Here is a 57,671-nt window from a genome sequence, read left to right on the forward strand (position 1 = left end):
GGTGGGACAGAGTCCGCCGCGCGGGAAGGAGGGCCGGGTTGGCCGGGGGGCGGCCCCCGGGGGGGCCGGGGGGGGGCGGGGGGGGGGGGGGGCGGGGGCGGGGTGGGGGGGGGGGGAACCGCCCCGCCGTTCGGCGTGTTGCGCGGCCTTCGGCGCTGGGGCGCCGAAGGCCACGCAACACGTGGCCCCGGCTCAGGTCGAGTCCAAGAGGGTTGGAACTGGGCTCCTTCAAGAGCGCCGAGTCTCGTGCCCAGACGGGCACCGTGACGGACGCAGGCGGGTCCGGCACTGTGGTGGTGGAGGCCCGGTGGGCGCTGTGGTGGTGGAGGCTCGTCTGGCAGTGTGACTGGGCAGGCGGGTTCGGGGGAGCGGTGGTGTAGGTCGGCGTCGGGGGAAAGCAGTGGTCCCCGGCCGAAACGGCCGGGGACCCACTGCTTGTTTGGGTTCTTGGTGCTCTAGCAGAACTCTTTCCAGGCCGTCTTGCTCTGGGGGTCCAGGAGGCGGAAGTCTCCGGTGCTCCAGTCGAGGTCGAAGTAGGCGACCCAGAGGGCCTGGTTCTTGGCCAGGTAGGCGTTGGTGGCTCTCAGCCAGGCGGCGCGGCGGTCGCCGTTGTCGCCCTTGACCAGGAAGCTGCCCGTCTCGGCCACGCCGAAGGGGAGTTTCTCGGCCCTGCTGGTGGCGATGACCCGGTCGTACATGAGGGACGGGTCGTCGTAGCGGCCCTTCTTCCAGCCGAGGTTGTACACGTCCCAGCCGAGGACCTGGATGACGTCGCGGCCCGGGTAGTAGTCGCGCCAGTCGCGCTTGGACAGCGGGTCGAGGCTCCAGCCCATGAGGACGAGCGTGGCGTGCAGCTTCGGGTTGCCGGCCTTGTCGGCGAGGGTCCGCAGGCGGCGCCAGGCGGCGCGGTAGTCGGCGGCGGTGAACTCGCCGGAGGCGATGTTGTCCTCGGGCTCGTGGTAGTAGACCCAGTAGACGTCGCGGTCGCTCGGCGCGGTCGCGAACCAGTTGGTGAACGCCTTGTCGTACTTGCCGGACAGGACGTCCTTCGGCGCGAGCTTGAACGAGATGATCGGCGGCCGGTGCCCGGTGTTCGGGTTGCCGGGCCACGCCGGCGGGACGCCGCGGTAGAACAGCCGGACGGTCTCAAGCCCGCCGTACTCGCCGTCCATGCGGGTCAGGGCGCGCTGGAACGTCTCGCCCGACTTGAGGTTGAGGGAGACGCCGCAGAGCGTCCGGCCGCCGCCGGGGGTGCCGCCGGACGGCGGCGTGGTCGGCGAGGGCACCTCCCAGGTGGGCTCGGGGCCGGGCGTCGGCAGCGACGTCGCGGTCTGCTCGGGCGTCCCGCCGGAGGTGGACGGGGTCGGCGACGGCCGGTCGCCGCGCCGGGTCCTCAGCACGAGGCGCGGACCCTCGCCGGTCTCCCGCGAGTGCAGGGACGCCGCCGAGCCGGGGCTGCTGTTGGTGATCGCGAACGCGTAGCGGCCGGGGCCGGTCACGACCGAGCCGACGTCGAACAGGATCCGGTCGCCGCGGGTGACGGCGGTGGCGACGACCGGGCCCGCGACGGGGCGGTTCGTCCAGGACGTGTCGCTCTCCGTCCAGGAACCGGGAAGGCTGCGCAGCTCCACGTCGCGCGGCCGGTTCTCGGGCCGGTCGAAGACGACCTCCACGCGGGCCTTGGTGACGCGGGGGGTTCCCGGGGGGACGTCGAACGCGACGTACGCCTCGGTGTGCCAGGACGGCCACAGCGAGGCGGTGATCTTCTTCGCGGTGCCGAACCCCTTGCCGGGCATCTCGCGGACGACGTAGGTGTCCGCGGCGGCGGGCACGACGGTCCCGGACCCGGCGGACGTGGTGCGGGCGTCGCGGTCCAGCGCGCCGCCGCCGAGCGCGATCGCACCGGCGGAGCAGCCGACGACGATGAGGGTGCCCGCGGTCGTGAAGTAGAACGCGGGCCGCGGCCCGCGCCGCCGGGCGCGCCGCGCCCGGGCGGGCGGGACGGGCTGTGAGCGGCGCGGGTCGGGCCGGTGATGTCCACCGGGGAACGGGTCGTGTTCGGCCACTGCCGCCCCCTTCAGTTCAATGGTCTTTGCCCTCTGTTCACCGCATAGGGCCCGTTTTGTTACCGCCCTTTATCCCACAAGGCCGCAATTTTCACATCCGTTACGTCCGGAGGCGGCCGGGCTCAGCCCAGCGGGAACATCCCCACCCGGCCGTGGTACTCGTGGCCGAGCTGGTCGGTGTCGCTGCCGACGAGGAGGCCCTTGGGGTCGGCGACGAGGGTCTCGACGCCGTGCCCGAGCGTCCGGGTCGGGTTCCACGACAGCGCCTTGCCGGTCGCCGGGTTCAGCGCGCCGATGCCGGGACGCGACACCGCGCCGGGACCGGCGGAGTCGTGGCCCTGCGGGTTGTCGAGCCAGCGCTGGTGCCCGCCGACGTACACGGCCGCGCCGGTGATGGACGTGGACAGCAGCGTGTCGCCGCCCGTCCAGTTCACCCAGGTCGGCTTCCTGCCGGAGCCGGTGGCGGACGACTCCCAGCGCGCGGCCGAGTCGCACAGCGTGCTGGTGCCGTAGGGGCCGCCGGTGGTGACGACGACGAAGTACTTGCCGTCCGGGGAGAAGTCCATCCCGCGCATGTAGGTGTCGAACGCGCCGAGGTTGCAGGCGTCGGCGTACTCGGTCGTCGCCCAGGTCGACAGCGCGGCCGTGCCCTTGCCCGTGTTGATCACCGCGATCTGCGGGCGGCTCTGGCCGTTGACCTTGGTGAACGTCCCGTTGATGACCAGCCGGGTGTCGGCTGGGTCGACCGCCAGCTTGTAGACCTTGAGCGCGCCCGAACGCGGCGTGGTGACGCTGAAGTTGAAGCCGGCGTCGGCGGCGCCGGTGAGGGCGTCCACGCGGGCCACGGCGGTGCGGGCCTTGCCGCCCGCCTGCGTGAACGTCCCGCCGATGTAGATCCGGGCGCCGCGTCGCACCATGGTCGTGACCCGGTAGTTCACGTTCGGCTTGAAGCCGGTGTGCAGCTTGTTGGTGGTGGTGTTGAGCGAGGCGACCGTGCCGGTCTTTGTGCCGTTGACGGTCGTGAACGTCCCGGCGAGGTAGACCCAGCCGCTCGTGCCCGCCTGGAGGGCGTGGACGGTGCCGTTCACCTTCGGGACGAAGGCCGTGCTGACCTTTCCGGTGCTCATGTCGTAGGCGAAGAGGTTGTGGCGCTTGAGCGTGGGCTTGCCGCTGCCCGCCTCGCGCACCTCCTCGAAGTTGCCGCCGACGACGACGAGGCCGCCCACGACGGCGACGGCGCGGACGGTTCCGTCAAGCACGTGCGGGGTGTTGTTCACCGGGTTCGCCGAGACCACGGACCCCTGGGCGAGGTCGGCGGACGCCGTGCCCGCCGCGGCGGTCAGGGCGGACGCGGCGAGAGCGGTGGCCGTGATGCAGGCGATTGAACGGCGCATGAATGTGCTCCGGGGTGCGGCCGGGAATAGTGATGACATCCTGTACTACCACAAAGCGGGAAAGCCGGCGGCCGTTCCGGGAAAGCGCTACGGGACGGAGACCGCGATCACGTGTCCCGGCTCTTGCCGTTCCGGATTCGGTGGACCAGAACCCGGGTCAGATATGCGCCCAGTTCGATGGTGTAACGGCGCCAGAGCCGGCGCGGTTCCCTGGCGAGCCGGTACAGGAAGCCGATCCGCAATTTCAGCACCCAGGCCGGATAGTAGTCGCGCCGTTCCGCGAGGTGCTCGAAGTAGGCGCCGCAGGTGATCACGACGGGCGCGGTCAGCTCGTCCCGGTATTCGGTGACGAACCGCTGCTGCAGCGGCGTGCCGAGCCCGACGTGCAGGATGTCCGGGGCCGACTCGTTGATCTCGGCGACGAGCCGCGCCGCCGTCGCGTCCGGGATGCGGCCGTTCTCGGCGGCCCAGTGGCCGTGCTGCGTGCCGGCGATCTCCAGGCCCGGGTACCAGTTCCGGACGTTCTCCGCCGCCGCCTCCGCGACGCCGGGAGCGTTCCCGAACAGGAAGACGCGCCAGCCCTGTTCGGCGGGCTGGCCGAACAGGTGGTCGGTGAGGTCGTCGTTCGCCATTCGCTCCGGCACCGGGCGGCCGAAGATCCGGGCGGCGAGCACCACGCCCCAGCCGTCCGGGAGGTTCAGGTCGAAGCCGTTCATGAGGTCGCGCAGCGCGTGGTCTTTCTGCGCTTTGAGCACGTAGTCCGGATTGGCGAAGGTGACGGTCAGCTTCGTCCGCTCTTTGACCGCCGTTTCGACGAACGCCCGGAACTGCGCGACATCGGTGCGGCTGACCCGGACGCCGAGGACGTCGACGGTGTCATGCGGCCATCGTTGGTCCACGCTCGCCCTGCTCTCCTGACGTGCCCGCGAGGCCGGGCGGTACGACCGGAGAGTGCAGCGTATCCCGGTTCCGGGCGGCGCGGTTCCGCAGCACGAGCGCCACCGCGACGGTGCCGGAGGTCAGGACGACCATCGTCCACGCGAGCGGGACGGCGCCCACCCCGAACATCTTCAGCGAGGACGCGACGAGCACGAGCGCCAGCACGCGCCGGATGAGCCCGCCGGGCGCCCGCGAGGAGATCTTCGAGCCGAGGTACACGCCGGGAATGGACCCGACGAGCAGCGCGGCGGTGACCTCCATCCGGAAGTCGCCGAACAGGATGTGGCCGATGGCGGCCGCGAACACCAGCGGGACGGCCTGGAGCAGGTCGGTGCCGACGAGCTGGTTCGCCTTGAGGGACGGGTAGAGCGCCAGCAGCGCGACGATGATCAGCGAGCCGGAGCCGACGGAGGTGATCCCGACGATGAGCCCGCCGACCACGCCGACCAGGACGGTCGGCACCGGCCGCACCTTCACCCGGGAGCCGCCCTCGGCCTCGTCGGCGGGCTCCCCGCGGAACCGGCGGCCGAGCAGCCCGCGCGCGACGAGCCCGGCCGCCGCGATCATCAGCGCGACGCCCATCGCCTTGCCGATCAGGTCCTCGACGGACGCGCCGTCGCCGAGCGCCTTCGCCAGCAGCACGCCGGAGAACGCGGCGGGCACCGAGCCCGCGCACAGCCAGCCGACGAGCCGCAGGTCGATCGTGCCCTGCCGGTAGTGGACGGCGCTGCCGACCGGCTTCATCACGGCGGCGGCGACGAGGTCGCTGGACACGGCGGCGAGCGGGCTGACGCCGAAGAACGTCACCAGCATCGGCGTCATCAGCGCGCCGCCGCCCATGCCGGTCAGCCCGACGATGATGGCGACGAGGAACGAGCCGAACGCCATCGTCCAATCGAAGTCCATTGGCATGACCTACCAGGCATATAGGAAAACTCGTCAGTCAGACTAGGACATACAGGGCGCACCTGTTAACCCGGGTTGCGGTCGACCGACAGTGACTGATCAGGCGCCAAGAGTCAGGCGGATCGCACCCAGCCGCCGTCCACGAGCAGATCGAGGACGAGTCCGACCGCCTCGTCCGGCGCCATCTTGGACGTGTCGAGCACGAGGTCGGCGTCGTCCGGCTCCTCGTAGGGGTCGGAGATCCCGGTGAACTCGGGGATGAGGCCCGCCCGCGCCTTCGCGTACAGGCCCTTGCGGTCGCGGCGCTCGCACTCCTCCAGCGGCGTCGCGACGTGCACGAGGATGAAGTCGCCCACGGCGGACACCATCCGGCGCACCTCCGCGCGGGTCGCCGCGTACGGCGCGATCGGCGCGCAGATCGCGGTGCCGCCGTGCCGGGTGATCTCGGCGGCGACGAACCCGATGCGGCGGATGTTCAGGTCGCGGTCGGCGCGCGAGAACGTCAGGCCGGACGACAGCATCGTCCGGACGACGTCGCCGTCGAGCAGCGTGACCGTCCGGCCGCCGCGCTCGACCAGCGCGTCGGCGAGGCCGCGCGCGACCGTCGACTTCCCCGACCCGGACAGGCCGGTGAAGAACACCGTGATGCCGCGCCGCACCTTCGGCGGGCGGGCGATCGCCAGCTCGGCCGCCACCGCGGGCGGGGTGAACCAGTCGGGGACGGGCTCGCCCGCGTCGAGCAGCTCGCCCAGCCGCTCGGCGGTCAGCTCGGCCTGGACGTGGTCCGGCTCGATCCGCGCGACCGGCCGCCACACCTCGACGTCGGCGTCGTAGGCCCACGGCTCCGGCACGACGATCGGGACGGCGGCGCCATCGACCTCCGCGTCCGCGAGCAGGTGCGTCGCGCCGTAGGCGGCGGCGACCCGCGCCCGCAGCAGGAGGTCGCGCTCGGGCTCGACGCCCTCGCGCTCGGGCAGCGGGACGGGGACGATCCGGGCGCCGTCCGGCAGTTCCCGGCGCACGCCGAGCAGCGCCCGGACGAGCGAGTCGTCGTGCTCGCCGCCGAGCAGCGGCAGCACCAGCACCTCCGCGCCGAGCCGCTCCGCGACCTGCCTGAGCTGGCCGAGCTGCTTGCGGTGCAGCGGTTCGCGAGTGGCCACCGCGAGCCTGTTGGCGGGGGGCGCGGGAGGCCGTCCCCCCTCGGGGGCCTCGGCGGGGAGGGGGCCGCCCACCGGGTCCAGTTCGTCGGGGCGGCGGCGCAGGGCGTGGAACGCTCCGTGCGCCGGGGCGCGCAGCGCCTCCAACGGTCCGGCGAGCCGCCAGCCCCGGCCGGTCGGGTCCTGCCACGCCTCGGTGACGTCCAGCAGCGCGACCGGCACGCCCTCCGGGTCCTGGAGGACGATCCGCCCGTGCTCCGTCAGCTCCTTCGGCACCGACAGCGTGACCGGCACCGGCCACGGCGTGCCGTCGGCGAGCCGGCCGCCCGCGATCACCATGGCCGCGTCGAACGAGCCGAGGAACCCGGTCAGCGGGCGGTACGCCCCGGCCAGGATCAGCTCGAGGTCGGCGAGCTCCACCGGACCGGGCGTCCAGGCGGGCAGGTCGCGCAGCGTGTCGGGTACGCCGTCGGTCACCGCGGTCTCCGATCTGGCCCGGCGCGCGGCCGGGCGGGTGCGTGCGAATGGGAGTTTCCGCAGGAAAAATACTGCGTCGGGGCGGACGCACGCACCCCCGGACAGGCTCAGATGACCCGGGCGAAACGGTTCTCGGGCTTGCGGATGACGAACGTGACCTCGCTGTGGTCTGCGGTGAGGCGTCCCCTGCTCAGCAGCGCGACCAGCCGGCACAGCAGGTCGGCGGGGCCGGTTCCGGCCCCGAGCGCCTCGATCGACCGCCGGGACGCGTACTCCTCGCACACCACGAGCCCGCGCATCACGCAGTACCACTGCATCCCGGACCGGGACGCGACCCGCTCGTAGAGCGCGGTCGGCGGGGCCGTCCGGCCCGCGGGCCGCACCGCCCGCTCCAGGGCGCGTTCGGCGGCCCGCTCCGGGGGCCGCCGCAGGCCGCTCTCGGGCACCATGGCATCGCCCGTGAGCTGCGCGCCCGCGGGCTGCGGGACGCGGGCGTGCGCGCCGCGCCCCTGCCGCGCCCGCCGCCGCCCGCGGCGCCCGGACGTGTGCAGCCGGCGCGGCAGCGTCCGGTCGAGGAACGCGTACGCGGTGTTGCGGTCGCGCAGGTGGACGAGCAGCAGCCCGCCCGGCTTCAGCGCCGCGACGAACCGGTCGAGCACCAGCTCGGCGTGCGGCACCCGCTCGATCAGGTACGTCGCGTGGACGATGTCGAACGCGCGCGGCGGCAGCGGCACGGTGCGCAGGTCGCCGAGGTGCCAGGTGTCGAGGTCGGTCCGCTCGATGGTGTGGGCGCGCAGCGCGGGGGAGTCCTGGTCGACTCCGGTGGCGTGGTGGTCGCGGTCGCCGAGGTCGAGGCCCGTCCCCCAGCCGCAGCCCGCTTCCAGGACGTGGATCCGCTGCAGGGGCTTCTCTAGGGCGTACTGGCGGGCGCGTTCTGAGAAGAGATCGCCGTCGCTGGTCGGCGGCGTACGCAGATCGGTCACAATCTCGCAGCGTAATCGCACGACTGCGCTCCGTCCGCTATTTGCCCTTTCTTGGTAACGGTCGTGTCGCGCTCCGTTCCGGCCGCTCCGTTCCGGGCGCTCCGGGTCCGCGAGTGCCGCGACCTGGGCTCCCGTGCGGGCGGACGGGCGGTCGGCGCGGGCGCGTACCCTGGTAGCCGACACCGGGATCCGCTGGGATTCCGGGTTTTCGGGCTGCCCTGGCACGGGGTGCATCGCTGAAATCGCGGGCGAACGGGCGAAGATGACGCTTTCCGGACTTGTTGACCTTGCACGCACCGACCCCGGCTTGGAACGCGCCCTCCGCGCGGCGCGGGCCGACCAGGAGGTGGTCGCGCCCGCCGCGCTGTGGCCGATCCTCGCCGCCGCGCTGAGCCGCGCGCTGGGCGACCGGGACGGCGGAGCGGGCGTGGTCCTCGCGGTGACCGCGACCGGCCGCGAGGCCGAGGACCTCACCGCCGCGCTGACCAGCCTCCTCGCCCCCGGCCGGGTGGCGCACTTCCCGGCGTGGGAGACGCTGCCGCACGAGAAGCTGTCGCCGCGCTCGGACACGGTCGGGCAGCGGCTCGCGGTGCTGCGCCGGCTCGTCCACCCGGACGCGGGCGGCCCGCCGACCGCCGACGACGCGGCGGAAACGGGCACGGAAGTAGGCAAGGGCGGCGCGCTGGACGTGGTCGTCACGCCGATCCGCGCGGTGCTCCAGCCGATCGTGTCCGGCCTCGCCGACCTGGAGCCGGTGCGCCTCGGCACCGGCGACGACACCGACATGGACGACGTCGTCCGCCGCCTGGTCGAGGCCGGGTACCACCGCGTCGACCTGGTGGAGAAGCGCGGCGAGATCGCGGTGCGCGGCGGCATCCTGGACGTGTTCCCGCCCACCGAGGAGCACCCGCTCCGGGTGGAGTTCTGGGGCGACACCGTCGAGGAGATCCGCTACTTCAAGGCCGCCGACCAGCGGTCCCTTGAGGTGGCGGGGGGCGGGCTGTGGGCGCCGCCGTGCCGCGAGCTGCCGCTGACGGAGACGGTCCGCGAGCGCGCGAGGTCGCTCGCCGCGGAGCACCCGGCGCTGGAGGAGATCCTCGGCCGGATCGCGGACGGCGACACCGTCGAGGGCATGGAGGCGTTCTCGCCCGTCCTCGCCGACGGGATGGAGCTGCTCACCGACCTGCTCCCGGACGGCTCCGCGCTGCTCGTGTGCGAGCCGGAGCGGATCCGCACCCGGTCCGCCGAGCTGGTCCGGACGAGCCAGGAGTTCCTGGAGGCGAGCTGGGTCAACGCCGCCGCCGGGGGAGAGGCGCCGATCGACCTCGGCGCCGCCGCGTTCCGCTCGCTCGACGACGTCCGCGCGCACAGCACCGAGCTGGGGCTGCCGCGCTGGAGCGTTACAGCGCTGAACCCCGAGGGCGATGCGCTCAACCTGGGCGTCCAGCCCGCGGAGGCTTATCGGGGCGACACCTCGCGCGTCGTCGCCGACCTCAAGGGCTGGACGGACGCGGGCTGGCGCGTGGTGATGGTCACCGCCGGGCACGGGCCCGCGGAGCGGTTCGTCCAGCTCGTCGGGGAGGAGGGCCTCGGCGCGCGGCTCGCCGACCTCGCCGGGCCGCCCGACCCGGCGCTCGTCACCGTCACGACCGGGCTGCTCGACAACGGGTTCACCTGGGAGTCGGTCAAGCTCGCCGTGCTGACCGAGACCGACCTGTCGGGGCAGAAGTCGTCCACCCGGGACGCGCGGCGCATGCCGTCCAGGCGGCGCGGCGGCATCGACCCGCTGCAGCTCAAGCCGGGCGACTACGTCGTCCACGAGCAGCACGGCGTCGGCCGGTACGTGGAGATGGTCAGCCGGACGGTCCAGGGCGCCACCCGCGAGTACCTGATCCTGGAGTACGCGAAGAGCGACCGGCTGTTCGTCCCGACCGACCAGCTCGAAGAGCTGACCCGGTACGTCGGCGGGGAGGCGCCGAGCCTGCACCGGCTCGGCGGCGCCGACTGGCAGAAGGCGAAGTCCCGCGCCCGCAAGGCGGTCAAGCAGATCGCCGGGGAGCTGATCCGGCTGTACTCGGCGCGGATGGCGAGCCCCGGCCACCCGTTCGCCCCGGACACCCCGTGGCAGCGCGAGCTGGAGGACGCGTTCCCCTACGTCGAGACGCCCGACCAGCTCGCCGCGATCGACGAGGTGAAGGGCGACATGGAGAAGCCCGTCCCGATGGACCGGCTGATCTGCGGCGACGTCGGCTACGGCAAGACCGAGATCGCGGTGCGGGCGGCGTTCAAGGCCGTCCAGGACGGCCGCCAGGTCGCGGTGCTCGTCCCGACGACGCTGCTGGTGCAGCAGCACCTGTCGACGTTCTCCGAGCGGTTCGCGGCGTTCCCGGTCGTGGTGAAGCCGATCTCCCGGTTCCAGTCCGACAAGGAGATCGAGGCGACGCTGGACGGCCTCGCGAACGGCACCGTGGACGTGGTCGTCGGCACGCACCGGATCCTGTCGTCGCAGACGCGGTTCAAGAACCTCGGCCTGGTCGTCATCGACGAGGAGCAGCGGTTCGGCGTCGAGCACAAGGAGGAGCTGAAGCGGCTCCGCACGCAGGTGGACGTGCTCGCCATGTCCGCGACGCCGATCCCGCGGACGCTGGAGATGGGCCTCACCGGCATCCGCGAGATGTCGACGATCCTGACGCCGCCGGAGGAGCGGCACCCCGTCCTGACGTTCGTCGGGCCGTACGAGGAGAAGCAGATCGCCGCCGCGATCCGCCGCGAGCTGCTGCGCGAGGGCCAGGTGTTCTTCGTGCACAACCGGGTCCGGTCGATCAACAAGGTGGCGGCGAACCTGGCGAACCTCGTCCCGGAGGCGCGGGTCGGGATCGCGCACGGCCAGATGAACGAGAACGAGCTCGAAAAGGTCATGGTCGACTTCTGGGAGAAGAACTACGACGTCCTCGTCGCGACCACGATCGTGGAGTCCGGCCTCGACGTGCCGAACGCCAACACCCTGATCGTCGACCGCGCCGACATGTACGGGCTGTCGCAGCTCCACCAGTTGCGCGGCCGCGTCGGGCGCGGACGCGAGCGCGCCTACGCCTACTTCCTGTACCAGCCGGAGCAGCCGCTGACCGAGACCGCGCACGAGCGGCTCGCGACGCTCGCGCAGCACACCGAGGTCGGCGCGGGCATGTACGTCGCCATGAAGGACCTGGAGATCCGCGGCGCGGGCAACATCCTCGGCGCGGAGCAGTCCGGGCACGTGGCGGGCGTCGGGTTCGACCTGTACGTGCGGATGGTCGGGGAGGCGGTCCGCGACCTGAAGGAGGGCGGCCGCGAACCGGAGGCCGTCGAGACGAAGGTCGAGCTGCCGGTCGACGCGCACCTGCCGCACGAGTACGTGCCGGGCGAGCGGCTCCGGCTGGACGCCTACCGGCGCATCGCCGCGATCACGTCCGAGGACGAGATCGGCGCCGTCCACGAGGAGCTCAAGGACCGGTTCGGGCCGCTGCCCGTCCCGGTGCTGAACCTCCTGGAGGTCGCCCGGTTCCGGACGAAGGCGCGCCGCGCGGGGCTCGGCGACGTCACCCTCCAGGGCAACTTCGTCAAGTTCACGCCCGCGCGGCTGCCCGACTCCAAGCAGGTCAGGCTCCAGCGGCTGTACCCGAAGAGCATCCTGAAGCCGTCGACCGACACGCTGCTCGTGCCCGCGCCGAAGACGGCGCAGATAGGCGGCCGTCCGCTGCGCGACCAGGAGCTGCTCACCTGGGCGACGGACCTGGTGGAGGCGCTGTTCCTGGACGGTCCGCCCGCGTCCGGCAGCCGGTAGTCTGGCGCGGATCCCGGCGATCAACGCTCCCTGAACACGATGAGACGAGGAAACCGTGCCTGGTAGGTCCGTGTCCGCGAGGGCCGTGACGGCGGCCGCGGCCGCCGTGCTGGCGGCCGGCGCGCTGGCCGGCTGCGGCAGCACCCAGAAGGCGGGCACCGCGGCGCTCGTCGGCGGCGACCGCATCACCGTCACGAAGCTCGACCAGACCGTCCGCGACTGGCGGCGGCAGTTCCGCGCCGACCCGGCGGCCAACGACCTGCGGTCCAACTCGGCGAACCCGGGCGCGCAGCTCGGCGGCGAGTCCGACTCCGACCTGCGCGGCGCGCTCACCCTGCTGATCAACTTCCGGGTCGCCCGGAAGGTGGCCGACAAGGCGGGCGTGACCGTCACCGGCGGCGAGGTCGACGCGGCCGTCGAGGGGCTGAACGGCAAGGGCGGGGCCGAGTCGATCACGCTGGCGAGCGGGCTGCCCCGCGCCTACACCCGCGACCTCGCGCGGCTGGTCGCCACGCAGTTCGCGGTGATGCAGCGGCTCGGCGCCAGCCCCGGCAACATGCCGACCCCGCAGACGCAGCAGGCGGGGCAGCGCTGGAACCAGCTGTTCCGCAGCACCGCCGACGGGATGGACATCGAGGTCAGCCCGCGCTACGGCGGCTACGACCCGGGCGAGTTCGCGATCGGCCCGGTCCAGTACAAGCTGTCCACTCCCGACTCGGGTATCTGAGGCGCATGGGCCTGACACTCCTCGCGACCACGCACCGCGTGGCGCCCGGCCTGCTGACCTGGCGCGCGTGGGACGCGCTGCGCTCCGCGTCCGCGGTCCGGACGCGGCCGGGGCATCCGCTGCTGCCGTCCCTGCGCGACGCCGGGATCGCCGCCGACGAGGTGCCCGACCCCGACGCCGCCCGCCTGGTCGCCGACGCGCGCTCCGGCGACGTGCTGTGGGTGGCCGCGCCCGAGGGCGACGAGGCGCTGATGCGCGAGATAGGGGCGCTCGTCGTCGACGACCCCCTGGACGTCGAGGTCCTGCACGGCTCCTACGACCTGCCGGGGGCGCGGCTGCTCGACCTCGTCTCGGTGATGGACACGCTGCGCCGCGAATGCCCGTGGGACCGCAAGCAGACGCACGCGACGCTCGTCCCGTACCTGCTTGAGGAGTCCTACGAGGTCCTCGACACGATCGAGTCGGGCGACTACGGCGCGCTGCGCGAGGAACTGGGCGACGTGCTGATGCAGGTCGCGTTCCACTCGGTGGTGGCCGCCGAGCGCGAGGACGAGACCGCGTTCACCATCGACGACGTGGCCGGCGCGATCGTCGACAAGCTCGTCCGCCGCCACCCGCACGTGTTCGGGGACGTGACCGTCTCCGGCGCCGACGAGGTCAACGCGAACTGGGAGCAGATCAAGGCGGCGGAGCGGGCGGAGAAGAGCGGCGCGGAGGCGTCGGCGCTGGACGGCGTCCCGATGGGCCAGCCCGCGCTGTCGCTCGCCGCGCAGCTCCAGCGGCGCGCCGCCCGCCTCGGAGCGCCCGACGACCTCGCCGACGCTCTTCCGGACGGCCAGCCGGGCGATCTTCCGGACGTCCGAAACGACCTGGGCGCGCGGCTGTTCGCGCTCGTCCGGGACGCGGCCGCGCGCGGGCTGGACGCCGAGTCGGAGTTGCGCACGGTATCGCGGGTATTCCGCGATCGTGTCCGACAGTGGGAGCGAAGCCGGGGCCCAGAGTGAATCGTCGGGTTTCGCCCCGAACATGGCCGATGGGGTAGTCCGGCCGGGGACACCCGTCTACTCTGATCGCGTGCCGGCTGAGGCTGAGGGTGATACCGGAGATCCTGACGTAGTCAGAGATCTCGTGCCGGCGCGCCGTGACGGGCGCCGTGACGGGCGCAATGGCAAGCGGCGGAACCGGCGGTGGCTGACCCCGTCGACGTCTCGCGCCGAGAAGGCCCGCGCGCTCCGCGGCCTCGGCGTGTTAGGCGGTCTCTCCGGGCTGCTCGTCGCGCTGCTGGTGCTGCCCACCGCGTGCGCGGCCGGGGTCGGCGCCCGCGACGCCTCCGACTGGTTCCGGGCCGAGCCGGACGGGCTGACGACCTCCGGCGTCCCGCAGCGCTCCCGGATCCTCGCCGCCGACGGCCGGACGATCGCCACGTTCTTCTACCAGAACCGCGTGGACGTCCCGATGTCGAAGATCGCGCCGGTCCTCCGGATCGCCGTGCTCGCCATCGAGGACAGCCGCTTCTACAACCACGGCGCCATCGACGCGCAGGGCACGCTGCGGGCGCTCGCGAGCAACCTCGGCAGCGGCCAGGTGACGCAGGGCGGGTCCGGCATCACCCAGCAGTACGTGAAGAACCTGCTGCTCACCCAGGCCGACACGGCGGCCGAGCGGGCGGCGGCCAAGGAGATCTCCGCGGCGCGCAAGATCCGCGAGCTGCGGTACGCGGTCGCGATCGAGAAGCGCTACACCAAGGACGAGATCCTGCGCCGCTACCTCAACATCGCCTACTACGGCGACGGCGCGTACGGCATCGAGGCGGCGTCCCGGCACTACTTCTCCAAGCACGCCGCCGAGCTGAGCCTGTCCGAGGCGGCGCTGCTCGCGGGCATCATCCGCTACCCCTACGCCTACGACCCGACGCGGCATCCGGGCGCGGCCCGCGAGCGGCGCAACGTCGTCCTGCACCGGATGGCGGAGCTCGGCTGGATCGACCACGCGGCGGCGGACGCGACCGCGCGGCTCCCGATCAGGCTGAACGTGGACGACGTCAAGAGCGGCTGCGTGACCAGCGCGGCGCCGTTCTTCTGCGACTACGTCCAGCGGGAGATCCAGACCAACCCGGTGTTCGGGCCGACGCCCGCCGCGCGCGAGAAGCTCCTCAAGCGGGGCGGCCTCACGATCCGCACCACCATGGACCCGGTGGCGCAGCGGGCCGCGCAGCGCGCCGTGGACGGGCACGTCCCGCCGAGGAACTCGGCGCACAAGGCCGCGGCCGAGGCGATGGTCCAGCCGGGCACCGGCGAGATCAAGGCCATGGTCGTCGACCGCGCGCTCGGCCCGGACAAGGAGCGCGGCAAGACCTGGATCAACTTCGCCGCCGACGCGAGCCACGGCTCCAGCATCGGCATGCAGGCCGGGTCCACGTTCAAGGTGTTCACCCTGGCCGCCGCGCTCGACCAGGGCATGCCGTTCGGGACGCGGCTGATGGCCCCCCGCGAGTTCACCGCCGTCGGGTACCGCAACTGCAAGGGCCAGCGGGTCGGCGACGCGTCCAAGCCGCTGCGCAACTCGGCGGACGGCGAGGGCGGCAAGCGGTTCAGCCTCGTCACCGGCACCCACCACTCCGTGAACACCTTCTTCCTCGCGCTGGAGAAGGAGGTCGGCCTCTGCGAGACGGTGAAGATGGCCGAGAAGCTCGGGATGCGGCAGGCGAGCGGCAAGCCGCTGGAGCAGTACCCGTCGTTCACGCTCGGCTTCAACCCGGTCTCGCCACTGCGGCTCGCGGCGGCGTACGCGGCGTTCGGCGCGCGCGGCCGCTACTGCGAGCCGGTCGCGATCCGGGAGATCCGGGACGCCTCCGGCCGCAAGCTCAAGGTCCCGCCGCGCAAGTGCCGCCAGGCCGTCGACCGGGGCGTCGCGGACGCCGTGAACTACGTGCTGAGCGGCGTCCTCACCAAGGGCACGGCGCAGGGCATGGGCCTCGGCCGCGACGCCGCGGGCAAGACCGGCACCGTCGACGACTTCTCCGCCGCCTGGTTCGCGGGCTACACCCCGGACCTCGCCGCCGCGGTGTGGGTCGGCGACCCGCGCGGCGGCTACCGGTACCCGATGGACGGCCTGTGCATGGACGGCCGCTGCTACGGCTCGGTGTTCGGGGCGACGATCCCCGCGCCGATCTGGCAGCAGAGCATGCTCGGCGCCCTTTCCGGGACGGGCCCTGGCTCCTTCCACCGGCCCCCGTCGGAGTACTTCAGCAAGGGGACCGGCGAGGACAAGGTGAAGCTGCCCGACGTGCGCGGCCTGAAGCTCCGCGAGGCGGTAGCGAAGCTGCGCGAGGCCGGGCTCAAGGTGCAGGTGCGGCAGCCGGTGGAGTCCCGCGAGTACCCGAAGGGGACGGTCGCCGAGATGTCGCCCGACCCCGGCTCGGTCGAGCCCGGCGACACCGTCGAGCTGCGCGTCAGCAAGGGGCCCGGTCCCGGTGGGGACGGGCAGCCGCCGGTCCCGCCCACGTTCCCGCCGACCTTCCCGCCGCCGGCCGACCCCGGCCGGCAGGCGCCCGCCTGACCGTCCGGTCCCGCCCGGTGATCGTGCTGTGTGATCGTCCCATCGGCGGGTAGATCACCAACGCAGTGATTCCGTTCGGGGGGACGATCGTCATGCGAGCCATCGCCGTGTCCGAGTACGGCGCCACACCGGCGCCCATGCAGTTGCCGCGCCCGCGGCCGGGGCCGGGGGAGATCCTGGTCCGGATGATCGCGGCCGGGCTGAACCCGGTCGACTGGAAGATCGCCGACGGGATGCTCAAGGACTCCGTCGACGCGACGTTCCCGCTGATCCTCGGCCAGGACGGCGCGGGCGTCGTGGAGGAGGCCGGGGAGGGCGTGACCCGGCTGCGTCCCGGCGAGCAGGTCTACGGCTCGTTCGGCTCGGTGGCCCGCGGCCTCGGCAGCTACTGCGAGTACGCCCTCGCCCGCGACGACGGCCCGGTCGCCCGGATGCCGGAGGGCATGATCTACACGCAGGCCGCGGCGGTGCCGACCGCGAGCATGACCGCGCTGAGCATGGTCGAGGAGGCCCGCGTGGACGAGGGGCAGACCGTCCTCGTCATCGGCGCGACCGGCGGCGTCGGGCAGGGCCTCGTGCAGCTCGCCGCCCGCGCCGGCGCGAAGGTCGTCGCCACCGCCCGCGCCGACATGGCGGGGACGATGCGGCGGCTCGGCGCGGCCGAGACCGTCGACCACTCCAAGGGCGACCTCAACCGGCAGGTGCTCGCCGTCCACAGCGACGGGATCGACGTCATCATGGACACGGCCGCCGACACCGCAGGCGCCGAGCACCTGGCCCAGCTCCTGCGCCCCGGCGGGACGTTCGTCAGCACGACCTGGTCGGTCAGCCCGGACGCGATGGCCGCCCGCGAGGTGCGCGGCGTCAACTTCCAGGGGCACCCTTCGGCGGCGCTCCTGGACCGGCTGTCCGACCTCATCGACGCGAGCGAGCTGCGCGTGCGGGTCGAGCGCGAGGTGCCCCTTGAGGACGCCGCGGAGGCGCTCGCCGACAACCGCGCGGGCGGCGCCCGCGGCAAGACCGTGATCCGCATCTGACCCCGGCGATGCAGGGAGAACGCATGACCGCAGCGAAGCGAGGATCACTGCGTCTCCCCCTCGGGGGTCTGGGGGTCGCCCCCCGGAAAGGCAGGAACCCATGACCGAGAAGGGCGCGGGCCGTCCGGACGACGATGACGACCGGCGCGGACGCCTCCGCGAGATCGAGCAGTCCCTCGACCGGCTCCGGGCGGACCTCGTCCCGCCGCGCGAGGACGCCGGGGACAACATCGACTCCGCGCAGAACCTCACCGCCCGCGAGGAGATCGCGGGCCAGATCGAGCTGCTGGAGTACGAGCGCGAGCGGCTCCGCACCGCGCTCGGCCTGACCTGACCCGGCCTGACCTGACCCGGCTGGACCGGGCGCGGGTCAGCGCGGCAGCCGCAGGACGAACCGGGCCCCCGGCTTGTCGTCCGCGCGGTCGGTGATGATCAGCGTCCCCTGGTGCGCGACGGCGATGTCGCGGGCGATGGCGAGCCCGAGACCGGTGCCGCCCGCGTCGCGGTGCCGTCCCTCGGCGAGCCGCGCGAACCGCTCGAACACCCGCTCCCGGTCCTCGGGCGCGACGCCGACGCCGTCGTCGACGATCTCGACCACGGCGGTGCCCGGCGGCTCGGTGCGCAGGATCACCGTCACCTCCGCCGCCGCGTGCCGGTCGGCGTTGTCGATCAGGTTGGTGAGCAGCCGCGCCAGCTCGGCGCGCCCGCCGTTCACCGTCACCGGGCCCTCCGACAGGACCGTCACCTGGGTGCGGCGCGGGCGGCGGAGCACCTCCTCGTCCGTCAGCGCGGTGAGGTCCACCGGCTCGCGGCGGAAGTTGCGGTCGGCCTCCAGCCGGGACAGGGCGAGCAGGTCGTCCACCACCGCGGCCAGCCGGTCGGTGTTGGTCAGGACGGCCCGGAGCGTCTCGGCGACCTCGGGGTCCTGCGGGCCGGACAGCGCGAGCTCCAGCTCCATCCGGACCGCGGTGAGCGGGCTGCGCAGCTCGTGCGAGACGTCCACGACGAACGCGCGCTGCCGGGCCACCGCCTGCTCCAGCCGTTCGAGGGTCGCGTTGACGCTGGTGGCGAGCTTCCCGACCTCGTCCCGGCGGGGCGGCTCCGGCACCCGGCGTTCGAGGTCGGTGGCGGTGATCTCGTCCAGCTCGCGGCGGATCTCGTCCACCGGGCGCAGGGTGCGGCCGACCGACCGCCACGTCCCGTAGCCGACGATGACGGTGCCGGTCAGGACGCCGATCAGCAGCAGCAGGAAGAGCTTCGGCTGCGGCACCAGTCCGGGCGCGGGCGCCAGCGAGAAGACGTACTCGGTGGACGATCCGGTCCCCACGCGGAACTCGACGATGATGAAGCAGCCCCCGCCGGGGGCGTCGACGTCGCAGCTCCGGCCGTCCCGGCGGCCGCTCGGCGGGACGGGCGGCGGGAACCGCACCGGCGCACGGCCGCGCATCCGCGCGGACGCCGCGACGACCCGGCCCTGCGCGTCCACCACCTGGATCAGCTCGTGGCCGGTGCCGCGGATCTCGGGGCGCAGTGTGCCCGCGTTGATCTCGGAGACCACGCGGCCCCCGTTCCGCGCGGCCTCCAGGGTGACGTCGACGTTCGTCTGTGCCCTGCTGCCCGCCAGCACCAGTACGGCCATCGCCGTGGACAGGAAGAACGCGACCAGCGTCGAGGTCAGCGTCACCCGCGCCCGGATCTCCGGGCCGAGCGGCCTGACTCGTATGGCGACCTCCCGGGTACGTTCCTGCCAGTACCCGGGGTTTCTTGCCTGAGCAGGGCAAACTCGACCGCGTTCGCCGGATAAGAGATCGTCAGTTCTCGGCCACGCCCCAGCGGCGCCGGATGGAGGCGTCCGCCAGGCCGAACAGCCGGTCGATCACGATGCCGATGATGAGGATCACCAGCATGTAGGAGATCATGTCGGCGGTGTTGTTCAGCTCCCTGGCCTGCGACAGCAGCACGCCGAGCGAGGTCGTGTCGCCGATGACGACGAGCAGCTCGCCCGCCATCAGGCTGCGCCACGCGAACGCCCAGCCCTGCTTGAGGCCCGCGACGAACGACGGCAGCGACGCGGGCATGATCAGGTGCCGGTACAGCCCGATGCCGCGCAGCCCCATGACCTTGCCCGCGCGGAGCAGGATCGGCGGCGTGTAGTCGACGCCCGCGATCAGCCCGTTCGCGATCGACGGCGCCGCGCCGAGGATCACCACGAACAGGATCGCGCTCTCGCTCAGCTTGAACAGCAGGATCGCGAGCGGGAACCAGGCGATCGACGGCATCGTCTGCAGCCCGGTGATCAGCGACCCGAACGCGCGGCGCAGCACCCGGAACTGCGACACCAGGGCGCCGATCACCAAGCCGACGACGACGGCGAACACGAACCCGATGACGGCGCGCTGCATGGTGAGCGCGACCGAGTTCCAGAACCGGGACGAGGTGATCTGGTCCCAGAACACCGGGAAGGTGTCGCGCGGGCCGGGCAGGACCCACGGCTCCTTCCACCCGCTCCACACCACCGCCTGCCAGGCGGCGATCGCGATCAGGACGGCCGTGAGTATCGGCCACAGCGCCGACCACGTCCGCTGGAGCAGCCGGACGCGCGTCCCGCCGCCGAGTTCCAGGGCGTCGAGGCCCGCGATCTCCCGGTCGAGCCGTCCCGCCGCGGTCTCGGCGGCGGCCCCGCCGGTCCGGTCGGGGGCGTCGTCGCGCCGCTTGTCGCGGGTCGTCGTGTCATGCGCCATGGCGGCCTACCTCCTCGCGCAGCCTGTCGGTGATGGTCCCCGCGAGCGCGGCGACCTCGGGGGCGTCGATGCGGCGCGGCCGCTCCAGCGGGACGGGGAACTCCTCCACGACCCGGCCGGGACGGCTGCTGAGCAGCACGACCCGGTCGCCGAGCCGCACCGCCTCACGCACGTTGTGCGTGACGAACAGCACGGTCAGGCGGCGCTCCCGCCAGATCCGCTCGATCTCGTCGTGCAGCAGGTCGCGGGTCATGGCGTCGAGCGCGCCGAACGGCTCGTCCATCAGCAGGACGGTGCTGCGCGCCGCCGCCTCCTCCTGCGCGTCGACCGTGCCCGAGGCGTGCTCCTGCTCGGTCAGCGCGAGGGCGCGGGCGAGCGCGATGCGCTGCCGCATCCCGCCGGACAACTGGTGCGGGCGTTTCTTCGCGAACGCGCGCAGGTGCACCGTGTCGAGCAGCGCGCCCGCCCGCTCCCGCCGCTCGGCGCGGGGGACGCCGCGCATCTTGAGGGCGAGTTCGAGGTTCCCCGTCACGGTCAGCCACGGGAACAGGGCGGGCTCCTGGAACATCAGCGCGACCCTGGAGCCCTGCCCGTCCTTGCCGTCCTTCCCGGCGGCGTGCTGCTGGATCGTTCCGCCGCTCGGCCGGTCCAGTCCGGCCACGAGGTTGAGCAGCGTGCTCTTCCCGCAGCCGGACGCTCCGACCAGGCAGACGAACTCTCCGGGCGCGACGTCCAGGGAGACCCGGTCCAGCGCGAGGAGCGCGGACCGGCCGGTCCCGAACGCCTTCGATACCTCGCTGAGCCGTACGGCCGGCTCGGCGCTCACCTGAACGTCCGCGGTCATTTGTCGCTGACCTGTGCCTTCCCGCTCGCCTTGAGCACGTCGTTGAGGGCCTTCAGGTTGTAGATGCCAGCGAGGTCGGTCTTTTCGAGCAGGCCGATCTCCTCGGCGTGCTGGGCCCCGGTGACCAGCGAGGACGCGACCGGGTCCGTGGTGAAGTCGATCTCCTTGAACGCGGCGTCGAGGACGTTCTGCTTCAGCGGCTTGCCGCTCAGCTTCGCCAGCGCGTCGTTCGAGATCTTCTCGGCGTCGGCCTTGTTCTGGTTGATGTAGTCGGTCGCCTCGACCACGCCCTGGATGAGCTTCTTCACCTGCTCCGGGTGCTTCTTCTCATACGACTGGCTGACGATCAGGTTGGTGATCACGAACTTGCCGTTGGGCCAGAGGGTCTTCTCGTCGACCAGCTTCACGGCCTTGTTCTCCAGGATCAGCCGGGACGCGTACGGCTCCGGCACCCAGGCGCCGTCGATCTCGCCCTGCGCGTACGTCTGGAGCGTCTGCGCGTTCTCCTGCGGGACGATCTTGACGTCGCCGCTGCCGTCCTTGTTCGCGGTCAGCCCGTTCTGCTTGAGCCAGTAGCGGATGGCGACGTCCTGCGTGTTGCCGAGCTGCGGCGTCGCGATCTTCTTGCCGCGCAGGTCCTTGGGGCTCTTGATCCCGGACTTGACGACGAGCGAGACGCCGCCCGAGGCCGCGCCGGAGATGATGTGGATCGCCTTGCCGTGCGACTTCGACCAGGCGTTGATGGACGGGTTCGGACCGACGAACGTCGCGTCGATCGCGCCGGAGAAGAGGGCCTCGACGGCGGCCGGGCCCGCGTTGAACGTCGCCGTCTTGGGCGCGGTTCCGAGGTGTTTGGCGAAGATTCCCTTTTCCACTCCGACGAGCGCGGTCGCGTGCGTGATATTCGGGAAGTAGCCGAGGCGGAGGGGAGCGTCCGCGGCGGACTTTCCGTCGTCGTCGCCTCCACAGGCGCCGAGCGTCCCCGCCGCGACCAGGACGGTCAGTGACACGGCGGCGAACCGCCCGCGAAGTCCACGAAGCATGGTCATTTTCCCTACTAAGCAGGTCGGATTGGCTTGAACAGTAGATAAGGTAGGTAATGCCCACGTCAAGTGACCTGCTACACACGGTTTCGTAGGCGCTCGCCCCCCTTTGTGAGTCATCCGGGTGTGAACGGCGAGCCAGTTGGGCGGCGGCAGGGCGGCGCGGCTAGGCTCGTGGCCGCACCCGAGACCGCTGCGCCGGACGCCGCCGCAGCGTGATCAGCCGCTCTACCAGCAGGGGGTTCCCCGTGTCGTCGATCGAGGCCGTACTCGCCCGGGAGATCCTGGACTCCCGCGGCAACCCCACCGTCGAGGTCGAGGTGCTGCTCGCCGATGGGACCGAGGCGCGCGCGGCCGTGCCGAGCGGGGCCTCAACCGGCCAGTTCGAGGCTGTGGAACTAAGGGACGGCGGGGAACGGTATGGGGGCAAGGGCGTCCGTAACGCCGTCAAGGCCGTCAACGAGACCATCGACGAGAAGCTCGTCGGGTACCCGGCGTCCGATCAGCGCCTGATCGACCAGTTGCTCACCGACCTCGACGGGACCCCGGCGAAGTCCGCGCTCGGCGCGAACGCGATCCTCGGCGTCAGCCTCGCGGTCGCGAAGGCCGCCGCCGACTCGGCCGACCTTCCCCTCTTCCGCTACGTCGGCGGGTCGAACGCGCACCTGCTGCCCGTCCCGATGCTGAACATCCTGAACGGCGGCGCGCACGCCGACACCAACGTCGACGTCCAGGAGTTCATGATCGCGCCGATCGGCGCGGCGACCTTCGCCGAGGCGCTGCGCTGGGGCGCCGAGACCTACCACGCGCTGAAGTCGGTGCTGAAGTCCAAGGGCTTCAACACCGGGCTCGGCGACGAGGGCGGCTTCGCGCCCGACCTGCCGAGCAACCGGGACGCGCTCGACCTCATCCTGGAGGCGATCCGCAAGGCGGGCTTCGCGCCCGGCCGCGACATCGCGCTCGCCCTCGACGTCGCCGCCACCGAGTTCCACGCCGACGGCCAGTACACGTTCGAGGGCGTCAAGCGGTCCGCGGACGACATGGCCGCCTACTACGGCGAGCTGATCAGCGAGTACCCGCTCGTCTCCATCGAGGACCCGCTCGACGAGGAGGACTGGACGGGCTGGGAGGGCCTCACCGCCGCCGTGGGGGACCGCGTCCAGATCGTCGGGGACGACCTGTTCGTCACCAACCCCGAGCGCCTCGAGCGCGGCATCAAGGCCCGCGCCGCGAACGCGCTGCTCGTCAAGGTCAACCAGATCGGGACGCTCAGCGAGACCCTCGACGCCGTGGCCCTCGCCCAGTCCAGCGGCTACCGCTGCATGATGAGCCACCGGTCCGGCGAGACCGAGGACACGACGATCGCCGACCTCGCGGTCGCGACGAACTGCGGCCAGATCAAGACCGGCGCCCCGGCGCGCAGCGACCGCGTCGCCAAGTACAACCAGCTCCTGCGCATCGAGGAGCTGCTGGACGACGCCGCCCGCTACGCCGGAGCCGCCGCGTTCCCGCGCTTCGACCCGCAGGGCTGACCGGGACGGGCGAGCACGCGCAGGACGGGCAGGGGCAGGACGGGCAGGGGCGGAGCCACAGGCAGGGGACACGATGGCCGACGACCGGACGGGCCCCGCGCGGGGCCGTGCCGACGAGCACGCCGACGACCGCGAGGAGTTCGGCGACGAGTCCGAGCCCGAGGCCGGTCAGCGCCGGGCCAACCCGGCGCTGACCAGCCGCGCCGCCATCCTGGCGGTGGTCATGTGCGCGATCGCGCTGAGCCTCGCCTACCCCGTCCGGGAGTACATCGCCCAGCGCAAGGAGATCGCCGACCTCCAGCGGCAGGAGGCGGCGTCCCGGCGGCAGGTGGAGATCCTGGCCCAACGCAAGCAACAACTAGGGGATAAGTCGTACATTGAGCGTGAGGCGACGCGAAGGCTCCATTACTGCCGCCCTGACGTAAAGTGCTACATCGTGCTGCGCGGCCGCGGGGACGACGAGCGGCAGGCCCGCAAGGACGGGCCGACGCGCACGCCGCCGTGGTACGAAACGCTGTGGCGATCGGTCGAGGCCGCGGACCGTCCCCGCTGACCCGCGCGCCGGCGGGACGGCGCCGGACACGCCGGGCGGGCGCCGGGGCGGCGGGGCGGTGGTGGAGGCGCGTCGACGGTGGGGCGGAGCTGTCGGAGGGGCGATGTCGAGGACGGATCGCGAGATCCGCGGGTGGGGACGCACATGATCGACGCGCGTGACGCAGCCGGACGTGACACGGCCGGACGTGACACGGCCGAGCGCGACGTGACCGGGCGGAACGGGACCGGGCGGAACGGGGCCGGGCGAGGACTCGCCGAGCGTGATCGGGCCGCGGTGGCGGCGCAGCTCGGCCGGGAGCCGCGCGGCGTCCGCCGGGTGGCGAGCCGCTGCCCGTGCGGCAACCCGGTCGTGATCGAGACGGCCCCGCGCCTTCCCGACGGGACGCCGTTCCCCACGCTCTTCTACCTGACGTGCCCCAAGGCCGCCTCCGCCATCGGCACGCTGGAGGGCGGCGGGGCCATGCGCGAGATGCAGGAGCGGCTCGCCGCCGACCCGGAGCTCAAGGCCGCCTACACCGCCGCCCACGACGACTACCTGCGCCGCCGCGGCGAGGCCGCCCGGGAGGACGGCGTCGAGCCGCTCCCGCCGGGCACGCAGAGCGCGGGCGGCATGCCGGAGCGCGTCAAGTGCCTGCACGCGCTCGTCGCGCACGAGCTGGCCGTCCCCGGCGCGAACCCGTTCGGACGCGAGGCGCTCGACGCCCTGCCCGACTGGTGGCGCTCCGGCCCCTGCGTCGAGACCGACGTCGAGGCCGACGCCGAGGCAGACGCCGAGGCAGACCAGGACCGGGAAGAAGAGGGGGAGCGGTGACGCGGGTCGCGGCCGTCGACTGCGGCACGAACTCCGTCCGCCTCCTCATCGCCGACATCGCGCCGGGCGAGGGCGGCGGGACGCTGACCGACGTCGAGCGGCGGATGGAGATCGTCCGGCTGGGGGAGGGCGTCGACCGGACCGGGCGGCTGTCGCCCGCCGCGCTGGACCGTACCTTCACCGCCATGCGCGGCTACGCCGACCTCATCGAGCGGCACGCCGGCCGGGGACGGCGCGGCGCGATCAAGACGCGGGTGGTCGCGACGAGCGCCACCCGCGACGCCGAGAACCGGGCCGACTTCGTCAAGGGCGTCGTGGACATCTTCGGCGTCGTCCCCGAGGTGATCAGCGGGGACGAGGAGGCCGGGCTCTCGTTCACGGGCGCGACCCGCGAGCTGGCGGAGCTGCGCCCGGCCCGCCCGTACCTGGTCGTCGACATCGGCGGCGGCTCGACCGAGTTCGTCGTCGGCAGCTCGACCGCCGACGTCGCGCGCTCGATCGACATCGGCTGCGTGCGGATGACCGAGCGGCACCTGCGCGACGACCCGCCGACCCCGCTGCAGATCTCCGGCGCGGCGGCCGACATCGACGCCGCGCTCGCCACCGTCCGCGAGACGGTCCCGGTGGACGACGCCCGCACCCTCGTCGGCCTCGCCGGGTCCGTCACCACGGTCGCCGGGATCGCGCTCGACCTGCCGGAGTACGACCCGGCCCGGATCCACCTGTCCCGCATCACCGCGTTGCAGGTGCACGACGTGACGCGGCGGCTGCTGCACGCCACCCGCGCCGAGCGCGCCGAGTTCGGCGTGATGCACCCGGGGCGGGTCGACGTGATCGGCGCGGGCGCGCTGATCCTCGACCGGATCATGCGGGAGTACGGGTTCGGCGCCGTCGTGGTCAGTGAGCACGACATCCTCGACGGCATCGCCTGGTCCCTGGCCTGACCCGCGCGCCCGCCTGACACTGACCCGCGGTTCGGCTCGGGGTTCAGAGCCTGAGCTGGGCGAGCAGGGCCGGGATCAGCACCGCGTTCGGGTTCTGCTGCGGGACGTACAGCACCGGCGCCGCGCTGCTGGTCTGCTGGATCCAGACGCGGCCGCCGTCCACGGTCGCGCCGGAGATCGACGACCAGCTCAGCGACACCCGGTTCCCGCGGACGCCGCCCGGGTGCACGGTCAGCCCCTGCGCCACGTCGATGGACTCGCCCGCGCGGACGCGCCGCGCCATCTCGCCCACGAGCCGCTGCTCGGCGTACTCCTGGCAGAGCTGGATGAGGCGGCCCCACACGTACTCGGGCTCGCCGTCCGCCCCGGAGGTCAGCGCGTCCTGCTCGATGACGACCTCGACGCGGGGCCCGCCGCGGAACGGGTACCGTCCCGCCTGGAAGATCCACTGCGTGCAGCCGGGCCGCCCGTAGGCGGGCGGCCGCTCCGCCGCCCAGTAGGCCACCCATTCGACGTGCGGCCACGCGAGCGACGCGGTCCCGTACGCGACGAACCGGTCGTCGGCGTACAGGGGCAGGCCGCGGACGTTCCGGTCGAGCGGCTGGATGGCGGGACGCGCGTCCCACGTCGGCTGCTGGAAATGCGGCGCCGCGTAGTGCGTCCCGTACGCGGGCTCCTCGTCGTGCTCCTCGTCCTCCGGCGGACGGTCCTGCTCGGCGGGCGGCAGGCGCAGGCGCGGCGGGCGGTCGGGCTCGGGGTTCAGGCGCTCGGTCCAGGTCTGGCCGTCCCACCAGCGCAGGCTTCCCGTGCCGTAGGGGTCTGGATACCAGCCCGGTTGCGACACTGCCTGCCTCCCGCTTCGCCCATGGCGTGCCGGACACCCGCCTCCCCGACCGGCGAACGCATCGTACCGACCGAGCAGCGCTCAGTTGGAAGATGGGCGGAACCCGGCCACCGCCTGTGGCGTGCGACGATCGGTGGTATGCCGTCCGCCAACGCCCCCTTCGCGCCGCCCGGTTCCGGGTGGCCGGAAGACCCCGCGAGTCCCGCAACCCCCGTCGCGCACGGCCCTGCCGACGTGATCGAGCTGGCCGCGGAGGCCCCGGATCTCGGCGAGCTGTGCGCCCGCCAGTCGGTGTGCCGGGCCTGCGACCGGCTCGTCGAATGGCGGGAGAAAGTCGCCGTGCAGCGTCGGCGCGCCTTCGCGGACGAGGAGTACTGGGGACGTCCGATCGCCGGTTGGGGCGACCCGGAACCCCGCATCCTGATCGTCGGGCTCGCGCCCGCCGCGCACGGCGGCAACCGCACCGGGCGCATCTTCACCGGCGACCGGTCCGGCGACTGGCTGTTCGCGTCCCTGCACCGGGTGGGGCTCGCTGCGCTGCCGACGAGCGTCCACGCGGGCGACGGGCAGCGGCTGATCGGCGCGCGGATGGCGGCGACCGTCCGCTGCGCGCCGCCCGACAACAAGCCGACCCCGGTCGAGCGGGCGACCTGCCTGCCGTGGCTCGCGCGCGAGGTGGAGACGGTCGCGCCGAGCGTCCGCTGCGTCGTGTGCCTGGGCGGGTTCGCCTGGCAGGGCGTGTGGCCCGCGCTCCGGCAGGCGGGCTACGGGCTGCCGCGCCCCCGGCCGAAGTTCGGCCACGCCGTCGAGGTGGAGCTGGCGGCGCCGCCGTCGGCGTCCCGTCCCGATCCCGTGCTCCTGCTCGGCTGCTACCACCCGAGCCAGCAGAACACGTTCACCGGGCGCGTCACCGAGGAGATGCTCGACGCCGTCTTCGTCCGCGCCCGCGACCACCAGTAGGGGGACACCCGAAAGGGTGCACGCGCCCGGTATGCGGGTACCGCTCCGGACATGCCTTCCGATCGCACGCCGCCGACCGATCGCACGCCGCCCTCCGACCCCGCGCGAGCGAAGCACGTCCTGATCGTCGGCGGCGGGTACGTCGGCATGTACACGGCCCTCCGCCTGCAACGCAAGCTGCGCCGCGAGCTGCGGCGCGGCGAGATCGTCGTGACCGTCGTCGACCCCCAGTCGTACATGACCTACCAGCCGTTCCTGCCGGAGGCGGCGGCCGGGAACCTGGAGCCCCGGCACGTCGTCGCGCCGCTGCGGCGGGTGCTGCGGCGCTGCCGGATCCTGAACGGCTACGTCACGGGCATCGACCACGCCTCCCGGACGATCAGGGTCCGCCCGGCGGGGGCGCAGAGCGTCGGCGTGCCGGAGCGGGACGTCCCCTACGACCTCCTCGTCGTCGCGCTCGGGTCCATCTCCCGGACGCTGCCGATCCCCGGGCTCGCCACCTGCGGGATCGGGTTCAAGACCGTCGAGGAGGCGATCTTCCTGCGCAACCACGTCCTGCACCAGCTCGACATCGCCGCGTCCAACGCGGGCGACGAGGAGGTCCGCAGGCGGGCGCTGACGTTCGTGTTCGTCGGCGCCGGGTTCGCGGGCATCGAGGCGATGGCGGAGCTGGAGGACATGGCCCGCGACGCCTGCCGCTGGTACCCGACCATCGACGAGCGCGAGATGCGCTGGCTGATGGTCGAGGCGACCGACCGGATCCTGCCCGAGGTCGGGCCGGAGATGGGCCGCTGGACGGCCGAGGCCCTGCGCGCCCGCGGCATCGAGGTCAGGCTGGAGACGCTGCTGAAGTCCGCCGAGGGACGGCACATCGTGCTCAGCGACGGCGAGGAGTTCGACGCGGGCACGCTCGTGTGGACGGCCGGGGTGAAGCCGCACCCCGTCCTCAGGGAGACCGACCTCCCGCTGGACGACAAGGGCCGCATCAGGACGACCGCCGAGCTGACCGTCGAGGGGGCGGACGGCGTCTACGCGGCGGGCGACAACGCGGCCGTCCCCGACCTGTCCGGGACGGGCGAGTTCACCGCTCCCAACGCGCAGCACGCGGTCAGGCAGGCCAGGCGGCTGGGTGACAACATCGTGGCTGACCTGCGCGGACGGGCCCGAAAGCCCTACGTGCACGCCTACGTCGGCTCCGTGGCGAGCCTCGGCCTGCACAAGGGCGTCGCGAACGTGTACGGCGTGAAGCTGCGCGGCCTCCCGGCCTGGCTCATGCACCGCACGTACCACCTGTCCCGGATGCCGACCGTCAACCGCAAGTTCCGGATCACCATGGACTGGACGCTCGCGATCTTCTTCAGACGCGAGATCGTCTCCCTGGGAGAAATGGAATGGCCCCGCCAGGAATTCGAACTCGCGGCGGGCCGCCAGGAAGACCGCTGATCATCAAGACCAACGAGCCCAGCCACGGGCAACGGGGGTTCCAGGGGGTCGCCCCCCTGGGCGGCGTCGCGGGGCGGCTGGCGCCGTTGCTCGCCAAGATCATGCTCGGGGACGCCGGGGCCGGGCCGGGGGCGCTGCCGATCCGCGTCCGCGCCTGGGACGGCAGCGCGGTCGGGCCGGTCGGCGCGCCCGGGTTCGTCGTCCGGCACCGGCGGGCGCTGCGGCGGCTGCTCTGGAAGCCGGGGGAGATGGGCCTCGTCCGCGCCTACGTGGCCGGTGAGCTGGACATCGACGGCGACGTGTTCGCCGCGCTCGGCGCCGTCGCGCGGGTGATGCGGGACGGCGCGGGGCCGATCCGGCTCAGCGGCGACGACAAGCGCGACATCGTCCGCACCGCCGTGACGCTCGGCGCGGTCGGGCCCGAGCCGAAGCCGCCGCCGGAGGAGTTCGCGCCCGGCGACCGCGACGCCGCGCTCGCCGGTCCGATGCGCGAGCCCACCGCGTTCTTCGCCCGGATCCTCGGGGACGGCCTCCCGCACGGCATCGCGCAGTGGGACGGCGCCGCCGACCTGGACGCCGCCGACCTGGACGCCGCCGGTCTGGGCGCGGCCCAGGCCGCCGCGCACGCCGCCGTGGCCGAACGGCTCGGCCTGGTCCCCGGCGCCCGGCTGCTCGACCTCGACTGCGGCTGGGGCGCGTTCGCGCGGTACGCGGCCGCCGAGCACGGCGCCCGCGTCGTGGGGCTGGCGCGCACGTCCGAGCAGGCCGCGCACGTCGCCGCCCTCGCGCTGCCGAACGTCGAGGCCCGCGGCTTCGACCTCGACGACGCGGGCGACGGTCCCTACGACGCGATCGTCGGGCTCGCGGGCATCGCGCCCGCGCACCGTCCGGCGGCGCGGCTGCGGGAGCTGCTCGCGCCGGGCGGGCGGCTCGTGCTGCGGCAGCCGGTGCGCCGCCCCGGCCCGCACCCGGTCCGGCGGACGTTCACCACCGGCTACCTCGTCCCGGACGGCGGCGAGCCCCCGACGCTCGGCGCGCTCGTCGACGACCTGGACGAAGCGGGCCTCGACGTGCGGTCCGTCGTGTCGCTCCGCGACCACTGCGCGCGGACCTCGCGCGCCTGGGCGGCGGGCTTACAGGAGCATTGGGACGAGTGCGAGACCCTGGCCGGAGCCGGACGGTCCCGCGTCTGGCTGCTGTACCTCGCCGCGTCCGCCCTGGCCTGCGAAAGCGGTCGGCTCGGCGGTCACGAGATCAGTGCGATTCGCCTGGATCGCGAGGGTCGTCCCCGCCCGTAAGCGGTAAAAGGACGCATCGAGATGTCGCGTCGGCTCGATATGATTGCGCCGCCCCTGTAGCCCAATGGCAGAGGCGGGCTCCCTAAAAGAGCCATTGTGTCGGTTCGAGTCCGACCAGGGGCACAATAACCGGATCGGCGCCTCCCCAGGTGTCGATCCGGTGGTGATCGGCTGATCGTCGATGACATTACGGCGCTTACACTGGAAGTCCGGGTCAGCCGAATGGAGGCACTGATGCAGAGTAGAAACCCGGCCTTCCGGGGGAATGCCTTCGGGCGGTCGACCAGCGGCGCCGCGTACGGCGCGCCGGCCCGCGGGGCCCCGGGGCACGGGGCTCCGGGCTACGGCGCCGGGGGTTACGGCATGCACGGGGCGCCCGGGTACGGCGTCCAATATCAGGGTCAGAGCGCGCCTCCCGGATATGCGCCGCCCGGCGCCGCGCGTCCGATGACCATGGACGACGTCGTCGTCCGCGGATTCCTCACGCTGGCCACTCTGGTGATCACCGCGGCGCTGGCTTGGGCGGTCGTGCCGACCCGCCTCGCCGTTCCGGTGCTGGTGGTCGCGCTGATCCTGGAGATCGGCATCTGGGCATTCATCACGTTCGGCCGTAAGGCCAACGCGCCATTGGTGCTGGCGTTCGCCGCGGTATACGGCGTGCTCGTGGGGATCGTGAGCCATTCCTACAACGACGTGTTCCACGGCGTGGTGTTCCAGGCGGTGATCGGCACCGCGCTGGCCTTCGCGGCGACGCTCGCCGCGTACTCGCTGCGGATCGTCCGGGTGACGCCGAAGTTCGCCAAGTTCGTCCTCGCGGCGGGCGCGGCGCTGATCGGGCTGATGCTCGTCAACCTGCTGGCGCACCTGTTCGGCGCGGACCAGGGGATCGGCATCCGCGACCCCGGCAGCCCGCTCGCCTACGTGTTCAGCGTCGCGGCGATCCTCGTCGGCTGCTTCTTCCTGCTGCTCGACTTCGACTCGATCGAGCAGGGCGTGCGCGGCGGGGCGCCGGAGAACTTCGCCTGGTACTGCGCGTTCGGCCTGGTGCTGAGCCTCGTGTGGATCTACCTGGAGATGCTGCGCCTGCTCAGCTACTTCTACGGCGGACGCGACTAGCGCCGCGAGGCCCCGGACACTGATCAGCCCCACGCCGTCCGGCGTGGGGCTGATCAACGTGGGATCTCCGCGCCGAGGTCGTGCGCGGCTCGGGCGGCACGACTGCGGGGGCATCCGCTGGCGGGATCCCACCAGGTCACAGGTGAAGTTCAGGTCGTGGTGCTGTGCTCTCGGGTCGGCACCGGCGCTCCGCGCTCAGTACCGTCGCGCCCGGCCCAGTCTCAGTAGTGCCTCGCACGGCGGGCGCGCTCGTGCTCGCGCACCAGCGCCGCGGCGTAGCCGTGGGAGAGGTTGTGCTCTTCGGCCAGCCAGGAGCTGCGTTCCTCGCAGCGGGTGAACGACGGGCCGTTCTCGATGGCGGAGAACCACTCGGGGATGTCACGTCCAGTGACTTGCGGAATGCGGGCGATCAGCTTGCTGTGCGTCTCCGGCGAGTGGTTCAGTGACAATTGGCACCTCCAGGTCGCGGGGCTCTTCCTGCTGACTCTGCAACAGGAGCCCGGATGTGACAACCCCCTAACGCGGACCTATCCGGGACGTTACGTTGATCTTTTGTAACGGGGATGTCCTCCGGAAACGCGCAGGTGGCCCGCCATGAGGCCCACGCGCGCCTCATGGCGGGCCACCCGGGTGCGAGCGGTCCGGACGGCGGCTACGAGAGCCGCTCCACGACCATCGCCATGCCCTGGCCGCCGCCGACGCACATCGTCTCCAGCCCGAACTGCCTGTCGTGGAACCTGAGGCTGTTCAGCAGCGTGGACGTGATCCGCGCCCCGGTCATGCCGAAGGGGTGACCGACCGCGATCGCGCCGCCGTTCACGTTCAGCTTGTCGATGTCGATGCCGAGGTCCGCCGCGGACGGCAGCACCTGCGCCGCGAACGCCTCGTTGATCTCGACCAGGTCGATGTCGCCGATCGTCATGCCCGCCTTCGCGAGCGCCGCGCTGGACGCCCCGACCGGCCCGAGCCCCATGATCTCCGGCGACAGCCCGGTCACGCCGGTCGACACGATCCGCGCCAGCGGTGTGACGCCGAGCTCGGCGGCCTTCACGTCACTCATGATCACGACGGCGGCGGCGCCGTCGTTCAGCGGGCAGCAGTTGCCGGCGGTGACCGTCCCGTCCGGCCGGAACACCGGCTGGAGCTGCGACACCTTCTCGTAGGTGGTGCCGGGGCGCGGGCCGTCGTCCTTGGCGACGACGGTGCCGTCCGGGAGCGTCACCGGGGTGATGTCGGTCTCCCAGAAGCCGTTGGTGAGGGCCTTCTCCGCGAGGTTCTGCGAGCGGACGCCGAACTCGTCCTGCTCCTGCCGGGTCACGCCGCGCAGGCCCGCCACGTTCTCGGCGGTCTGGCCCATCGCGATGTAGATGTCGGGGAGGGCGCCGTCCTCGCGCGGGTCGTGCCAGGTGGACCCGCCGCCCTCGCCCGCCTTGACCGTGCGGGCCTGCGCCTCGGCGAACACCGGGTTCTGCGTGTCGGGCAGGCCGTCGCTGCTGCCCTTCGCGAACCGGCTGACCGTCTCGACGCCCGCGGAGACGATCACGTCGGCCTCGCCCGCCTTGATCGCGTGGAACGCCATCCGGGTCGTCTGCAGGGACGACGAGCAGTACCGGGTGATGGTCGCGCCGGGCACGTCGTCCCAGCCCAGCAGTACCGACACCACGCGCGCCATGTTGTAGCCCTGCTCGCCGCCGGGGAGCCCGCAGCCGAGGAGGAGGTCGTCGATCTGGCCCGGGTCGAGCTCGGGGACCTTCGCCATCGCGGCGGTGACCATCTGGGCGGTGAGGTCGTCCGGCCGGATCTCCTTGAGCGATCCCTTGAACGCGCGGCCGATCGGGGAGCGGGCGGTTGCGACGATGACTGCCTCGGGCATGTCGGGAACTCCTGTCTGGCGGCGCCGGTCGTGGTGGCGAGCGTGTTACCGGACGGTCATCAGCAATCTAACTGTTGCGTCCTGGACAGCCGCAACGCGGGCTCCCCCATTTGTTGACAGAGAGTCCAACGAGCTTCAAGTTACTCACCGGGACACGATTCCCGGCCCGGTGATGACTGATGTCCCGTGTGGGCGGGACCGCGCGGGCCGGACGCTTGGACGCGGCCCGCCGGATCCCGCCGCCGCTAGCGCGGGTGGCGGCCGGACGCCGGGGAGTCGACTGACCGGCCGGGGCTCGTCAATGGTGACCGGACGGGCCCCGGTCCTGTCAGGACCGGCCGGGCCGGGGCTGTCAGGCCGGGTCGGGAGCGACGTCGGCGGGGCGTCCCGGATCGTTCGCGGGACGGGCCCGGCGGCGCAGCAGCGCGGCCCAGCGTCCGCGCTCGCGGCCCGTCACGCCGCGGACCTCGGTGCCGGACACCTCCGCCGCCTCGGCCGCCGCCAGGTAGACGGGCAGCACGCCCTGCCCGAGCCGGTCGGCGACGTCGGGCTCCAGCCCCAGCGCGGACGCGATCGACGGCAGCACGGCCGCGCACGCGGCGGCGTAGCCGCGGGCGGACGGGTGGTACCGGTCCTCGCTGAACATCGAGAGCGGGTCGGCGGCGAACTCGCGGCCGAGCAGGTCGCCGAGCGACACCGAGCGGGCGCCGCGCTCCACCGCCGCGATCGTCTGCGCGGCGGCGAGCTGGCGGCTGGCGCGCCGCGCGATCCACCGGAGCGGCTGCATCAGCGGCTTGACGGAGCCGAGGTCTGGACAGGTGCCGACGACGACGTGCGCGCCCGCCGCGCGGAGCCGCTCGACCGCGTCCGCGAGGTGCCGGACGGACTCGGCGGGCGGGATCCGCCCGGTCACGTCGTTCGCGCCGATCATGACGACGGCGACGTCCGGCGCGACCTCCAGCGCGCGGTCGACCTGACCCGGCAGCGCCTGCGAGCGCGAACCGGGGAGGGCGACGTTCGTCAGCCGGACGGGCCGGTCCGCGATCGCGGACAGCCCGGTGGCGAGGAGCGCGGCGGGGGTCTCGTCGGCGGTGTGGACGCCGAGCCCGGCCGCCGTCGAGTCGCCGATCATGACGAGGGACAGGGCCGCGCCGCGCTGCCCGCCGCCGTAGAGACCGTCCGCGACCGGCGGGTCGCCGTTCGGCGTCGCCGCGATGATCCGGCGGGCGAGCTTGGCCTCCACCACGAGGAGCCCGAACGTGAAGCCGCCGAGGGCGGTGATGCCCCCGCCCCCGTAGGCCGCGGCCGCCGCGATGCGGCGCGCGGTGAATGCCCTCAACATGCTCAGTTGACCCTCCGTGAGGAGGTTGTACCCCTGGCCTCCCGTGTTGATGCCCACCCATGTTGATGTCCGGCGCTGGTGATGTCCGGCGCTCCCGGTCTCGGCTACCGTCGAAGACGGGGACCTTTCCGGACCCGCGTCCAGGCGGCCCGCCCTTCAGGCGGGGCGACCAGGGGCGCAAGGCTGAGCGCACACACACTGCGCAACACACTGAACGACAAGGATGTCGCGGTGCAGGTACACGACTCGCTCGTCGAGCTGATGGGCAACACCCCGCTCGTCCGGCTGCGCAAGGTGACCGGCGACGGCGCGGACGGCGGCCGGGGCGCGCAGGTGCTCGCCAAGGTGGAGTACTTCAACCCGGGCGGCTCGGTGAAGGACCGCATCGCCGTCCGCATGATCGACGCCGCGGAGCGCTCCGGCGAGCTGCGCCCCGGCGGGACGATCGTCGAGCCCACGTCCGGGAACACCGGGGTCGGGCTCGCCATCGTCGCGCAGGAACGCGGCTACCGGTGCGTCTTCGTCTGCCCGGACAAGGTCGCCAAGGACAAGATCGACGTGCTGCGCGCGTACGGCGCGGAGGTCGTGATCTGCCCGACGGCGGTGTCGCCGGAGCACCCCGACTCCTACTACTCCGTGTCCGACCGGCTGGCGGCGGAGATCCCGGGCGCGTGGAAGCCGAACCAGTACACGAACCCGCAGAACCCCGTCTCGCACTACGAGACGACCGGTCCCGAGATCTGGGAGCAGACCGAGGGGCGCGTCACGCACTTCGTCGCGGGCATCGGGACCGGCGGGACGATCAGCGGCACCGGCAGGTACCTCAAGGAGGTCTCCGGCGGCCGAGTGAAGATCATCGGCGCCGACCCGGAGGGCTCGGTGTACTCCGGCGGCAGCGGGCGCCCCTACCTCACCGAGGGCGTCGGCGAGGACATCTGGCCCGAGACCTACGACCGCGACATCTGCGACGACGTCATCGCCGTCTCCGACAAGGACTCGTTCAACATGACGCGGCGGCTCGCCCGCGAGGAGGCGCTGCTCGTCGGCGGATCCTGCGGGATGGCGGTCGTCGCCGCGCTGCGCGTCGCCGCCGCGGCCGGGCCGGACGACGTGATCGTCGTCCTGCTCCCGGACGGCGGCCGCGGCTACCTCAGCAAGATCTTCAACGACGAGTGGATGGCGGACTACGGCTTCCTCATCCCGACCACCGAGGAGGCCAGGGTGGGCGAGGTGCTCACCCGCAAGGGCCGGACGCTGCCGGAGTTCGTGCACGTCCACCCGCACGAGAGCGTGCAGACCGCGATCGCGATCATGCGCGAGTACGAGGTGTCGCAGCTCCCCGTCATGAAGGAGGAGCCGCCGGTCATGGCGGCCGAGGTGGTCGGCTCCGTGGTGGAGGGCGACCTGCTCGACATCCTCGTGAAGGAGCGCGCGAAGCTGTCCGAGCCGGTCGAGCTGCACATGTCGGCGCCGCTGCCGACGCTCGGGTCGGGGGAGCCGGTGAGCAAGGCGGTCGGCGTGCTGGAGAAGTCCGGCGCGGCGGTCGTCCTCGTGGACGGCAAGCCCAAGGGCCTCGTCACCCGGCAGGACCTCATCGCGTTCCTGGCCGGGTCGACGTCCGGTAGCTGACAGGCTCCGAACCGCGGAAACGGCGAAGCGCCGGAGACCTCGACGGTCTCCGGCGCTTCGTTCTGCCGGTATCGGCAGGTGTCGGGTTGCGGGCCCGGCCGGTGGGCGGCGTTTCAGGCCGGCCCCGCAACCCGACGTCTAGGGGGCGGCCGTCACCGGTACCCGGACGGGAGGTAGTCCTCCCGCGTGTCGGCCTGCCGCGGCTGCTTCTTCGGCTCGTCGCCGTGCCCCGGCCACCATGCCCGGTGCCCGAGCAGGGCGGTGATGCCCGGCACCAGGAACGTCGACATGACGAACGCGGACAGCGCGATGCCGATCGCGACGGAGAAGCCCATCTGCTTGAGCATGGACACCGGCGCGAGCATCATCACCGAGAAGGTTCCGGCGAGGATGAGGCCCGCCGCGGCGACCGTCGGGCCGCCGTGCTGGACGGCCAGCGCCGCGGCCTTGCGCGGGTCGTGGCCCTCCTTGGCCTCCTCCCGCAGCCGCGCGGTCATCAGGATGTTGTAGTCCGTCCCGATGGCCAGCACGAACAGGTAGAGCACAATGGGCAGCTGGAACGTCACCCCGGCTTCTCCCTGCGCGCCCTGGAAGACGTACACCGCGGACCCGAGCGTCGCCGCGAAGCCGAGCAGCACCGCGATGACCAGGTAGATCGGTGCGACCACCGACCTCAGCAGCAGCGCCAGGATCAGCGCGATCAGCACCGCCGCCACCGGCAGGATGACCGACAGGTCGCGGTTGTTGACCGTGTTGATGTCGGCGAAGATCGCCGTCTGGCCGCCGACGTAGGCGCGGGTGCCCTCCGGCGCCGCCTTGTGCACGGCGGGCGTCAGCTCGTCCTTGACCAGGCTGATCGACTTGTTGGACGCCGGGTTCGTCTTCAGCACGAGGTCGACCCGGGCGACCGACTTGTCCTGCGCCGGGACGGGCGGCTGGACCTTGCCCACGCCCGGCGCGGTCTGCGCGGTCTGGCTGAACGTCGCGAGCTGCTGCTGCGTGAGCGGCTGCCCGTTCTGGTTCTTGATGAACACCTGGACGGGCGTCGTCAGGCCGGGCGGGAAGCCCTTCTCCATGTCCTTGGTCGCCTGCGCGGACTCGGTGTCCTGCGGGAAACCGGCGGCGAAGTCGTAGTCCGCCTTGAACCCGAGGGAGCCGAGCGCGAGCACGACCATGACGAGCCCGGCCGCGGCCGCGGCGACCGCCGGACGGCGGCCGACGCCGCGCCCGATCGCGCCGGAGATGGTGCCCTTCGGCTCCTTCTTCCACGCCTTGGACGGCCAGAACACGGCCGTGCCGAGCAGCGACACGAGCGCCGGGAACAGGGTCAGGGCCGTGATCCCCATCACGACGACGGCGATGGCGAGGGACGGGCCCCAGGCGCTGAACACGCCGAACGTCGCGAGGAGCAGGACGAGGAACGTCACGGCGATCGCGGCGGCGGCCGAGGAGATGACCTCGCCGACCCGCTCCACCGCGGTGATCATCGCGGTCTTCTTGTCGTCCCCGGCCCGCAGCCGTTCGCGGAACCTGAACATCAGGAACAGGTAGTAGTCCGCGCCGATGCCGAAGAGCACGATCAGGATGATCGTACTGAGACTGTCGTCACCGGAGAAGCCGAAGATCTTCGACGCGACCCCGATCAGCCCCATCGCGACCTGCATGGTCACCATGATCACGATGATCGGCAGCACCGCGGCGAGCGGCGCCCGGAAGATCAGCAGGATCAGCCCGACGATCAGCACGAAGGTGGCGATGCCGACGATCTCGAAGGACTTGTTGAACGAGTCCTCGTTGTCGACGAAGCCGGCGACGTCACCGCCGACCTTGGCCTCCATCCCGCTGCCCTTCAACAGGGTCGGGAGATCCTTGCGGATCTGCTTGACCGCGTCGCCCTGCTTCTCGCTCTCGGCCTGGCTGGTGCCCTTCATCGGCACCATGATCACCTGGACGGCCTTGTTGGGCGCGACGGCCTCCGCGCCGGTGGCGAAGTTCTGCACCGTCGGAGGCTTGTGCGAGTTCAGGGACGCCGCGGCCTGGTTGACCTTGGCGGTGTCCTGCGCGGTCAGCGGCTGGCCGTCGGTCCGCTTCACCACGATCAGGGAGGAGGTGTCCTCCTGCTGCGGGAACGCCTTCTCAGCGATGTTGAGTGCCTGCACCGACTCGTACTTCGAGGGCAGGAAGTCGCCCTGGTCGGACTCGGTGGTGAGCTTGGGGGACAAGACGATGATGAGGGCCGCGGCCGCGACCCAGGACACGATCGTCCACCATGGATGTCTCACGACGAAGCGCGCGAGTCCAGCGAACATGCTTCTTCCTTAACTCAGGGTGTTCGGATATCAGGCTCAGAGCAAGCACTCAGGATGCGTACTCGTGATGGATATGAGTGCAACGGTCGTTCGGATACTCGTAAAACGGTAGAGAACGTTATGGGGTGCTGTGGTCAACCTGCACGCCGAATTGAGGTGTGATACCTGCGGGGGAGCCCCTCATCCTCAGGGAGGGCAGGGCGCTGGATAGCCTCGTACCCATGGACAACGACGTTCACCGCGGATCCGGTTCCCGGCACGGCTTCGACACCGTGGCCATCCACGCCGGGCAGGAGCCGGATCCCGCGACGGGGGCGGTCGTACCGCCGATCTACCAGGTCTCCACCTACAAGCAGGACGGCGTGGGCGGGCTGCGCGGCGGCTACGAGTACTCACGCTCGGCCAATCCGACGCGTACGTCTCTGGAGGTATGCCTCGCCGAGACCGAGGGCGGCGCGCGGGGGCTGGCGTTCGCGTCCGGGCTCGCCGCCGAGGACGCGCTGCTGCGCACGGTGTGCCGCCCCGGCGACCACGTCGTGATCCCGAACGACGCCTACGGCGGCACCTACCGGCTCTTCGCGAAGGTCGGCGAGCCGTGGGGGCTCTCGTTCGACCCCGTCCCGCTCGCGGACGTGGCGGCCGTCCGGGCGGCGATGCGCCCGGACACCAGGATCGTCTGGGTGGAGACGCCGACGAACCCGCTGCTCGCCATCGCCGACATCGCGGCGCTCGCGGCGGTCGCGCACGACGCGGGCGCGCTGCTCGTCGTCGACAACACGTTCGCCTCGCCGTACCTGCAGCGGCCGCTCGACCTCGGCGCGGACGTGGTCGTCCACTCCACGACCAAGTACATCGGCGGGCACTCCGACGTGGTCGGCGGCGCGCTGATCGTCGCGGACGGCGGGCTCGGCGACCGGCTGGCCTTCCACCAGAACGCCATGGGCGCCGTCGCTGGACCGTTCGACGCCTGGCTCACCCTGCGCGGGATCAAGACGCTCGGCGTCCGGATGGACCGGCACTGCGCGAACGCGGAGAAGGTCGCGGAGATGCTGGGACGGCACCGCGCCGTCCGGCAGGTCCTCTATCCGGGGCTGCCCGACCACCCGGGCCACGAGATCGCGGCCAAGCAGATGCGGGCGTTCGGCGGCATGGTCTCGTTCCGGATGGAATCGGAGGAGGACGCCGTCGGCGTGTGCGAGCGGACGCGGCTGTTCACCCTCGGGGAGTCGCTCGGCGGCGTCGAGTCGCTGATCGAGCACCCGGGGCGGATGACGCACGCCTCGGCCGCCGGGTCGCCGCTGGAGGTGCCCGGCGACCTCGTCCGGCTGTCGGTCGGGATCGAGGACGCGGACGATCTCATCCGTGATCTTGAGGTGGCGCTGGAGCCGTTCTGACCAGCGACGATGCCGTGTTATCGGGGTGCCGGGCGAAGGCGAACGGCCTAGTCTTCCCGCCACGAACCTGATCAAACATCTATTATTGGCGCGCCAGGTTCGCGAAGAAGGGGCCCGGGGTGCGAAAGATACTGGTCTGTGGTGCGGCGTTCGCCGCGACGTGCGTCGCCGCCGTGGCCGTCCCGGGCGGGGCGGAGGCGACCCCGACGCCCTCGCCGCCCGCCGCGTCCATCGCGCCGAGCGAGGAGACGTCCGCGTCCCCGTCGCCGCCGCCCGGCGTGGAGTCGCCGTCGACGTGGACGGAGACGCCCCCGCAGGGGCGGACGCCGCGCGACGGGGAGCCGGACGCCACCGTCTCCGCCGAGGCCGTCATGGTCACGCCGCGGCTACCGCGTGCGCGCAGCTACGCCTACGGCAAGGACCCGAACCAGCGGATCGACGCCTACTGGCGCAAGGAGGGCCCGAAGGCGAAGCCGCGCCCGGTCGTCCTGATCCTGCACGGCGGGTACTGGATGCAGGGCGACAAGGGCTCCTGGAAGTACTTCGCGCGGCGGCTGACCGAGGACGGCTTCGTCGTCATGTCCGCGAACTACCGGCTCGCGCCGAAGGCGCAGTGGCCCGCGCAGCGCGACGACGCGCTGTCGGCCCTCGCGTTCGTCAAGAAGTACGCCCGGCACTGGAACGCCGACCCGAGCCGCGTCGTCGTGCTCGGCGCCTCGTCCGGCGGGCAGCTCGCCACCCAGGTCGGCACGTTCGGGACGGGCGGCGCCCAGGTCCGCGGCGTGATCGCGCTGTCCCCGCCGAACGACCCGTACCTCGCCTACCAGGACGGCGCCCTGGCCGGCGCGACGCCCAGCCAGCGCAAGCTGCGCCGGGCCGTGGTCGACCTCGTCCACTGCGTGCCCGGCGCGGTCACCGGCCTGCTCGCCGCCCCGGACTGCTGGCAGCGCCTCGACGACGCCAACACCACGACGCACGTGTCGGCGGGCGACGCGCCGATGCTGCTCATGCACGCGACGGGCGACTTCGTCCCGGTCGCGCAGAGCAACGGGCTCGCGGGGGCGCTGCGCGAGGCGGGCGTGCCGGTGACGGTGAAGACCGTCGAGGGCAAGATGCACGCCTCGCAGCTGTTCGAGGACGAGCACACCTACCCGACGGTGCTGGCCTGGCTGAAGAACCGGCTGCGGCCGGGCCGCTGACCCCGGCCGCTGACCTGGGCCGCCCCGGGCGGCGCGGTCAGGCGTTCCAGACCATCAGGACGAGGATCACCAGCCAGATCAGCGCGACGACGCCGGAGATGGCGGCGATCCGCCCGCGCTCCACCTGGGCGACGTCCCCGGTCGGCTTCTCCCGGGGCTTCTCCTCGCCCTCGGCCGCCTCCTCGTCCTTCGCGGCGGCGGGGGCCGTGGCGGAGGCCGCCGCGGTCTCCAGGAGGTGCGCGGCCTTGCGCTGGTCCCGCTCGACGATCAGCAGCAGGACGAGCGCGACGATGAACAGCGTCATCGACACCGACAGCCACGCCTCGGCCAGCTCGTCACCGGCGAGCGCCATCCCGAACACGAAGATCGCCAACGTGCCGAGGCCGTAGATCTGGGTGGTCCGGTGCAGGTAGCGGACCACGGTCACGTTGCGCTTGCGGATGTAGCGCGGCGTGGACATCGTCGCGGCGGTCAGCGGCCCCAGCGTGAAGATCGCGAAACCGATGTGCAGGATGAGCAGCAGGCGGTCGGAAGTCGACATGACGCAGACCTTAGCCCCCCTGGCGGCGGCTCAGCGGCGTCCGCGCCGCACCCGCAGGTAGTCGCTGACGACGTACTCGCCGAGGCGCTCGGCGTCCGGCGCGAAGACCCGTCCGCCGTTGCGGCGGGCGACCTCCTCCACGAACGAGACGAGCCGCCGGTCCTCGGCGAGCATGAAGAAGTTCATGCAGGCCCCGCGCCGGGTCATCTTGTCGACCTCGGCGAGGGTGAGGACGAGCGTGTCCGTGGACGGCGGGTAGTCGAACAGCGAGCGGCCGTCCGGGCGCAGGTGCGCGGTCGGCTCCCCGTCGGTGACGACGAGGACGATCGGCTCGAAGTCGGGGTGCTGGTCCAGATGCCGTCCCGCGATCATGAGCGCGTGGTGCAGGTTCGTGCCCTGGACCATGTCCCAGTCGAGGCCCGCCATCTCCGTCGGGTGCAGCACCCGCGCGTAGTTGGAGAACCCGATGATCTGGATCGCGTCCTGCGGGAACTTGCTGGTCACGAGCGTGTGCAGGGCGAGCGTCGTCTGCTTGGCGACCGCCCAGGTGCCGCGCAGCACCATCGAGTAGGACAGGTCGACCAGCAGGCAGACGGCCGCGCCGGTGCGCCGCTCCGTCTCGTGGACCTCGAAGTCGTCCACGCCGAGCCGGACGCCGTTCGCGCGTCCGGACGGCGGGCCCGGCTCCAGCACGCCCTGCTCGATCACGCCCTGCTCGATCATGCCCGGTTCGTTCGGCTCCGGCTCGATCACGACCGCCGGGGACGCGGGCCCCGCCGCGCCCTCCATCGCGCTGCGGCGGATGGCGTTGCTCACCGTCCGGACGACGTCGAGCGGCTGCTCGTCGCCGAACCGCCACTCCCGGCTCGCGCCGGTCAGCTCGCCCGCCTGGCCCGCGTCGCGCTGCTCGTGGTCGCCCTGCCGCCCGGTCGTGAGCTGCGCGAACACCCGGCGCAGCGCCGTCTCGCCGAGCCGCCGGACGGCCTTCGGGGTCAGCTCCAGCTTGCCGCGGTTGCGCCGCAGGTAGCCCTGCCGCTCCAGCTCCGCCTCGATGCGGCGAAGCTCGGCGAGGTCGTCCACGGCCTGGCGGCCGAGCGCCCGCCGGACGGCCTCCTCGTCGATGTCGTCGAGCCGCGCGCCGGGGTAGTCCTGCCCGAGGGCGGCCTCCAGCTCGCTGAGGTCGGCGAGCTCGGCCAGCGCGGTCGTCGCGTCGCCCATGCCGAGCGGGTTCTCGCCGGTCATCTGCTCCGGCTGCCCCCAGCCGAGGTCGGGCCGCCTTCCCCGCAGCGCGTCGCCGAGCCTGGACATCTCCATGGCGAGGCCCGCGTCCTGCATGACCTGGTCCATCAGCCCGGCCAGCTCGGCGCGCTGCTCGGGGGACAGCGAGGCGAGCAGCCGGTCCATCGCGGCGGCGCGGCGGGCGAGCGAGTCGACCAGCTCTTCGAGGTCGGCGGGGGCGTCGGGGAACATGTCCCCGTACTCGTCCATGAAGCGGTCGAAGTCGTCCTGGGTGTGCTCGCCGCGGGCGTCGCGGTCGAGCATCTCGTTGAGCGCGGCCATCATGTCCTTGACGCGTTCCATGGCGGCCGGGTCGCTGTTCTCCAGCGCCTGCTTCATGCCCTGGAACTGCGAGTCGAGGACCTCGCGCCGCAGCAGGTCCTTGAGCCGCTCGAAGGTGGCGCGGGCGGCGTCCGAGCGCCAGTCGTACCCGGACAGCCGCCGGATCGCCTGGGACGTGTCGGACGGCAGCGTGTCGAGCTCCGCCTCCCGCAGCCGCGCGTCGTCGCTCGGATCGGGGAATAGCTCGGCCCGCTCCTGCCCGATCGCCGTGTCGAGGAGCGCGCGGGCCTCTTCGAGCGTGCCGTCGAGGCGGCCCCGGTCGCGCAGGGCGCGGCGCCGCTCCCGCACCTGGCGGAGCATGTCGTCGAGCCCGCGGCGGTCCCGCGCGCCGGGCAGGCCGCGGCGCAGCAGCTCGCGCAGCGCGTCGTCCGGACGGGTGCCGTCGAGCACCGAGTCGCCCATCGCGTCGAGGGCGTCGCGGACGTCGTAGGGCGGGGCGAGCGGGTCGGGCCCGTCCTCGTATGCGCCGTAGCGGTATCGGCTCATCGAATCCCCTTGCGGTGGAGACCTAGGGTCAGGGGCCCGGCCTGCGGCCGGGTCGGGTGCGGCGTGTCGTACGCGGCGGTGTCGTGGGTTTCAGCGCGTCGGTGTCAGGTTCGGTAGGTGGCCGTGCCCTCGGAGCCGCCCGCGCCGGCGTCCTTGGACAGCCGCCGGGTCAGGAACAGCCCCTCCAGGGCGAACTCCAGCGCGGCCGCGGCCTGGCCGGGGGACTCCCCGCTCATGCCGAGCCGCTCCATCATCTTCGCGAGGCCGGGCACCGGGCCGAGGCGGCGCAGCAGCTCCGTCGCCGTCACCAGCTCGCCGGACTCGACGGTCTCGCCGGCGTCGAACTTGTCGAGCAGGCCGTTCAGGTCGGCGGCGCCGAGCGTCCGCCGGTAGGTCTCGGCGACGGCGCGGCGCAGCAGGTGTTCGAGGACCTCCTGCTCGCGCCCCTCCTCGCTGACCTCGAACTCGACCTTGCCCATCAGCGACGGGACGATCGCGGGCAGGTCGCAGACGCGGGCGACGGCGTGGTCCTCGCCGGTGAGGGCCGCGCGGCGCACCGCGCCCGCCGCGACGGTCTCCGCGCCCGCGAGCGCGAACCGGGCGGACACGCCGGAGCGGGCGTCGACCGCCGTGGACTCGCGGACGAGCCGGGTGAACCGTCCGATCACCTCGATCAGGTGGTCGGGCACCTCGGCGGGCAGGCCCGAGAGGTCGGCGAAGTCGGACTCCTGGCGGATCAGCGCCAGCTCGGCCTCAAGGGCGAGCGGGTAGTGGGTGCGGATCTCGGCGCCGAAGCGGTCCTTCAGCGGGGTGATGATGCGGCCGCGGTTGGTGTAGTCCTCGGGGTTGGCGGACGCGACGAGCAGCACGTCCAGCGGCAGCCGCAGCGCGTAGCCGCGGATCTGGACGTCGCGCTCCTCCAGCACGTTCAGCAGCGCGACCTGGATGCGCTCGGCGAGGTCGGGCAGCTCGTTGATGGAGAACACGCCGCGGTTGGTGCGCGGGACGAGCCCGAAGTGCACCGTCTCGGGGTCGCCGAGGGTACGGCCCTCGGCGACCCTGATGGGGTCGACGTCGCCGATGAGGTCGCCGACGCTGGTGTCGGGCGTGGCGAGCTTCTCGCCGTACCGCTCGTCGCGGTGCTTCCAGTCGACGGGCAGCTCGTCGCCCTTCGCGGCGGCGAGGCGGCGGCAGCGCACGCACACCGGCGCGTACGGGTGGTCGTTGATCTCGCAGCCCGCGACGACGGGCGTCCACTCGTCGAGGAGCCCGGCGAGGGTGCGGATGAGCCGCGTCTTGCCCTGCCCGCGCTCGCCCAGCAGGACGAGGTCGTGCCCGGCGAGGAGGGCGCGCTCCAGGTGGGGGAGGACGGTGTCGTCGAACCCGAGGATGCCGGGGAAGCGCGGCTCACCGGTTCGCAGCCGGTGCAGCAGGTTGCCGCGGATCTCGGCCTTCACCGACCGCTGGACGTGACCGCTGGTGCGCAGCTCGCCCAGAGTGGACGGGCGGGATGCGGATTCACATGGTGTGGATTCACTCGGGTTGGAAGAACGCACGCGACCGACACTACGTCGCGGGTCAGCGGAATCGCACCCTTGACCCTAGGATTCGTCCGCTATGCCCTGCCTTGACGGCGTTTCGCGGCGCGGCCCGTTGTTTGTTCGGAGTCGCGTCTTGTTTGGGTGGATATGGCGTGGCGGGGGACACTGGAGGTGTGAAGCGAACCGGTGAACGGAGTGAATACTTTCTTCGGGCATCGAGATGAAGGCATTGACTTGGGAGGCGGTGCCGATGGCGCGATTCGGTGATGGCCTGGCCCTCGGACCCGACCTGGCCAAGGCCGCCGCGTCCGCGGTCGAGCAGGCGCTCGCGCCGCTCAGCGCGGCGCCCGACCTGGTCTGCGTCTTCATGACCGGGGACGATCCGGACGCGATCGAGGAGGCGGCGGCGGCCGCGGCGCGGGCGGCGGGGCCGGCGGTGCTGCTCGGCTGCAGCGCGTCCGGGGTGATCGGCGCCGGGCGCGGCGTGGAGGACGCGGGCGCGGTCAGCGCGTGGGCGGCGGTGCTGCCCGGCGCGCGTCTCGACCCGTTCCGGCTGGAGACGCTGAAGGCCGACGACCGGCTGATCGTGGTCGGCATGCCGGAGGGCCAGGACGACGACGTCGTCGGCGTCCTGCTGACCGACCCGTACAGCTTCCCGGTGGACGCCTTCGTCGAGCGCTCCGACGACGCGCTCCCCGGCCTGCCGCTCGTCGGCGGGCTCGCCGAGGGCAGCGAGCGCGGCGACGCGCGGCTGTTCGTCGGCGGCGAGGTGTACCGGGACGGCGCGGTCGGCGTCGTCATCGGCGGGGCCGTGACCGCCGCGACCGTGGTCAGCCAGGGCGCCCGCCCGATCGGGCCCGACATGGTGGTGACGCGGGCGGAGGAGAACGTCCTGTACGAGCTGGCGGGCGTTCCCGCGCTGGAGAAGCTGGAGCAGATCGTCGTGGGGCTGCCCGAGGAGGAGCAGGAGCTCGCCGGGCACGGCCTGCTGATCGGCGTGGCGATGGACGAGTACGCCGACGAGCACGAGCACGGCGACTTCCTCGTCCGGGGCGTCGTCGGCGCCGACACCGACAGCGGCGCGATCGCGATCGGGGACGTCGTGGACGTCGGGCGCACCGTCCGGTTCCAGGTCCGCGACGCCGGGGCCGCCGAGAAGGACCTCGCCGCCCTGCTGGAACGGTTCGATATGGCGCCGGTCGAGGGCGCGCTGCTGTTCTCGTGCAACGGGCGCGGGCAGGCGATGTTCCCCGACTCCGACCACGACGCGAAGGTGCTCGACCGCGCGTTCGGCCCGGCCGGGGTCGGCGGCTTCTTCGCCGCCGGTGAGATCGGCCCGGTCGCGGGACGCAACCACGTGCACGGCTTCACCGCGTCCATCCTGGCGTTCGGCCGGGCGGCGGAGCCCGCGTGACGCCGCCGTCCGACGCGCCCGGGTCGGCCGAGGCGCCCGTCCTCGCGGTGGACATCGGCGGGACGAAGCTCGCCGCCGCCCTCGTCGGGCCGGACGGGCGCGTCACGGCGTCCGGCCGCGTCCCGACCCCGAACGAGCCCGGCGTCGACGGCGAGGAGCTGTGGCGGACGCTGGAGGCGCTGCTCGGCAAGCTCGTCGCGGACGCGGGCGACCCGCCACTCGCGGGCGTCGGCGTCGGCTGCGGCGGGCCGATGACCTGGCCCGCCGCCGAGGTGTCGCCGCTGAACATCCCGGCCTGGCGCGGGTTCCCGCTGCGCGCCCGGCTCCGCGCGCGGTATCCGGGGCTGCCGGTCCGCATCCACAACGACGCGATCTGCGTCGCGGTCGGCGAGCACTGGCGGGGCGCCGGGCGCGGGCACGACGACGTCCTCGGGATGGTCGTGTCCACCGGCGTCGGCGGCGGGCTGATCCTCGGCGGGCGGCTGGTGAACGGGGCGAGCGGCAACGCCGGGCACATCGGGCACGTGATCGTCGACCCGGGCGGGCCGCCGTGCGCGTGCGGCGGGCGCGGCTGCCTGGAGGCGGTCGCGCGCGGCCCCGGGCTGGTCGCGTGGGCGCGCGAGCAGGGCTGGCGGCGCGGCGACGGCGCCACGACCGGGGTCGAACTGGCCGCGGACGCGCGCGGCGGCGACCCGGTCGCGGTCGCCGCGATGCGCCGCGCCGGACGCGCCCTCGGCATCGCGATCGCGTCCGCGACGCACCTGTGCGACCTCCAGGTCGTCGCGATCGGCGGCGGCGTGTCCCAGACGGGATCGCTGCTGTTCGAGCCGCTGGACGAGGCGTTCGACACGCACGCGCGGATGGATTTCGCGCGGCGGGTGCGGATCGTCCCGGCGGCGCTCGGGCAGACCGCCGGGCTCGTCGGCGCGGCCGCCCTGGTCTTCGCCCAGGACCGCTACTGGAGCGCGGGCTGACCGCCCGCCCGAAGGTTCGCGGTTCGAAGATCGCCTGGCGGGTGCGAGGATCGTAGGCATGCTCTCCCTCACCGTCGAGGACGTCCGCGCCGCCCGGGACGTGCTCCGCGAGGTGGTCGTGCCGACCCCGATGATCCCGTCCCGGGTGCTGTCGGAGCAGATCGGCGGGCCCGTCCTGCTCAAGTGCGAGAACCTGCAGCGCACCGGCTCGTTCAAGATCCGCGGCGCGTTCCTGCGGATCTCCCGGCTGAGCGCGGCCGAGCGGGCCCGCGGCGTCGTCGCGGCCAGCGCGGGCAACCACGCGCAGGGCGTCGCGCTCGCCGCGTCCATGCTCGGCTGCCGGGCGACCGTGTTCATGCCGGTCGGCGCCCCGCTCCCCAAGATCGCCGCGACCCGCGGCTACGGCGCCGAAGTCGTCTTCCCCGGCCCGACCGTGGACGACTGCCTCGTCGCCGCCCAGAAGCACGCGGACGAGTCGGGCGCCGTGTTCATCCACCCCTTCGACCACCCGGACGTCGTCACCGGCCAGGCCACCATCGGGCTGGAGATCATGGAGCAGTGCCCGGACGCCCGCACGATCGTCACCCCGGTCGGCGGCGGCGGCCTGCTCGCGGGCGTCGCGGCGGCCGCCAAGGGCGTCGCGCTCGCCGCGGGCGGCCCCGGCGTCAAGATCGTCGGAGCGCAGGCCAAGCGGGCGGCGGCGTTCCCGCCCTCGCTCGCGGCCGGCCGCCCGACGCAGATCGAGATCGAGCGGACGATGGCGGACGGGATCGCGGTCGGCCGTCCCGGCGACCTCACCTACGCCATGTTCACCGAGCTGGTCGACGCGGTCGTCACCGTCACCGAGGAGTCCATCTCGCAGGCGCTGCTGCTGTGCCTAGAACGGGCCAAGCAGGTCGTCGAGCCCGCGGGAGCGGCCGGGGTCGCGGCCCTGCTGGAGCACGCCTACGCGGTCGAGCCGCCCGTCGTGGTGCTGCTGTCGGGCGGCAACATCGACCCGCTGCTGCTGTCGCGGGTGCTGCGGCACGGCCTCGCGGGCGCGGGCCGGTACCTGGTCGTCCGGTGCCGGTTGAAGGACCGTCCGGGCGCGCTGATGACGCTGCTCGGCGAGCTTGCCGAGCTGGGCGTGAACGTCCTGGACGTGATGCACGAGCGCGTCGCGGCGCGGCTGCCCGTCGAGGAGGCCGAGGTGCTCCTGCACCTGGAGACGCGCGGCGCCGACCACTCCGAGGACGTCATCGGCCACCTCCGCGAACGGGGCTACACCCTCACGCTGAGCTAGCCGCCCGCACGGCTCGCCCAGCGCGAGGGCGGTCGGGCCTACACGCTCGGCTTGCCCTCGGAGTACAGCCAGGTCTTCGCCCAGCCGTTCACGTTCCTGTGCGAGAGCCGTCCGGCGAAGCGGACGAAGTCCGCCGTCGAAGCGTTCCCGTACCGGTGCGCGGCGGGCCACTCGCGCAGCAGGCGGTAGAACGACTTGTCACCGATCGTCTTCCGCAGGGCGTGGATGGCCATCGCGCCGCGGTCGTACACGAGCCCGTCGAAGATGTGGTCGCGGCCCGGGTCGGCGACCTTGCCCTTCCACAGCGCGCTGTCGGCGGGCGCCTTGTACGTGTCGTCGAAGCTGCTCTGCACGGGCGTGCCCTCGAACTTCTCCGCGTACAGCCACTCGGAGTACGTCGCGAAGCCCTCGTTCAGCCAGATGTCGGACCAGCGCGCGGGGGACACCGCGTCGCCGAACCACTGGTGGCCGAGCTCGTGCGCGAGCAGCCCGCCGCTCGGGATGCTGCCCGGCCTGCGTCCGAGGTCGTACACGGGACGGCCCTGCGTCTCCAGCGCGTAGCCGACGCCCGCCTTCACCACGATCCCGCCCGTCGAGGTGAACGGGTAGCGCCCGTACAGGGACGCCTCGAAGTCCGTCACCTGCCCGGTCTGGTCGTGGAACTTCTGCGCGTCGCCCGCCGCCACGCCCTGGACGCGGTCGGTGGCCGTGAGGTTCGGCACGCCGCCCTTCGTCCGGCCGGACAGGGTGTCGTACTTGCCGATGGCGAACATCGACAGCTCGCTCGCCATCGGGTTGCGGACGTCCCAGCGGGTCGTCGTCCAGCCGCCCTTCGTCGACCTGCCGCGCAGGTCGCCGTTGGCCAGCGTGGTGAGGCCGCTCGGCGCCGACAGGGTGAACGAGTACGTCGCCTTGTCGGACGGATGGTCGTTCACCGGGAACACCGTCGCCGCGCCGATCGGCTGGTTGAGCATGACGGCGCCGTCCGCCGTCGGGATCCAGCCGGACGTGCCGAGCGCGTCGTCGTTCACCGTCTGCGGGACGCCCGAGTACGCGACCGTCACCGTGAACGTCCGGTTCTTGCGCAGCCCGCTCGGCGGGGTGATGACCAGCTCCTGCGCGCCCGTCCGCCTGTAGGACGCCTTACGCCCGTCCACCTTCAGGGACGAGATCGTCAGCGGGCCGAGGAAGTCCAGGTCGAAGCGGGACAGGTTCTGCGTCGCCCGCGCCTTCACCCTGGTCACGGCCTGGATGCCCTTCGTCGCCGGGTCGTACCTGAGCCCGACGTCGTAGTGCGCGACGTCGTAGCCGCCGTTGCCCATGTCGGGGAAGTAGGGGTCGCCCGCGCCCGGCGCCCCGGGCGTGAACCGCGCGGCGGCGACGGCGGGCGCCGCCGGGGCGGCGAGCACCGCGGCGGTGCTCAGCGCCACGGTGGCCAGGACTCTGGGGGTTCTGCTCATCGGCCTCGTCCTCGGGTCGTCGGTCGTCCTCGGTTGGCGGTCCGGCCCCCGGTTTCCGGCCCGGCCGGCCGTGGTCAGCTGTCATGACCGTGATCAAGACTTGCTCGTGACCCGCGTCCCCGGCAAGCCCCGTTTGGTCTTAAATCGGCGGAAAAAGGACGGAATCCATGGCCGGATCCGGCAGTCGGACGCCGTTCGCGCGGTTGGTCCGTCCGCGGGACCCGGTTCCGGCCCAGCCTCGCGGGCCTTTACGGGCATCCGCCATGGGACCCGCCGGTCTTTCCGCGGGCTTGGCCGATTCCGCGCCGCGGCCTCACCTGGACGGGCGGCCCTGCTCGTACAGCCAGTCGTTGAAGAACCCGTCGAGGCTCTTGCCGGAGACCTGGTCGGCGGTCGCGATGAACTGCCGCGTCGTCGCGCCCGAGTGCCTGCGCTCCTTCGTCCAGGTCTGGAGGATCTTGTAGAAGACGTCCTCGCCGACCTTGTCGCGGAGCGCGACCAGCGTCATCCCGCCCCGGTCGTACACCGAGCGGCCGAACATCTGCTTGCGCCCCGGGTTGCCGGGCGGGACGTCCCACAGCTCCCGCGCCCCCGCGCTCCGGTACCGCTCGTCGAACTGCTCCTTGACGCTCCGGCCGCCGGTCTTCTCCTCCCACAGCCACTCGGCGTAGGTGGCGAAGCCCTCGTTCAGCCAGATGTCCTGCCACTTCGTCACGCTGACGCTGTCGCCGAACCACTGGTGCGCCAGCTCGTGCGCGACGATCGTCGGCTGCAATCCGAACGCCCCGTACACCGGCCGGGTCTGCGCCTCCAGCGCGAACCCCACGTCCGCGTTGTCGATCAGCCCGCCGGTGGAGGAGAACGGGTACGGGCCGAACAGCTTCGTCCACTCCTCGGTGACGTCGGAGTTCAGCTTGTGGAACCGGTCGATGTTCACGGTCATGAGGCTCTGGTCGACGGCGGTGATGACCGGGACGCCGCTCGGGGTCCGTCCCGTCCGGACGCCGAACCGGCCGACGTCGACCGTCGCCAGGTACGTCGCCATCGGCGCCTTGACATGCCACTTCGACGTCGTGTCCGTCGTCAGCGACACCGGCTCGACGGACGGCAGGCCCGTCCCCGGCGACTCGCTCGGCGGCGTGCCCGGCGGGTTCGGCGGCGAGCCGGGCAGGTTCGGCGGGAGCCCGCCGCCGCCGGTGTCGGCCGGCGGCGTCTCCGGCTCCCCGTTCGCGATCGCCGTCAGCCCCGGCGGCACCGTGATCTCGAAGTCGAACGTCGCCTTGTCGCTCGGATGGTCGTTGCTCGGGAACCAGGTGTGCGCCCCGCTCGGCTGGCACGCGACGAACACGCCGTCCGGGGTGCGGATCCAGCCGTACTTGCCGAGCGTCGAGTCGGTCACCGGCCGCGGCGTCCCCGCGTACTGGACGACCGTGGTGAACTTCGCGCCCTTCTCCAGCGGCTTCGCCGGGGTGACCTCCAGCTCGCTGCCGCCGCGCTGCTGCCGCGCGGGCGCCCCGTCCACCGTGATGGACGACACGTCCAGGCCGGTCAGGTCCAGGTTGAACCGGGCGAGCCGCTCGGTCGCCAGCGCGGTGATCGTCGCGGTGCCGTCGAGCTGCTGCGGCCCGTCCGGCGTGATCTTCAGCTTCAGCGCGTAGTTCTGGACGTCGTACCCGCCGTTCCCGTCGCCCGGCACGTAGTCGTCGCCCGCCGTGGTCGGCCCCGCCGGACCCGACACCGCCCCCTCGGGCGGCGGACCGGACGGCCCTGGGTCGTCGTCGCCGAACGGCGTCACCTGGCAGGCGGCGGTCAGCGACCCCGCGACGGCGAGAGCGGCCAGTCCCGCGACGCGGCGGGACACGGGCCGCGCACCACGATGGGACGGGCTGGGGGACTTTCCGGCCTTATGCACGCCGACAAGCGTGCCCGTGCCACCCCCACCCCGCAACCTGGACGTGTCCGTTCGTCGTCAGCGGCGGTGGGCGTAGGGGTTGGGCGCGGTCGGGTCGGCCTTGACGACGATCGTGCGGGCGACCTTGCAGTGCAGGGCCTGCTTGCGGCGGTCCCACAGGATCCAGGCGACGTCGACCAGGCCTATGCAGCCGCAGAAGCCGCCGAGCACGCTGTAGAAGGCGGAGCGTCCGGCGGCCTGGCCGGAGGTGATCGCCTGCCGGTCGTCCTGCCGGACGACGCGGATGCGCAGCAGCATCTTGCCGAGCGTCTGCCCGAACCTCGCGTGCATCAGCCAGTAATAGAGGAAGCCCAGCACGACGCTGATCGCGTTCGCGCCGGACTGGGCGCCGTTGAAGAAGGAGTCGTTGGAGTCCGGGTTGAAGACGCGGTTCCAGTCGATGAACGGGATCGAGACCAGCCCGGACACGATGCCGACCAGGATCAGGTCGACGATCGCCGCGCCCAGCCGCGCCCAGCGGCCCGCCAGCCCCTCGGTGGCGGGATCGACGTACCCGCCCATGCCCGGCCCGTAGCCGGACTGGTCGGGATACCTCGGGTACTGCGGTGGCGGCTGCTGCTGCCCGTACCCCGGCTGCTCGCCGTATCCGGGCTGCTCGCCGTACCCCGGTTGGCCGCCGTATCCGGGTTGGCCGCCATGGCCCGGCTGTTCTCCGTACCCGGGTTGACCGCCGTACCCGGGCCGGCCTCCGTACGGTTGCTGACCCTGGCCGCCGTAGGGGTCCTGGCCGTAGGGCGGTTGGCCGCCGGGCGGCTGCCGCTGCTCGCCGCCGTAGGGCGGTCCGCCGTACGGGCCCGGACGGTCGGGCGGCGGCTGCTCGTCAGGCCGCCGGTCTTCCGGCTCTCCCCCGGACGCGGGGTCGTTCGGCGGTTGCGTCATGACCGTTGGATTGGCCGTGGCGCAGGGTTCCAAACATCGCCGCGTCCGGGAGGATCGGAATGTTTACCCCTGGATGATCAGGAGTTGCCGGGCTCGGACGGCGGCGCCGCCGGCGCCGGTGGTTGCGCGGGCGGTTGCGCCGGTTGCGCGGAGCGGGCGTACGGGTTCGGCGCCCACGCCGGCGCCTTCACGACGACCGTCCCGGCGATCTTGTCGTGGACGGCCTGGCGGCGCGGGTCCCACAGGATCCAGGCGTTGTCGAGGAGGCCGACGAAGCTGAGGATCCCGAGGGCGGGCGTCAGCACGCCGAGGATGGACGACCCCGTCGTGATGGCGTACACGAACGCCTCCCGTCCGGCCGCCTGGCCCCAGCTCACCGCGGAGTGGTCGGACGCCTTCACCACCCTGATGCCGAGCGCCAGCTTCCCGAGCGTCTGCCCCCACCTCGCGTGCGCGACGGTGAAGTACACGAAGCCCAGCAGGAACACGAGCGCGTACGCGGCCATCATGCGCGGGATGTTGTACAGGTCCAGGGGGTCGGTGATCGGCTCGCCGGACGAGATGGAGTCCTCCCACTTGTCCCAGCGGATCGAGAGCAGGAAGGCGGGCGTCGAGAAGACGCCGAGGATGACGCCGTCCAGGATCCCGGCGACGAGCCGGCGCAGGCGTCCGGCGGCGAAGTCCTGCGGTCCGCCCTGGCCGGACGGTCCGTAGCCGGGCGGTCCGTACCCGGGGTGGCCGTAGCCGGGCGGGGGATATCCCGGCTGCGGCGGGCCGTAACCGGGCGGCGCGTAACCGGAGGGCGGAGCGGGCGGCCCGTAGCCGATCGGGGGCGCGGCGGGCAGCGGGGCCGCACCTGGCTGCGGGGCCGCACCTGGCTGCGGGGCCGCGCCGGGTTGCGGGGCCGCGCCGGGTTGCGGGGCCGCGCCGGGCTGGGCGCCGTAGGTGCCCTCGTAGGGCGGCGGGCGCTCCGGCATCGCGGGCGGGCCGGTCGGCGCGTCCGCGGAGGGGGTCTCGGGGGCGTCCGGGGACTGCGGGTCGGGGGACGCCCAACCGCCGCCCTCGGGCCGGGGGTTCTCAGGCGGTTCGCTCATGATCCACAGTGTGCCGTCAAACGGGCGGGACCGGTGCGGTTTGAACGGACGTCCGGCCCTGGACGATGGCGCCGTCCAGGGCCGGGCGACCCCCCGAGCTCAAGGGGGAGCGTGCGGCGGATCAGAGGTTGCCGCGGCGCTCCTGCTCCCGCTCGATCGCCTCGAACAGGGCCTTGAAGTTCCCCTTGCCGAAGCCCAGCGAGCCGTGCCGCTCGATGAGCTCGAAGAACACGGTCGGCCTGTCCTGGACGGGCTTGGTGAAGATCTGCAGCAGGTAGCCGTCCTCGTCCCGGTCGACCAGGATCCGGCGCTTCTGCAGCTCCTCGATCGGGACGCGCACCTGCCCGATGCGCTCGCGCAGCTCCGGGTCCTCGTAGTAGGAGTCGGGGCTCTCCAGGAACTCGACGCCCGCGGCCCGCATCCGGTCGACCGAGGACAGGATGTCGTTCGTCGCGAGCGCGATGTGCTGGACGCCAGGACCGCCGTAGAACTCCAGGTACTCGTCGATCTGCGACTTGCGCTTGCTCTCGGCGGGCTCGTTCAGCGGGAACTTCACCTTGCGGGTGCCGTCCGCGACGACCTTCGACATGAGCGCCGAGTACTCGGTCGCGATGTCGTCCCCGACGAACTCGGCCATGTCGGTGAAGCCCATGACGCGGTGGTAGTACTCGGCCCACTCGTCCATGCGCTCGACGTTGCCGACGCAGTGGTCGACCGCCTGGAAGTAGCGCTTCTCGACCGGCTCGACGATCGGGTCGACGGCCTCGAACCCGGGGAGGTACGGGCCGGTGTAGTTCGAGCGGTCGACCAGGGTGTGCCGGGTCTCGCCGTAGGTGGCGATGGCCGCGATCGTCACCTTGCCGTGGTCGTCCTCCAGGACGTGCGGCTCCTCCAGGCCCGTCGCGCCCTTGGCGAGTGCGTGCCGGTAGGCGTGCTCGACGTCCGGGACCTCGATCGCGAGGTCGACGACGCCGTCGCCGTGCTCGGCGATGTGCCGTCCGATCTCCGTGCCGGCCTTCACCGGGCCCCGGAACACGAATCTGGCGCCGCCCGACTCCAGGACGTGCACGGCCTCCTCGGGACTGCCGTTCTCCGGGCCACGGTAGGCGACCCTGCGCATGCCGAACGCGGTCGAGTAGTAGTGCGCCGCCTGCTTGGCGTTGCCGACGGCGAAGACGACGGCGTCCATGCCCTTGACCGGAAACTCATCCATGCCACCCAATCTCCGCAATCGCCTACAAGGTGCGCAAGAGTCATCTGAATCACTGGTCAATCTGTACAGTGGACGGCAGTATTCACCGGTCGCTCTGTACAGCATGACCATGTGTTCGGGCGGCTTCGGAGGGGGAGGGCGGCGGCATGCCGATCGACGCGCTGGACGGACGGCTGATCGAGCTCTTCACCGCCGAGCCGCGGATCGGCGTCCTGGAGGCGTCCCGGCGGCTGAAGGTCGCGCGCGGGACCGTGCAGGCGCGGCTCGACCGGCTGGCCCGGGACGGCGTCGTCGCGGGCATGGGCCCGGAGATCGACCCGGCGGCGCTCGGCTACGGCGTCACGGCGTTCGTCACGCTCCAGCTCCGCCAGAGCCTGGGGCAGGGGCACAGCGGGCACGACCCGGTGGCGGCGCGGCTCGCGCAGGTGCCCGAGGTGATCGAGGCGCACACCATCACCGGGCCCGGCGACATGCTGTGCCGCGTCGTGGCGCGCAGCAACACCGACCTGCAGCGCGTCATCGACCTCATCGTGGACGTCGCGGGCGTCGAGCGCGCGTCGTCGGTGATCTCCCTGGCCACCCAGGTCCCGTACCGGACGCTGCCGCTCGTCCGCGCCGTCGCCGCCCAGCGCGACCGCTGACCTGGATAAGGGCGGCCCCGGACACAGCGCCGCCGGGCGGGTTCTCTGCCCGCCCGGCGGTTCCCGGTTCCGCGATCAGCGCGGCCGGCTCGGCGGGACGCCGGCCGAAGCGATGAACGGTCAGCCGGCTCCGTACGGGGTGGCGTCGAGGATCTCGACGGTCATGCCGCGTCCGTTCGGCAGGTTGTAGGTGGCCTTCTCGCCGACCTTCTTGCCGTTGATCGCCGCGCCCAGCGGCGACTTGGGGGAGTAGACGTCGATGGGGGCGCCGACCTCCTCGCGGGACGCGAGCAGGAAGGTGACCTCCTCGTCGTCGCCCTCGAAGGAGATCGTGACGGTCATGCCCGGCCCGACGACGCCCTCGGTGCGCGGCGCCTCGCCGACGCGGGCGTTCTCCAGGATGGCCTGCAGCTGCAGGATGCGGCCCTCGATCTTGCCCTGTTCCTCCTTGGCCGCGTGGTAGCCGCCGTTCTCGCGCAGGTCGCCTTCCTCCCGCGCCGCCTCGATCTTCTGCGCGATCTCGATGCGGCCCGGGCCCGACAGGTGCTCCAGCTCGTTCTTGAGCCGGTCGTACGCCTCCTGGGTCAGCCAGGTGACGTTGTCAGCGCGGGTCTCGGTCACGGGTACTCCTCATCCACATGTAGCGATCCTCCGCCCGCTCCCTGGGCGGATGTCACATCGACATGAAGTGCGGCCGGGTGAAACCTCTAGCCTATCCGGTGGTTGCGGGTAAAGGTTCCCTGATCTCGGCGTCTGCAATCCGCCATTCGTACTTCGGCCTTCACGGGGCGTATCGGACGCCCGACCGTTACACCCGACCGCTACACGGTGCGGCAGTCGTGGATCCGCGCGCCGGTCGCCCTGCGGGCCGTGTGCAGCGTCTCCGTCCCCTTGGCGCCCGACCTGCCCGCCGGGACGGTGACCTCCCGCTCGTCCAGCACCGCGAACTTCTCGTCGTAGGCGTCGACGGTGCAGCGGACGGCGTCGTCCTTCCCCTTGGCGACGGTGTAGTTGACCGTCACCAAGGCGTCGGCGATGTCGTAGCTGACCATCTGCGCGACGATCCCCGGCGTCTGCCCCGCGTAGGCGGCGATGATGCCGAAACCGCCCGCGGCGAGCGCGGCGACCGCGCCGATGACGACCAGTCCGAGGCGTCCCCGGCGCGGCTCCGGGCGCGCGGGGTCGGACGCGGCTTCCTGCGGCACGCTCGTCGTCATGGCGGGGAATCTCCGTGCGGTGTTCGGACGTTGTCAGGGACAATTCTCGTCTGTGTTGTCGCGTGCCTCGAACCGGGGGCCGCTCACCGAGTCCGGAGAGGGAGATCCCCAGGTGTCCGAGGCGATCGAGGAAACGACGAGGAGGCCGGCCGGGGGCGAGGAGCCGCTGCGCCTCATGGCGGTGCACGCGCACCCCGACGACGAGTCCAGCAAGGGCGCCGCGACGATGGCGCGGTACGTCGCGGAGGGCGTCGAGGTCCTCGTCGTGACGTGCACCGGCGGCGAGCGCGGCGACATCCTCAACCCGGCGATGGACCGTCCCGAGGTCAAGGCCGACATCGGCAAGGTCCGCGAGGCGGAGATGGCGCGGGCCCGGGAGATCCTCGGCGTCCG

General features: G+C 72.5%; 47 protein-coding genes and 1 tRNA gene (1 of these 48 running past the window's edge). 23 read left to right on the forward strand and 25 right to left on the reverse strand.

All coding sequences use genetic code 11. The features are described 5' to 3' along the window. Positions 1 to 455: 455 nt before the first annotated feature. The 6 genes from FXF65_RS17935 to FXF65_RS17960 form a co-directional block, all read right to left on the reverse strand. Positions 456 to 2,066: a CBM96 family carbohydrate-binding protein gene (locus FXF65_RS17935; protein WP_148351134.1), complete on the reverse strand. Its 1,611-nt coding sequence runs from the start codon at positions 2,064 to 2,066 to the stop codon at positions 456 to 458. A 122-nt stretch (positions 2,067 to 2,188) separates the two neighbouring features. Beyond that, positions 2,189 to 3,460 carry a hypothetical protein gene (locus FXF65_RS17940; protein WP_148351135.1) on the reverse strand — a complete coding sequence of 424 codons (1,272 nt, stop codon included), beginning with the start codon at positions 3,458 to 3,460 and terminating at the stop codon, positions 2,189 to 2,191. A 107-nt stretch (positions 3,461 to 3,567) separates the two neighbouring features. Next, the gene (locus FXF65_RS17945; protein ID WP_148351136.1) at positions 3,568 to 4,359 is read right to left on the reverse strand and encodes a WecB/TagA/CpsF family glycosyltransferase; all 792 of its coding nucleotides are present in this window, start codon (positions 4,357 to 4,359) and stop codon (positions 3,568 to 3,570) included. Beyond that, positions 4,337 to 5,305: a sulfite exporter TauE/SafE family protein gene (locus tag FXF65_RS17950; RefSeq protein WP_148351137.1), complete on the reverse strand. Its 969-nt coding sequence runs from the start codon at positions 5,303 to 5,305 to the stop codon at positions 4,337 to 4,339. Before FXF65_RS17950 ends, FXF65_RS17945 begins: the two co-directional genes overlap by 23 nt. A gap of 113 nt (positions 5,306 to 5,418) precedes the next feature. Continuing rightward, positions 5,419 to 6,939: an adenylyl-sulfate kinase gene (gene cysC, locus FXF65_RS17955; protein ID WP_148351138.1), complete on the reverse strand. Its 1,521-nt coding sequence runs from the start codon at positions 6,937 to 6,939 to the stop codon at positions 5,419 to 5,421. 107 nt (positions 6,940 to 7,046) lie between these two features. Further along, a complete protein-coding gene (locus FXF65_RS17960; protein WP_148351139.1) occupies positions 7,047 to 7,922 on the reverse strand; it encodes a class I SAM-dependent methyltransferase in 876 nt (291 codons plus the stop codon). 262 nt (positions 7,923 to 8,184) lie between these two features. On the opposite strand from FXF65_RS17960, the gene mfd reads away from it, so the two are divergent. The 6 genes from mfd to FXF65_RS17990 all read left to right on the forward strand — a co-directional run bounded on the left by mfd (position 8,185) and on the right by FXF65_RS17990 (position 17,401). After that, positions 8,185 to 11,745 carry a transcription-repair coupling factor gene (mfd, locus tag FXF65_RS17965; RefSeq protein ID WP_148351140.1) on the forward strand — a complete coding sequence of 1,187 codons (3,561 nt, stop codon included), beginning with the start codon at positions 8,185 to 8,187 and terminating at the stop codon, positions 11,743 to 11,745. Positions 11,746 to 11,815: 70 nt separating this feature from the next. Next, positions 11,816 to 12,472, forward strand: coding sequence for a SurA N-terminal domain-containing protein (locus FXF65_RS17970; RefSeq protein ID WP_148351141.1), 657 nt, complete (start codon positions 11,816 to 11,818; stop codon positions 12,470 to 12,472). A 5-nt stretch (positions 12,473 to 12,477) separates the two neighbouring features. Then, positions 12,478 to 13,476 carry a nucleoside triphosphate pyrophosphohydrolase gene (locus FXF65_RS17975; protein ID WP_148351142.1) on the forward strand — a complete coding sequence of 333 codons (999 nt, stop codon included), beginning with the start codon at positions 12,478 to 12,480 and terminating at the stop codon, positions 13,474 to 13,476. A gap of 124 nt (positions 13,477 to 13,600) precedes the next feature. Then, positions 13,601 to 16,030 (forward strand): penicillin-binding protein, encoded by a 2,430-nt coding sequence (locus tag FXF65_RS17980; protein ID WP_246198886.1) that lies wholly within the window; start codon positions 13,601 to 13,603, stop codon positions 16,028 to 16,030. A 92-nt stretch (positions 16,031 to 16,122) separates the two neighbouring features. After that, positions 16,123 to 17,067, forward strand: coding sequence for an NADP-dependent oxidoreductase (locus FXF65_RS17985; protein WP_187412369.1), 945 nt, complete (start codon positions 16,123 to 16,125; stop codon positions 17,065 to 17,067). A gap of 100 nt (positions 17,068 to 17,167) precedes the next feature. Continuing rightward, positions 17,168 to 17,401 carry a hypothetical protein gene (locus FXF65_RS17990; protein ID WP_148351144.1) on the forward strand — a complete coding sequence of 78 codons (234 nt, stop codon included), beginning with the start codon at positions 17,168 to 17,170 and terminating at the stop codon, positions 17,399 to 17,401. 36 nt (positions 17,402 to 17,437) lie between these two features. Here FXF65_RS17990 and FXF65_RS17995 read toward each other — a convergent pair whose 3' ends face one another. The 4 genes from FXF65_RS17995 to FXF65_RS18010 form a co-directional block, all read right to left on the reverse strand. After that, entirely contained in the window at positions 17,438 to 18,751 is a 1,314-nt protein-coding gene (locus FXF65_RS17995; protein WP_246198891.1) for a sensor histidine kinase, read from the reverse strand. Positions 18,752 to 18,878: 127 nt separating this feature from the next. Continuing rightward, positions 18,879 to 19,808, reverse strand: coding sequence for an ABC transporter permease (locus FXF65_RS18000; protein ID WP_148351145.1), 930 nt, complete (start codon positions 19,806 to 19,808; stop codon positions 18,879 to 18,881). Next, on the reverse strand, positions 19,798 to 20,652 hold the full coding sequence (locus FXF65_RS18005; RefSeq protein WP_148351146.1) for an ABC transporter ATP-binding protein: 855 nt from the start codon (positions 20,650 to 20,652) through the stop codon (positions 19,798 to 19,800). Before FXF65_RS18005 ends, FXF65_RS18000 begins: the two co-directional genes overlap by 11 nt. Next, on the reverse strand, positions 20,649 to 21,695 hold the full coding sequence (locus tag FXF65_RS18010; protein ID WP_148351555.1) for an ABC transporter substrate-binding protein: 1,047 nt from the start codon (positions 21,693 to 21,695) through the stop codon (positions 20,649 to 20,651). The genes FXF65_RS18005 and FXF65_RS18010 overlap by 4 nt, the downstream gene beginning before the upstream one ends. A gap of 248 nt (positions 21,696 to 21,943) precedes the next feature. Between FXF65_RS18010 and eno the strand changes: the two genes are divergently transcribed. From eno to FXF65_RS18030, 4 genes are all read left to right on the forward strand, one after another. Further along, complete coding sequence (eno, locus tag FXF65_RS18015) at positions 21,944 to 23,227, forward strand: phosphopyruvate hydratase (protein ID WP_148351147.1); 1,284 nt, start codon at positions 21,944 to 21,946, stop codon at positions 23,225 to 23,227. A 73-nt stretch (positions 23,228 to 23,300) separates the two neighbouring features. Continuing rightward, entirely contained in the window at positions 23,301 to 23,780 is a 480-nt protein-coding gene (locus FXF65_RS18020) for a septum formation initiator family protein (RefSeq protein ID WP_148351148.1), read from the forward strand. A gap of 144 nt (positions 23,781 to 23,924) precedes the next feature. Beyond that, on the forward strand, positions 23,925 to 24,593 hold the full coding sequence (locus FXF65_RS18025) for a DUF501 domain-containing protein (RefSeq protein WP_148351149.1): 669 nt from the start codon (positions 23,925 to 23,927) through the stop codon (positions 24,591 to 24,593). Then, the gene (locus FXF65_RS18030; RefSeq protein ID WP_148351150.1) at positions 24,590 to 25,537 is read left to right on the forward strand and encodes a Ppx/GppA phosphatase family protein; all 948 of its coding nucleotides are present in this window, start codon (positions 24,590 to 24,592) and stop codon (positions 25,535 to 25,537) included. The genes FXF65_RS18025 and FXF65_RS18030 overlap by 4 nt, the downstream gene beginning before the upstream one ends. Positions 25,538 to 25,580: 43 nt before the next feature. Here FXF65_RS18030 and FXF65_RS44710 read toward each other — a convergent pair whose 3' ends face one another. Next, the gene (locus tag FXF65_RS44710) at positions 25,581 to 26,381 is read right to left on the reverse strand and encodes a DUF2510 domain-containing protein (RefSeq protein WP_222868630.1); all 801 of its coding nucleotides are present in this window, start codon (positions 26,379 to 26,381) and stop codon (positions 25,581 to 25,583) included. Positions 26,382 to 26,519: 138 nt separating this feature from the next. Here FXF65_RS44710 and FXF65_RS18040 point away from each other — a divergent pair, with 138 nt between their 5' ends. From FXF65_RS18040 to FXF65_RS18060, 5 genes are all read left to right on the forward strand, one after another. Beyond that, positions 26,520 to 27,341 (forward strand): uracil-DNA glycosylase, encoded by an 822-nt coding sequence (locus FXF65_RS18040; RefSeq protein WP_148351151.1) that lies wholly within the window; start codon positions 26,520 to 26,522, stop codon positions 27,339 to 27,341. A gap of 51 nt (positions 27,342 to 27,392) precedes the next feature. Further along, entirely contained in the window at positions 27,393 to 28,784 is a 1,392-nt protein-coding gene (locus FXF65_RS18045; RefSeq protein WP_148351152.1) for an NAD(P)/FAD-dependent oxidoreductase, read from the forward strand. Positions 28,785 to 28,870: 86 nt separating this feature from the next. Next, positions 28,871 to 30,082: a class I SAM-dependent methyltransferase gene (locus FXF65_RS18050; protein ID WP_246198892.1), complete on the forward strand. Its 1,212-nt coding sequence runs from the start codon at positions 28,871 to 28,873 to the stop codon at positions 30,080 to 30,082. A gap of 50 nt (positions 30,083 to 30,132) precedes the next feature. After that, a tRNA-Leu gene (locus FXF65_RS18055) sits at positions 30,133 to 30,205 on the forward strand. Between the two features lie 111 nt (positions 30,206 to 30,316). Beyond that, positions 30,317 to 31,198, forward strand: coding sequence for a Bax inhibitor-1/YccA family protein (locus FXF65_RS18060; RefSeq protein ID WP_148351154.1), 882 nt, complete (start codon positions 30,317 to 30,319; stop codon positions 31,196 to 31,198). Positions 31,199 to 31,419: 221 nt separating this feature from the next. On the opposite strand, the gene FXF65_RS18065 is transcribed toward FXF65_RS18060, so the two are convergent. From FXF65_RS18065 to FXF65_RS18075, 3 genes are all read right to left on the reverse strand, one after another. Continuing rightward, positions 31,420 to 31,647 carry a DUF4287 domain-containing protein gene (locus FXF65_RS18065; protein ID WP_067896470.1) on the reverse strand — a complete coding sequence of 76 codons (228 nt, stop codon included), beginning with the start codon at positions 31,645 to 31,647 and terminating at the stop codon, positions 31,420 to 31,422. A 203-nt stretch (positions 31,648 to 31,850) separates the two neighbouring features. Beyond that, positions 31,851 to 33,071 carry an acetyl-CoA C-acetyltransferase gene (locus tag FXF65_RS18070; protein ID WP_148351155.1) on the reverse strand — a complete coding sequence of 407 codons (1,221 nt, stop codon included), beginning with the start codon at positions 33,069 to 33,071 and terminating at the stop codon, positions 31,851 to 31,853. A 352-nt stretch (positions 33,072 to 33,423) separates the two neighbouring features. Continuing rightward, on the reverse strand, positions 33,424 to 34,413 hold the full coding sequence (locus tag FXF65_RS18075; RefSeq protein ID WP_148351156.1) for an SGNH/GDSL hydrolase family protein: 990 nt from the start codon (positions 34,411 to 34,413) through the stop codon (positions 33,424 to 33,426). A gap of 231 nt (positions 34,414 to 34,644) precedes the next feature. Between FXF65_RS18075 and FXF65_RS18080 the strand changes: the two genes are divergently transcribed. Continuing rightward, positions 34,645 to 36,042: a cystathionine beta-synthase gene (locus tag FXF65_RS18080; RefSeq protein WP_148351157.1), complete on the forward strand. Its 1,398-nt coding sequence runs from the start codon at positions 34,645 to 34,647 to the stop codon at positions 36,040 to 36,042. Between the two features lie 152 nt (positions 36,043 to 36,194). On the opposite strand, the gene FXF65_RS18085 is transcribed toward FXF65_RS18080, so the two are convergent. Further along, a complete protein-coding gene (locus tag FXF65_RS18085; protein WP_148351158.1) occupies positions 36,195 to 38,351 on the reverse strand; it encodes an MMPL family transporter in 2,157 nt (718 codons plus the stop codon). A 221-nt stretch (positions 38,352 to 38,572) separates the two neighbouring features. Between FXF65_RS18085 and FXF65_RS18090 the strand changes: the two genes are divergently transcribed. Continuing rightward, positions 38,573 to 39,745, forward strand: a complete 1,173-nt coding sequence (locus tag FXF65_RS18090) for a cystathionine gamma-synthase (protein WP_148351159.1) — start codon at positions 38,573 to 38,575, stop codon at positions 39,743 to 39,745. Positions 39,746 to 39,864: 119 nt separating this feature from the next. Continuing rightward, positions 39,865 to 40,944 carry an alpha/beta hydrolase gene (locus tag FXF65_RS18095; RefSeq protein WP_246198894.1) on the forward strand — a complete coding sequence of 360 codons (1,080 nt, stop codon included), beginning with the start codon at positions 39,865 to 39,867 and terminating at the stop codon, positions 40,942 to 40,944. A gap of 37 nt (positions 40,945 to 40,981) precedes the next feature. Here the strand turns inward: FXF65_RS18095 and FXF65_RS18100 are convergent, their stop codons facing one another. The 3 genes from FXF65_RS18100 to FXF65_RS18110 form a co-directional block, all read right to left on the reverse strand. Further along, positions 40,982 to 41,485 carry a DUF2269 family protein gene (locus FXF65_RS18100; protein ID WP_148351160.1) on the reverse strand — a complete coding sequence of 168 codons (504 nt, stop codon included), beginning with the start codon at positions 41,483 to 41,485 and terminating at the stop codon, positions 40,982 to 40,984. A 30-nt stretch (positions 41,486 to 41,515) separates the two neighbouring features. Then, positions 41,516 to 43,591: a vWA domain-containing protein gene (locus tag FXF65_RS18105; protein ID WP_148351161.1), complete on the reverse strand. Its 2,076-nt coding sequence runs from the start codon at positions 43,589 to 43,591 to the stop codon at positions 41,516 to 41,518. Positions 43,592 to 43,695: 104 nt separating this feature from the next. After that, entirely contained in the window at positions 43,696 to 45,147 is a 1,452-nt protein-coding gene (locus FXF65_RS18110; RefSeq protein WP_148351162.1) for a sigma 54-interacting transcriptional regulator, read from the reverse strand. Between the two features lie 235 nt (positions 45,148 to 45,382). Between FXF65_RS18110 and FXF65_RS18115 the strand changes: the two genes are divergently transcribed. From FXF65_RS18115 to ilvA, 3 genes are read left to right on the forward strand one after another with little or no spacing between them, the layout of a single operon-like run. Beyond that, positions 45,383 to 46,546 (forward strand): FIST signal transduction protein, encoded by a 1,164-nt coding sequence (locus FXF65_RS18115; RefSeq protein ID WP_148351163.1) that lies wholly within the window; start codon positions 45,383 to 45,385, stop codon positions 46,544 to 46,546. Next, positions 46,543 to 47,520, forward strand: a complete 978-nt coding sequence (locus tag FXF65_RS18120) for an ROK family protein (protein WP_148351164.1) — start codon at positions 46,543 to 46,545, stop codon at positions 47,518 to 47,520. The genes FXF65_RS18115 and FXF65_RS18120 overlap by 4 nt, the downstream gene beginning before the upstream one ends. Before the next feature lie 58 nt (positions 47,521 to 47,578). Next, complete coding sequence (ilvA, locus tag FXF65_RS18125; protein WP_148351165.1) at positions 47,579 to 48,802, forward strand: threonine ammonia-lyase; 1,224 nt, start codon at positions 47,579 to 47,581, stop codon at positions 48,800 to 48,802. Positions 48,803 to 48,840: 38 nt separating this feature from the next. Here ilvA and FXF65_RS18130 read toward each other — a convergent pair whose 3' ends face one another. The 5 genes from FXF65_RS18130 to hppD form a co-directional block, all read right to left on the reverse strand. Then, entirely contained in the window at positions 48,841 to 50,262 is a 1,422-nt protein-coding gene (locus tag FXF65_RS18130) for a M1 family metallopeptidase (protein ID WP_148351166.1), read from the reverse strand. Between the two features lie 313 nt (positions 50,263 to 50,575). Beyond that, positions 50,576 to 52,174, reverse strand: a complete 1,599-nt coding sequence (locus FXF65_RS18135; RefSeq protein ID WP_246198897.1) for a M1 family metallopeptidase — start codon at positions 52,172 to 52,174, stop codon at positions 50,576 to 50,578. A gap of 57 nt (positions 52,175 to 52,231) precedes the next feature. After that, positions 52,232 to 53,113, reverse strand: coding sequence for an RDD family protein (locus tag FXF65_RS18140; protein ID WP_148351167.1), 882 nt, complete (start codon positions 53,111 to 53,113; stop codon positions 52,232 to 52,234). 77 nt (positions 53,114 to 53,190) lie between these two features. Next, on the reverse strand, positions 53,191 to 54,207 hold the full coding sequence (locus FXF65_RS43805) for an RDD family protein (RefSeq protein WP_187412370.1): 1,017 nt from the start codon (positions 54,205 to 54,207) through the stop codon (positions 53,191 to 53,193). Positions 54,208 to 54,328: 121 nt separating this feature from the next. Further along, positions 54,329 to 55,420 (reverse strand): 4-hydroxyphenylpyruvate dioxygenase, encoded by a 1,092-nt coding sequence (gene hppD, locus FXF65_RS18155; RefSeq protein ID WP_148351168.1) that lies wholly within the window; start codon positions 55,418 to 55,420, stop codon positions 54,329 to 54,331. A 146-nt stretch (positions 55,421 to 55,566) separates the two neighbouring features. Between hppD and FXF65_RS18160 the strand changes: the two genes are divergently transcribed. Further along, a complete protein-coding gene (locus FXF65_RS18160; RefSeq protein WP_148351169.1) occupies positions 55,567 to 56,061 on the forward strand; it encodes an Lrp/AsnC family transcriptional regulator in 495 nt (164 codons plus the stop codon). 120 nt (positions 56,062 to 56,181) lie between these two features. Here the strand turns inward: FXF65_RS18160 and greA are convergent, their stop codons facing one another. Both greA and FXF65_RS18170 read right to left on the reverse strand, forming a co-directional pair. Further along, the gene (gene greA / locus FXF65_RS18165; RefSeq protein ID WP_148351170.1) at positions 56,182 to 56,682 is read right to left on the reverse strand and encodes a transcription elongation factor GreA; all 501 of its coding nucleotides are present in this window, start codon (positions 56,680 to 56,682) and stop codon (positions 56,182 to 56,184) included. Between the two features lie 200 nt (positions 56,683 to 56,882). Further along, a complete protein-coding gene (locus FXF65_RS18170; RefSeq protein WP_148351171.1) occupies positions 56,883 to 57,278 on the reverse strand; it encodes a DUF4307 domain-containing protein in 396 nt (131 codons plus the stop codon). A gap of 175 nt (positions 57,279 to 57,453) precedes the next feature. Between FXF65_RS18170 and mca the strand changes: the two genes are divergently transcribed. Continuing rightward, positions 57,454 to 57,671, forward strand: partial view of a mycothiol conjugate amidase Mca gene (gene mca, locus FXF65_RS18175; protein ID WP_148351558.1) — the 5' portion only. 649 nt of this gene lie beyond the right edge of the window; the window shows 218 of its 867 coding nt (coding positions 1–218); the start codon lies at positions 57,454 to 57,456; the stop codon falls past the right edge of the window.

The sequence above is a fragment of the Actinomadura syzygii genome, from assembly GCF_008085905.1.
Lineage (GTDB): Bacteria > Actinomycetota > Actinomycetes > Streptosporangiales > Streptosporangiaceae > Spirillospora > Spirillospora syzygii.

What these genes read in the sequence shown, in the direction of transcription:
- FXF65_RS17940 (WP_148351135.1), bottom strand. Translation starts at nt 3,460, where the DNA reads ATGCGCCGTTCAATCGCCTGCATCACGGCCACCGCTCTCGCCGCGTCC.
- FXF65_RS17950 (WP_148351137.1), bottom strand. Translation starts at nt 5,305, where the DNA reads ATGGACTTCGATTGGACGATGGCGTTCGGCTCGTTCCTCGTCGCCATC.
- mfd (WP_148351140.1), top strand. Translation starts at nt 8,185, where the DNA reads ATGACGCTTTCCGGACTTGTTGACCTTGCACGCACCGACCCCGGCTTG.
- FXF65_RS17975 (WP_148351142.1), top strand. Translation starts at nt 12,478, where the DNA reads ATGGGCCTGACACTCCTCGCGACCACGCACCGCGTGGCGCCCGGCCTG.
- FXF65_RS17985 (WP_187412369.1), top strand. Translation starts at nt 16,123, where the DNA reads ATGCGAGCCATCGCCGTGTCCGAGTACGGCGCCACACCGGCGCCCATG.
- FXF65_RS17990 (WP_148351144.1), top strand. Translation starts at nt 17,168, where the DNA reads ATGACCGAGAAGGGCGCGGGCCGTCCGGACGACGATGACGACCGGCGC.
- FXF65_RS18000 (WP_148351145.1), bottom strand. Translation starts at nt 19,808, where the DNA reads ATGGCGCATGACACGACGACCCGCGACAAGCGGCGCGACGACGCCCCC.
- FXF65_RS18005 (WP_148351146.1), bottom strand. Translation starts at nt 20,652, where the DNA reads ATGACCGCGGACGTTCAGGTGAGCGCCGAGCCGGCCGTACGGCTCAGC.
- FXF65_RS18010 (WP_148351555.1), bottom strand. Translation starts at nt 21,695, where the DNA reads ATGCTTCGTGGACTTCGCGGGCGGTTCGCCGCCGTGTCACTGACCGTC.
- FXF65_RS18020 (WP_148351148.1), top strand. Translation starts at nt 23,301, where the DNA reads ATGGCCGACGACCGGACGGGCCCCGCGCGGGGCCGTGCCGACGAGCAC.
- FXF65_RS18025 (WP_148351149.1), top strand. Translation starts at nt 23,925, where the DNA reads ATGATCGACGCGCGTGACGCAGCCGGACGTGACACGGCCGGACGTGAC.
- FXF65_RS18040 (WP_148351151.1), top strand. Translation starts at nt 26,520, where the DNA reads ATGCCGTCCGCCAACGCCCCCTTCGCGCCGCCCGGTTCCGGGTGGCCG.
- FXF65_RS18045 (WP_148351152.1), top strand. Translation starts at nt 27,393, where the DNA reads ATGCCTTCCGATCGCACGCCGCCGACCGATCGCACGCCGCCCTCCGAC.
- FXF65_RS18060 (WP_148351154.1), top strand. Translation starts at nt 30,317, where the DNA reads ATGCAGAGTAGAAACCCGGCCTTCCGGGGGAATGCCTTCGGGCGGTCG.
- FXF65_RS18070 (WP_148351155.1), bottom strand. Translation starts at nt 33,071, where the DNA reads ATGCCCGAGGCAGTCATCGTCGCAACCGCCCGCTCCCCGATCGGCCGC.
- FXF65_RS18075 (WP_148351156.1), bottom strand. Translation starts at nt 34,413, where the DNA reads ATGTTGAGGGCATTCACCGCGCGCCGCATCGCGGCGGCCGCGGCCTAC.
- FXF65_RS18085 (WP_148351158.1), bottom strand. Translation starts at nt 38,351, where the DNA reads ATGTTCGCTGGACTCGCGCGCTTCGTCGTGAGACATCCATGGTGGACG.
- FXF65_RS18090 (WP_148351159.1), top strand. Translation starts at nt 38,573, where the DNA reads ATGGACAACGACGTTCACCGCGGATCCGGTTCCCGGCACGGCTTCGAC.
- FXF65_RS18100 (WP_148351160.1), bottom strand. Translation starts at nt 41,485, where the DNA reads ATGTCGACTTCCGACCGCCTGCTGCTCATCCTGCACATCGGTTTCGCG.
- FXF65_RS18105 (WP_148351161.1), bottom strand. Translation starts at nt 43,591, where the DNA reads ATGAGCCGATACCGCTACGGCGCATACGAGGACGGGCCCGACCCGCTC.
- FXF65_RS18115 (WP_148351163.1), top strand. Translation starts at nt 45,383, where the DNA reads ATGGCGCGATTCGGTGATGGCCTGGCCCTCGGACCCGACCTGGCCAAG.
- ilvA (WP_148351165.1), top strand. Translation starts at nt 47,579, where the DNA reads ATGCTCTCCCTCACCGTCGAGGACGTCCGCGCCGCCCGGGACGTGCTC.
- FXF65_RS18130 (WP_148351166.1), bottom strand. Translation starts at nt 50,262, where the DNA reads ATGAGCAGAACCCCCAGAGTCCTGGCCACCGTGGCGCTGAGCACCGCC.
- FXF65_RS18140 (WP_148351167.1), bottom strand. Translation starts at nt 53,113, where the DNA reads ATGACGCAACCGCCGAACGACCCCGCGTCCGGGGGAGAGCCGGAAGAC.
- FXF65_RS43805 (WP_187412370.1), bottom strand. Translation starts at nt 54,207, where the DNA reads ATGAGCGAACCGCCTGAGAACCCCCGGCCCGAGGGCGGCGGTTGGGCG.
- hppD (WP_148351168.1), bottom strand. Translation starts at nt 55,420, where the DNA reads ATGGATGAGTTTCCGGTCAAGGGCATGGACGCCGTCGTCTTCGCCGTC.
- FXF65_RS18160 (WP_148351169.1), top strand. Translation starts at nt 55,567, where the DNA reads ATGCCGATCGACGCGCTGGACGGACGGCTGATCGAGCTCTTCACCGCC.
- FXF65_RS18170 (WP_148351171.1), bottom strand. Translation starts at nt 57,278, where the DNA reads ATGACGACGAGCGTGCCGCAGGAAGCCGCGTCCGACCCCGCGCGCCCG.